The sequence below is a fragment of the Streptomyces sp. NPDC001732 genome (assembly GCF_053596315.1).
This window is the reverse complement of the sequence record NZ_JBSFFY010000024.1, coordinates 1-57,671: the sequence shown is the minus strand read 5'-3', so window position 1 is coordinate 57,671 and position 57,671 is coordinate 1. Positions and strand designations below refer to the sequence as shown.

Below are 57,671 nucleotides of genomic sequence, written 5' to 3'. Positions count from 1 at the left end.
TGGTCTGGCAGCTCCTGCTCGGCCTCGTCTGCGCCGGTTATGCCGTGGGGGCGGCCCTCGGCTGGGGCTCGCGCCGACTGTCGCTCATCATGGGGGACTTCGGCCTCAGTGCGGTCGCGTTGATCGCGGCCGTCTCCTGCTTCCTCTACGCCCGCGCCGCCGGCAGCCGGTTCCGGCCGGCCTGGCTGCTGTTCTCGTTCTCCTCGCTCATGGCCTCCGGGGGCAACGCGGTCTGGGGCTGGTACGAGGTCGTGCTCGGGCGTGCGGTACCCACTCCCTCCCTGGCGGACGCCCTCTTCCTCTGCTTCGCGCCGCCCGCCATCGTCGGGCTGCTCGTCCTCGCCAAACGCCCCGTCACCAGAGCCGGCTGGGTCTGCCTCGCGCTGGACTCCTGGCTGATCGGCGGCTCGCTCCTCACGCTCTCCTGGAGCCTCGCCCTCGCCCATACCGCCCACCTGGTGGACGCCGAGGGCACGAGCGTGGCCCGCGCGGCGCTCTCGCTGGCCTACCCGCTGCTCGACATCGTGCTGGTCTCCATGGTGCTCGCGCTGCACTTCCGGCGGGTCGGCGCCGACCGCTCCGCGGTGAACACCGCCGTGGCCGCGCTCGCCGTGACGGTGCTGTCCGACGCCCTGTTCACTTCGCCGCTGCTGCGCCAGAGCTACCACTCCGGCCAGCTGCTGGACGCGGGCTGGTTCGCCGGTTCCGTGCTCCTCGCATACGCCCCCTGGGGCGCCAACAGGGCGGCGGACAACGCTGTCCTGCCGCGAAAGGAGCCGCATTCCGACGGCCGCCCCGTCGCGGGTTCGCTGGCCGCGCTGACGCCGTACCTCGCCGCCGCCGTCTGCACCCTCGGCATCCTCTACAACGTCATCGAGGGCCGCCGGGTGGACCGCGTCGTGGTCCTCACCGGCTGCGCGGTGGTGCTCGCCCTGGTGGTCCGGCAGGGCATCATGCTCGTCGACAACATCGCCCTCACCCAGGAGCTGGCGCAGAAGGAGAACCACTTCCGCTCCCTGGTGCAGGGCTCCAGCGACGTCATCATGATCGCCGCCCCCACCGGTGTCCTGCGCTACGTCAGTCCCGCCGCCGCCGGGGTGTACGGGCGCGACGCCGACGAGCTGATCGGGGCCGAGCTCTCCTCGATCATCCATCCGGAAGACCTGGGACGGGTGATCCACGAAGTGCGCCGGTTCCTCGCCGCCCCACCGAGCCAGGAACCCACCACCCGCATCGAATGCCGCTTCCGCTCGGGCACGGGCGACTGGCTCAACGTCGAGTCCACCGTCAACCGCCACCAGGGCGGGCTGATCCTCAACAGCCGCGACGTCACCGAACGGGTGCGGCTGCAGGCCCAGTTGCAGCACAACGCCGAGCACGACCCGCTCACCGACCTGCCCAACCGCGCCCTGTTCACCAAGCGGGTCCGCCAGGCCCTCGGCGGCCGACGGGCCGGCGACCCGGGCACGGCCGTGCTCTTCATCGACCTCGACGGCTTCAAGTCGGTCAACGACCGCCTCGGCCACCAGGCGGGCGACGAACTCCTCGTCCAGGCCGCCCACCGCCTCCACGAATCCGTCCGGTCCGGCGACACCGCGGCCCGCCTCGGCGGCGACGAGTTCGCGGCGATCATCCTGGGCGACGGCACCCGCGACCAGGCAGCCCGGGAGTGCCAGGTCCACGAGATCGCCGACCGGCTGCGCGTCACCCTCTCCCAGCCGTACCGGATCGGTGCCGGGGACGTCCGGGTCGCCGCGTCCATCGGGGTCGCCTTCGCCGAGCCCGGCATCAGCCCCAGCGACCTCATGCGCAACGCCGACCTCGCCATGTACCGCGCCAAGGCGGGCGGCAAGAACCGCGTCGAGCTGTACGCCCCACAGATGCAGGCCGAGGTCGTGCGCCGCTCCGAGCTGACGGCCCGGCTGCGCACCGCCCTGCGCGACGGCGAGTTCGCCCTGCTCCACCAGCCCGTCGTGCACCTCGCCAGCGGCACGGTCGCCGCCGTCGCCGCCCAGGCCCGCTGGCGCTCCGCCCAGGGCATCCTGTTCACCCCGGCCGAATTCCTCCGCGTCGCCGAGGACGGCGACCGCACCGCCGAACTCGGCCGCTGGCTCCTCGAAGAGGCCGTCGCCCAGGCCGCCGAGCGGGCGAGAGAGGGGCACCCGGTTCCCGTGGCCGTGCGGCTCTCCGCCCGCAGGCTCCTCGACAAGGGGCTCCCGTACAGCTCCGTCGAGGCGCTGCTCACCCGGCACGGACTGCCCTCCGGGGCCCTGATGATCGAAGTGGCCGACAGCGACCCCCGGATCTCCTTCGACGAACTGGAGCAACGTCTCGTGGCCCTGCGCCGCCTCGGTGTCCGCATCGCGCTCGACGGTTTCGGCAGCGGCTACGCCGCGATCAACGCCCTGCGCCGGCTCCCCATCGACGTACTGAAACTGGACCGCGGCCTCGTGGAGGGCGTCGTGGAGTCCGCCCGGCTGCACAAGATCACCAGCGGCCTCCTGCGCATCGCCTGCGATCTCGGCATGCAGTCCGTGGCCGACGGAGTGGACATGCCGGAACAGGTCCTCGCGCTGCGTGCCATGGGCTGCACGCACGGCCAGGGGATGGCCTTCTCCGGCCCGCTCGACGAGTACCGGCTGCGCCGTGCCCTGGCCCGCGGCGAGTTCCCGGTGCCCGGCGGCAGCGGCGCCGCGCGCCCGGTCCTGGCCGGGGGCCCCGCCCCCCGTGCAGGCGGTTCACATATTGAGACGGCCATCCCACCCACTTGACATGTCGAGTGCGTCGGAGAGAGGGTCATTGCCATGCGCACCCGAATTCTCGTACTTGGAAAGCGCGTCGGCTGAAGCAGAGTCCCTCGCTCGACACTCTGCAGGACCCCACCGACGCGCTCCCCTCGCTTGCCTCACGGCACGAGGGGTTTTTTGTTGCACCGACCCAGGCAAAACGTCTCAAAAAACCCGCACGAACCCTCAGCTTCGAGAAGAGAATGCCGATGACCGAGCAGGCCACCGGGGCCCACCACCCCCAGCCGCGGGCCCGTAACGGCGGATCCCCCGCCGCCACCGTCGAGCACGTCACGGGCGCGCAGTCCCTCGTCCGCTCCCTGGAGGAAGTGGGCGCCGACACGGTATTCGGCATTCCCGGCGGCGCCATCCTCCCGGCGTACGACCCGATGATGGACTCCACCCGGGTCCGCCACGTCCTGGTCCGCCACGAGCAGGGCGCCGGACACGCCGCCACCGGCTACGCCCAGGCGACCGGCAAGGTCGGTGTCTGCATGGCCACCTCGGGCCCCGGCGCCACCAACCTGGTCACCCCGATCGCGGACGCCCACATGGACTCCGTCCCGCTGGTCGCGATCACCGGCCAGGTCGCCTCCAGCGCCATCGGGACGGACGCCTTCCAGGAAGCCGACATCTGCGGCATCACCATGCCGGTCACCAAGCACAACTTCCTGGTCACCAGGGCCGAGGACATCCCGCACACGATCGCCGAGGCGTTCCACATCGCCTCCACCGGCCGTCCGGGCCCGGTCCTCGTCGACATCGCCAAGGACGCCCTCCAGGCGCGGACCACGTTCAGCTGGCCGCCCACCCAGGACCTGCCCGGCTACCGCCCGGTCACCAAGCCGCACGCCAAGCAGATCCGCGAGGCCGCCAAGCTGATCACCCAGGCCAAGCGGCCGGTGCTGTACGTCGGCGGCGGCGTCATCAAGGCGGGGGCCACCGCCGAGCTGAAGGTCCTCGCGGAGCTCACCCAAGCGCCCGTCACCACCACACTGATGGCGCTCGGCGCATTCCCCGACAGCCACCCGCTGCACGTCGGAATGCCGGGCATGCACGGTGCGGTCACCGCCGTCACCGCGCTGCAGAAGGCCGACCTGATCGTCGCCGTCGGAGCCCGTTTCGACGACCGCGTCACCGGCAAGCTGGACAGCTTCGCCCCGTACGCCAAGATCGTCCACGCCGACATCGACCCGGCCGAGATCGGCAAGAACCGCGCCGCCGACGTCCCGATCGTGGGCGACGCCCGCGAGGTCCTGGCCGACCTGGTCCAGGCCGTCCAGGCCGAGCACACCGACGGCCATGTCGGTGACTACGACGCATGGTGGAAGGACCTCAACCGCTGGCGCGACACCTACCCGCTCGGCTACGACCTGCCCGAGGACGGCAGCCTCTCGCCGCAGCAGGTCATCCAGCGCATCGGACAGCTCGCCCCCGAGGGCACGATCTTCGCGGCGGGCGTCGGCCAGCACCAGATGTGGGCCTCGCACTTCATCCAGTACGAGCAGCCCGCCACCTGGCTGAACTCCGGCGGCGCCGGAACGATGGGGTACGCGGTCCCGGCCGCGATGGGCGCCAAGGCCGGCATGCCGGACCGCACGGTCTGGGCGATCGACGGCGACGGCTGCTTCCAGATGACCAACCAGGAACTCACCACCTGCGCGCTCAACAACATCCCGATCAAGGTCGCGATCATCAACAACGGCGCGCTCGGGATGGTCCGCCAGTGGCAGACCCTGTTCTACAACCAGCGGTACTCCAACACCGTCCTGCACTCCGGCGCCGACACCGAGGGCGTCCCGGCGAAGGGCACCCGCGTCCCGGACTTCGTCAAGCTGTCCGAGGCCATGGGCTGCCACGCGATCCGCTGCGAGGACCCGGCCGACCTGGACAAGGTCATCGAAGAGGCCAACTCCATCAACGACCGCCCCGTCGTGATCGACTTCATCGTCCACGAGGACGCCATGGTGTGGCCGATGGTCGCCGCGGGCACCTCGAACGACGAGGTCATGGCCGCCCGCGGGGTCCGCCCCGACTTCGGCGACAACGAAGACGACTGAGAGACAGAGAGAGACCGACTCCATGTCCACCAAGCACACGCTCTCCGTCCTGGTCGAGAACAAGCCCGGTGTCCTCGCCCGGATCACCGCCCTGTTCTCCCGCCGCGGCTTCAACATCGACTCGCTCGCGGTCGGTACCACCGAACACCCCGACATCTCCCGCATCACCATCGTCGTGAGTGTCGAGGACCTGCCCCTGGAGCAGGTGACCAAACAGCTCAACAAGCTGGTCAACGTCCTGAAGATCGTCGAACTCGAGCCGTCGGCTGCGATCCAGCGCGAGCTCGTCCTGGTGAAGGTCCGCGCCGACAACGAGACCCGCTCCCAGATCGTCGAGATCGTCAAGCTGTTCCGGGCCAAGACCGTGGACGTCTCCCCCGAGGCCGTCACGATCGAGGCGACCGGCGGCGCCGACAAGCTGGAGGCCATGCTCAAGATGCTGGAGCAGTACGGCATCAAGGAGCTGGTCCAGTCGGGCACCATCGCCATAGGGCGCGGCGCGCGCTCGATCACCGACCGCTCGTTGCGCGCCCTCGACCGTACGGCGTAGGACCTGTCCGCCGGACAGGTCCTGAACCCGCCGCCTCGCCGCCCGGATGGCGAGACCCGAAAACGCACCCGACGCACCCCGCCGTACGGTGGGACGCAACATCTGCACACCAAGGAGAGACCCAGTGGCCGAGCTGTTCTACGACGACGACGCCGACCTGTCCATCATCCAGGGCCGCAAGGTCGCGGTCATCGGCTACGGCAGCCAGGGCCACGCCCACGCGCTGTCGCTGCGTGACTCGGGTGTCGACGTCCGTGTCGGTCTGCACGAGGGCTCCAAGTCCAAGACCAAGGCCGAGGAACAGGGCCTGCGCGTGGTGACCCCGTCCGAGGCCGCCGCCGAGGCCGACGTCATCATGATCCTGGTCCCGGACCCGATCCAGGCCCAGGTCTACGAGGAGTCCATCAAGGACAACCTCAAGGCGGGCGACGCGCTGTTCTTCGGCCACGGCCTGAACATCCGCTTCGGCTTCATCAAGCCGCCGGCCGACGTCGACGTCTGCATGGTCGCCCCGAAGGGGCCGGGCCACCTGGTCCGCCGCCAGTACGAGGAGGGCCGCGGCGTCCCGTGCATCGTGGCCGTCGAGCAGGACGCCTCGGGCAACGGCCTGGCGCTCGCCCTGTCCTACGCCAAGGGCATCGGCGGCACCCGCGCCGGCGTCATCAAGACGACCTTCACCGAGGAGACCGAGACCGACCTGTTCGGTGAGCAGGCCGTCCTCTGCGGTGGCACCGCCGCCCTGGTCAAGGCCGGTTTCGAGACCCTGACCGAGGCCGGTTACCAGCCGGAGATCGCGTACTTCGAGTGCCTGCACGAGCTGAAGCTCATCGTGGACCTCATGTACGAGGGCGGCCTGGAGAAGATGCGCTGGTCCATCTCGGAGACCGCCGAGTGGGGCGACTACGTCACCGGCCCGCGGATCATCACCGACGCCACCAAGGCCGAGATGAAGAAGGTTCTCGCGGAGATCCAGGACGGCACCTTCGCCAAGAACTGGATGGACGAGTACCACGGCGGCCTGAAGAAGTACAACGAGTACAAGAAGGCCGACAGCGACCACCTCCTGGAGACCACGGGCCGCGAGCTGCGCAAGCTCATGAGCTGGGTCAACGACGAGGACGCGTGACACCGGCGCCCCGGGGGCGGGCCGCAGGGCCCGCCCCCGGGGCGTTCTTGTCGTTCCACCGCCGGAAGAAGCGGCGCCGTACGTGTGTACAAGTCGTCCACCCCCGTGTGGGTGATCCTTCCAACGGGGCGCAGTATGCGTCCGGTCGCATGACTACACTTCTCCACACATACACGCGTCAGGCCCACAGTGTCGTGCGTCTTCCACGCGGCAAGCCCCTCCACGCCTGCGGCCGTCGGGACGGCCGTCCGCACTGGATCTGTGAGGACCCACGTGAGCCCGAAACCTGTCGTACTCATCGCTGAAGAGCTGTCGCCCGCCACGGTGGACGCCCTGGGCCCGGATTTCGAGATCCGGCACTGCAACGGCGCGGACCGCGCCGAGCTCATCCCCGCGATCGCCGATGTCGACGCGATCCTGGTGCGCTCGGCCACCAAGGTCGACGCCGAGGCCATCGCCGCCGCCGGGAAACTGAAGGTCGTCGCCCGCGCGGGCGTCGGTCTGGACAACGTGGACGTCTCCGCCGCCACCAAGGCGGGCGTGATGGTCGTCAACGCCCCGACCTCCAACATCGTCACCGCCGCCGAGCTGGCCTGCGGTCTGCTGGTCGCCACCGCGCGCAACATCCCGCAGGCCAACACCGCCCTCAAGAACGGCGAGTGGAAGCGTTCCAAGTACACCGGCGTCGAGCTGAGCGAGAAGACCCTCGGCGTCGTCGGCCTCGGCCGCATCGGCGTCCTGGTCGCCCAGCGCATGTCGGCCTTCGGCATGAAGATCGTCGCGTACGACCCCTACGTGCAGCCCGCGAGGGCCGCGCAGATGGGCGTCAAGCTCCTCACGCTCGACGAGCTGCTGGAGGTCGCCGACTTCATCACCGTGCACCTGCCCAAGACCCCCGAGACGATCGGCCTGATCGGCGACGAGGCGCTGCACAAGGTGAAGCCCTCGGTGCGCATCGTCAACGCCGCGCGCGGCGGCATCGTCGACGAGGCGGCGCTCGCCTCCGCGCTCAAGGAGGGCCGCGTCGCGGGCGCCGGCCTCGACGTGTACGCGAAGGAGCCCTGCACGGACTCCCCGCTGTTCGAGTTCGACCAGGTCGTCTGCACCCCCCACCTCGGCGCCTCCACCGACGAGGCCCAGGAGAAGGCGGGCATCGCGGTCGCCAAGTCCGTGCGCCTGGCGCTCGCCGGCGAGCTCGTGCCGGACGCGGTCAACGTCCAGGGCGGCGTGATCGCCGAGGACGTGCGCCCGGGTCTGCCGCTCGCCGAGAAGCTCGGCCGGATCTTCACCGCGCTCGCGGGCGAGGTCGCGGTCCGCCTCGACGTCGAGGTGTACGGCGAGATCACCCAGCACGACGTCAAGGTGCTCGAACTCTCCGCGCTCAAGGGCGTGTTCGAGGACGTCGTCGACGAGACCGTGTCGTACGTGAACGCCCCGCTCTTCGCGCAGGAGCGCGGTGTCGAGGTCCGCCTCACCACCAGCTCCGAGTCGCCCGACCACCGCAACGTGGTCACCGTCCGCGGCACGCTCTCGGGCGGCGAGGAGATCGCGGTCTCCGGCACGCTGGCCGGGCCCAAGCACCTCCAGAAGATCGTCGCCGTCGGCGAGTACGACGTGGACCTGGCGCTGGCCGACCACATGGTCGTGCTGCGCTACGAGGACCGTCCCGGCGTCGTCGGCACGGTCGGCCGGATCCTCGGCGAGGCCGGTCTGAACATCGCGGGCATGCAGGTCTCGCGGGCGGACGCGGGCGGCGAGGCGCTGGTCGTGCTCACCGTCGACGACGACGTCCCGGCCTCGGTGCTCGCCGAGATCTCCTCGGAGATCGGCGCCGCCTCGGCCCGCACGGTGAACCTGACCGACTGACCGGTCCCGGCTCCGCACGTACCCGGAATCCAGACAACCGTCTTACACGGATGTCTGGGTCCCGGGTACGCTGCTGTCATGGGACACCGTGAGGATCTGCTCGAAGGCGCCAAGCGCTGCCTGCTGGAGAAGGGGTACGCACGGACGACGGCACGCGACATCGTGGCCGCCTCCGGTACGAACCTCGCCTCCATCGGCTACCACTACGGCTCCAAGGAGGCGCTGCTCAACCTCGCCTTCCTCAAGGTGACGGAGGAGTGGGGCGATGTGCTCACCGAGAAGCGGGACGCGGACGGCGACGAGGCGTCCCGGCCGCCGCTCGACCAGTTCCGCGACACCTGGCAGCGGGTGATCGACAGCTTCCAGGAGACCCGGTCCGTCTGGCAGCTCCAGATGGAGGTCGTCTCCCGGATCGACCAGGACCCGGAGCTGCGGAAGGCCCTGATGGGTCCGCAGCGCGAGGGCCGCGACGGCCTCGCCGAGAACATGCTCGGCATCGATCCGGAGAAGGACCCGGAGAAGGCGCGGGTGGCCGGGCTGTTCTGTCAGGCGCTGCTCGCGGGCGTGATGGTGCAGTGGCTGATGGACAGCGAATCCGCGCCGTCCGCACAGGATCTGACGGATGGTCTGAAGGCGGTGCTGGAAGGGCGGGAGTCCTGACGGCGCAGGGACCGGGGCGGCGGGGGCCGCAGGCGGGACGGCTCGTGGAACCGCTCCCCGGAGCGACGGCCCCGGCGCACCGGGGCGCCCCGTGAGCGCCCGCGCCGGGGAGACCTTCACCACCGCCCGCGCGTCGGCCGACATCGAAGAACTGCTGCCGGTCCGGGGCCCGGTCGCGGGCACCGGCCGCTGGGTCGCGCCGGGCGTGGGCCACAGCGACGGGGACGCGCCGCTGGTGCCGACCGCACTCGCCGGCCTTCAGCCCGTCACCGTCCCGGACGCCGACGACCGGTGATCCCCGGCGGCCGACGGACGGCGGCCGGGGGTCCGCTTCGGGGCTCCGGACCGCGGGCCGTGCCCGTCCGGGGCCGGGGCCTGCGAGCGGCCCGGGGATCCGCCCGCCCGACCGCCGGGGGCCGCACTCCCGTGCACCGGGGGCGGCCGGTCGTCGCGGGCGCGGTGGTCGGTGGGACGTGGGCGCCGCCCGTCATGACCTCGGTGGGGCCGCCGGTCCCTGGACGGTGTGGAGGCGTGCGGTCTTGAGCGCCATGTGGAGCAGCAGTCGGTCCTCGCCGTCGTTCAGGTCGAGGCCGGTGAGCTGCTGGATGCGGGAGAGCCGGTAGTACAGCGTCTGGCGGTGGACACCCAGCTCGGCGGCGGTCCGGGACGCCTGGCCCGCGCAGTCGAGGAACACCTCTGCGGTGTGGACCAGGTCCTTGTGCGGCGGGGTGAGCAGGGTGCGGACGGAGAGGTCCGCGGCCGCCCCCGCCGGGAGCGCGGTCAGCAGCCGGTACGGGCCGATCGCGGGCCATCCGGCGACCGGCCCGAAACGGGACTCGGCCGCCGCGGCGCGGGCCGCGGCGGCCGCCTCCTGCCAGGCCGCGGCCAGGTCCGCGAGGCCCCGGCGGGGTGCGGAGACCCCGGCGGTGGCGGCCCGGCCGGCGGTGGAACGCAGCCGGTCCGCAGCGGTGAAGGCCGGGGCGAGGAGTTCGGCGGAGCGCAGCCGGACCAGCGCGGCCAGCGCCGGGAGCCCGGCCTCGGGGACCGGGACGGCGGCCAGCGCCGCCGCCGACGGCACCGTACGGACCGACGGCGGATCGTCCGGCCACGGCGTCACGCACACCACCGCGTGCAGCCCCTCCGCGTCCGGCCCCAGCGCCTCGTGCAGTGCGGCCACCGCCATGTCGCGCTGCCAGCCCCGCCCCGCGGTGAGGACCGCGCCGAACTCGCGGGACGGGTCCGAGCCCGCCCGCGCCTCGGCGGCGAGCAGCGCCCCGATCCGGGCCGCCACCTCCATCGCCGCCCTCAGCTGCTCGTCGGTCGGCCCCGGCTCGGCGTCGAGCAGCCATACGTAACCGAGCACGGCACTCCGATGGCGTACCGGCAGACAGAGCCTGTCCCGGAAGACCCCGGCCTCCGGGGCGGCCGGGATGCGGACCGGGCCGGTGGCGCGCGTGATGCCGAAGCCCTCGAACCAGGCGCGGACCGCGGGGGTGGAGCGGCGGGTCAGGATCGAGCGGGTGCGGACCGGGTCCATCGCGGTGTCGTCGTCGCTGTCGTGCGCGCCGAAGGCCACCAGGGCGAAATCCCGGTCCTCCAGCGTCGCCGGGGCGCCGAGCAGCCCGGAGATCTCGTCCACCAGCTCCTGGTAATCGCCCTTCACCCGGCCATTCTCGCACCCCTTCAGACAAATGTCTGAGAACCGGGGAACGGATGCGTGACAGCTGTCGATGGCACACGGTCGGGGAGATCCTTAGATTTCACGGTGGTTCTCCGTGCTGTACCGCTCTGTCCCCCATGTGCCGGTACGGCCTTCGCTCGTACTTTCCGTGGAGGTGCCCCGTGCTGGGTCCCGTGATTCTCGCCGCGTCCCGCAGCGACAAGATGCGTCGTTTCATCTCGGCGGCACCTGGCACCAAGCAGGTCGTCGACCGGTTCATCGCCGGTGAGACCGTCGACCAGGTCGTCCCGATCATCGAGGACGCCGCCGCCAAGGGCCTCGAGGTCACCCTCGACGTGGTGGGCGAGGACATCACCACCCCCGAGCAGGCCGCCGCCGCCCGCGACGCCTACCTGGAGCTGATCGAGCACCTCAAGGGCCTGGACCTGGGCACCAGGGCCGAGATGTCCGTCAAGCTCTCCATGTTCGGCCAGTCGCTGGACGGCGGACACGAGCTGGCGCTCGCCAACGTCCGCCCGGTCGTCGAGGCCGCCGCCGCGATCGGCACCACGGTCACCCTGGACGCCGAGGACCACACCACCCTCGACTCGATGTTCGCCATCCACGAGGAGCTGCGGAAGGACTTCCCGCAGACCGGCTGTGTGATCCAGGCGTACCTGTTCCGCACCGAGGAGGACGCCCGCCGCCTGGCCGCCAACGGCAGCCGCGTCCGCATCGTGAAGGGCGCCTACAAGGAGCCCGCCTCCGTCGCGTACCAGGACAAGGCCGAGATCGACAAGGCGTACGTCCGCATCCTCAAGACCCTGATGGAGGGCGAGGGCTACCCGATGATCGGGTCCCACGACCCGCGTCTGATCGCCATCGCCCAGGAGCTGGGACGCAAGGCAGGGCGCAAACTGGACGAGTACGAGTTCCAGATGCTGTACGGCATCCGCAGCGACGAGCACCTCCGGCTCGCGGCCGAGGGCCACCGCATGCGGGTCTACACCGCGTACGGCACCGACTGGTACGGCTACTTCATGCGCCGTCTCGCGGAGAAGCCGGCGAACCTGATGTTCTTCGGCCGTTCCATCCTCACCAAGGGCTGAACCGGCCCCAGGCCGCCCCATCCCCGCCGACACCAAGGAGACAAGGCACTCATGGACGCTGTGACCCAGGTTCCCGCGCCGGTCAACGAGCCGGTCCACTCCTACGCCCCGGGAAGCCCGGAGCGTGCCCGCCTGGAGGCGAAGCTCAAGGAGCTCGCCGAGAATCCGATCGACCTCCCGATGACCATCGGCGGCAAGAAGCGGATGGGCGGCGGCGAGCGCTTCGACGTCGTGCAGCCGCACAACCACAAGGCCGTCATCGGCACCTTCGCGGGCGCCACGCAGAAGGACGCGCAGGACGCGATCGACGCCGCGCTGGCCGCCGCCCCGGCGTGGCGCGCGATGTCCTTCGACGACCGCGCCGCGATCATCCTGCGCGCCGCCGAGCTGCTGGCCGGCCCGTGGCGCGAGACGATGGCCGCCTCCACGATGCTCGGCCAGTCCAAGACCGCCCAGCAGGCCGAGATCGACACCCCCTGCGAGCTCGTCGACTTCTGGCGCTTCAACGTGCACTACGCGCGCCAGATCCTGGCCGAGCAGCCCCCGGCCAACTCGCCGGGCGTGTGGAACCGCATGGACCACCGCCCGCTGGAGGGCTTCGTCTACGCGATCACGCCGTTCAACTTCACGGCCATCGCGGGCAACCTGCCCACCGCCCCCGCCCTCATGGGCAACGTCGTGGTGTGGAAGCCGTCCCCGACGCAGACCCACGCCGCCGTGCTGCTGATGCAGCTCCTGGAGGAGGCCGGCCTGCCCGAGGGCGTCATCAACCTGGTGACCGGCGACGGCATCGCCGTCTCCGAGGTGGCCCTGAACCACCGCGACCTGGCCGGCATCCACTTCACCGGCTCGACCCCCACCTTCCAGCACCTGTGGAAGACGGTCGGCAACAACATCGCCAACTACCGCACCTACCCGCGGCTCGTCGGCGAGACCGGCGGCAAGGACTTCGTCGTCGCCCACCCGTCGGCCGACCACGCCGTCCTGAAGACCGCGCTGACCCGTGGCTCCTTCGAGTTCCAGGGCCAGAAGTGCTCGGCCTCCTCCCGCGCGTACATCCCGGCCTCCATCTGGAACTCCGGCTTCAAGGAGAAGTTCACGGCCGAGGTCGACTCCATCTCCATGGGCGACGTCACCGACCTGTCGAACTTCATCGGCGCCGTCATCGACGACCGCTCCTTCGCCAAGAACAAGGCCGCGATCGACCGCGCCAAGTCGGACCCGTCCTGCACGATCGTCGCGGGCGGCACGTACGACGACTCGGTGGGCTACTTCGTCCGCCCGACCGTCATCGAGTGCACCGACCCGGCCAACGAGGTCTTCACGACCGAGTACTTCGGCCCGATCCTCGCCGTGCACGTCTACGAGGACGACAAGTACGACGAGATGCTGGAGCAGATGGAGTCGGTCTCCGACTACGCGCTGACCGGTTCCGTCATCGCGAACGACCGCGCCGCGGCCGCGTACACGATGGAGAAGCTGCGGTACGCCGCGGGCAACTTCTACATCAACGACAAGTCGACCGGCGCCGTCGTCGGCCAGCAGCCCTTCGGCGGCGGCCGGGCCTCGGGCACGAACGACAAGGCGGGTGCCCCGCAGAACCTCCAGCGCTGGACGCTGACCCGGGCCATCAAGGAGACGCTGGTCCCGCCGACCGACTACACCTACCCCCACCAGGGCTGACACCCCCGGGGCGCCGACACCCCGGGCGCCCCGCCGTGAACTCCGCCTCCCGACCGGTTCCCCTGCCGGCCGGGAGGCGGTTTCCATGTTCTGGAAGGTCCCGGAAGACTTCGGGGCCCGGAAGGTTGCGGGGTCAGATCTCCACGATCACCTGGTCCGGCGACTTGCGCACCAGGTCCGGCACCTGGCAGTCGTCGGCCGGATATCCGACCGGGATCACCGCGAACGCCTTCTCGTTCTCAGGGCGGTCGAGCACCTCGCGCAGGAACCGCATCGGGCTCGGTGTGTGGATCAGCGCCGCCAGACCCGAGAGGTGCAGGGCCGTCAGCAGCATCCCGACGGCGATCCCGACCGACTCGTCGACGTAGTAGTGCTTGTGCTTCGTGCCGTCCTCGCCCACCCAGTACCTCTGCTGGAACACCACGATCAGGGCCGGGGCGTCCGTCATGTGGGCCTTGACGGCATCCGTGCCCAGCGGGCGCAGCGCCGCCAGCCACTCCTCGCCGATCCGGCCGTCGTAGCTGATCCGCTCCTCGTGCTCGGCCGCCTCCCGGATGCGCCGCCGCACCTCGGGGTCCTTGACCAGGACGAAGGTCCACGGCTGCTGGTGCGCGCCGGACGGGGCGGTCGCGGCGCAGGCGATCGCGTCCCGGACGACCTGCTCGGGCACGGGATCGGACGAGAACCGGCGTACGGTCCTGCGCTCGTCCATCCGCCGCCTCAGCCGCGCGGAACGGGAGAGGGACTCGTCGGCGGGCATCCGCTCGGGACGGTAGGGGACCGGGCGGTAGGGCTCGCCGTGGACGGGCGTCCATCGCGGGGGCACGGGTACGGGTGTGGTGTCGGACATGGCGGCAGTCTGGCGGGCGAGGGCAGGTCCGGACCAGGGTCTCACCGGACAGAACCGGCACGCCCGTCGGTCAGTGTCCGCTCAGCCCCAGCCCGCGACGATCATCGAGAGCCCGGCCGCGAAGCCGCCGCCCAGCAGGACCAGGTAGCGGCCGTAGTGGCGACGGTGGCGGCGCATCAGCAGACCGAAGGCCGCGAAGCCGAGGCCGACCGTCAGGGTCCGGGAGCCGCGGGCCGTCGCCGACGCGGCGAGCCAGTCGGACGCCGGCACCCCCGCGCGCCCCGCCTCCGCCCCGTACACCTTGAACGGAATGCCGTTCCACGGCTGGTGGCGCACGGCGGACGCGCCCTCCAGAGCCAGCTCGTGCCGTACCTCGGCCCGCATCCGGTCCGTGGTCAGCGGCGCGGGCAGCCGCACCCCGGCCGAGGCCAGTTGGAGGGCGAGCAGGCCACCGACCAGGCTCCCGGCCAGGGCGCCCAGCGACAGCTTCAGCGCCGCCCTCGGCACCGCCACACAGACCGCGCCCAGCAGCAGCTCCGGCATCAGCGGCCAGCTCAGCGCCTCCGCCAGCGCCCAGAGGAACGCCAGCGGGACACCCCAGCGGGAGGCGGCGACCGACGCCACCCGGCGCCGCGTCGCGGAGTCCCGCAGCGGCTCGGCCACCGTGCGCGCGTGCAGCGCCACCACCGCGTCGCGGGCCTCCTGCGGGCCGACCGCAGGCGGCAGCGGGTCGCCGATCGACACCCGCACCAGCGCCGAGCGCAGCCTGCCGTGCTTCGGCAGCAGCCGGTCCGTGCCCGCGATGCCCACCGGCACCACCGGAACGCCCGCCCGCTCGGCCAGCACCAGCGCGCCCCGGTGGAAGGAACCCAGCTCGCCGTCCCGGCCGCGGGTGCCCTCCGGGAACAGGACGACCGCCCGGCCGGCCCGGAGCTCGTCCGCCATGGTCAGCAGGTCGTCCATGCCGCCGCCGCTGCGCCGCACCGGGAACCCGGCGGCGAGCCTGCGGCAGATCCGGCGCCGCCACGGCGAGGCGAACCAGTAGTCCGCCGCGGCCCCGATCGCCGGGGTGTGCCGGGCGTCGAGCGCGGCGAGGAGCGCCGCCGTGTCGGCGTGCGAGGAGTGGTTGGCGACGACGACACAACCGCCGCGCGGCAGCCGGCCGCGCCGCTCCACCCCACCGGTGAGGCTGAGGACGCTCCACCACAGGCCGCGCCGGAGCGCGGCGGAGAACCGGGAACGGACGGGCAGCGCGATCCGGTCGCGGACGCGGGGAAGGGTGGAGGTCATGTCATCACCATCGCCAGGAGAAGAGCCACCAGCAGGGAGTCGATCCGGTCGAGGAGGCCGCCGAAGCCGGGCAGCCAGCTGCCCGCGTCCTTCACCCCCGACTCGCGCTTGACCATCGATTCGAGCAGGTCGCCGAGGACGCAGCCGCCGAGCACCGCGGCCCACAGCGGGAACGTGAACGAACCGAGCACGAGCAGCAGCAGGGCCGTGGCCACCGCCGCGCCGAGCACCCCCGCCCAGGTCTTGTTGGGGGACAGCGGCGACAACGGGCGGGCGAGCGGGCCCCGGCGCCCCAGCGCCGTGCCGCCGCACCAGGCGCCGACGTCGCCGAGCGCCACCGCGAGCCCCACCGCCACACCCGTCTCGCCGAGCGTCACCAGACCGGTCAGGGCGACCGGGATCCACAGGAGCCCGAAGGCGGTACGGGCAGTGCGGGTGAAGCCGGTCCGGTCGTCCCCGCCCAGCACCGGGGGAAGCGCGGCCACGACCAGCAGCAGCGCCGCCGCCCGCACGTCGAGGACCTCCGGCACCAGCCACGCCAGCGCGGGAAGCACCACCGAGGCCGCCACCAGCACCGCGAGGTCGCCGCGCCGCAGCCCCGCCATCCGCGCGAACTCGCCCGCCGCCACCACCCCGAGCCCCGCGGCCAGCGCGAACGTGCCGCCGCCGCCCAGGAAGTACGCCCCCAGGAAGACCGGTGCCACCAGCGCCCAGGTGCGCCACCGCTTGCGCAGCTCGGCCCGCATCCGGACCTTCGACGGCAGTACGGCGACGGCGACACCGCCCGCCCCCAGCACCCCCGCGACCAGCGGCACGGCCCGCACGGCCGCCTCCTCGGCGATCAGCACGGCGCTCATGCCAGCTCCCGCCACAGGCCCGCCAGCCGGAGCACCGCGGTCAGCAGCGAACCGGCGGCGATCACGATCAGGACGGGCACGGCCCAGCCGCTCGCCGCGGCGACCACCACCAGCAGGCAGCGCTCGGTCTTGCCGACCGGGCCACCGTTGCGCCGGGGTGCGCCCGCCGCGGCACCGGCCAGCGACACCCAGGACGGCAGCGTCGCCGCGAGCCCGGCCACCGCCACCAGCCACAGCGGGGCGAGCGTCAGGAAACCGGCCAGCACGACCAGGTCCGCCACCCGGTCGCCGAGTTCGTTGAGCACTGCGCCGCGCCTGGTCGTCCGGCCCGTGTCACGGGCCAGCGCGCCGTCCAGGTTGGCGAAGGCGAGCCGGGCCGCGAGCAGCACGGCGACCGGCAGGGCCGCGAGCCCGGCGGGCAGCCAGGCCAGCGCGGCGGCGGCACCGGCAGCCGCGACCACACCGGCCGCGGTGAGGGTGTCGGGCGACACCTCACGGCGGACCAGCGAGGCGCGGACACCGGAGAGCCGGTCCGCGTACCAGGGCTTGAGAGCGTAGAGGCCGTTCATGGGGTCAACTCTCGTGCGAGGCACAATCGTTCGACACGTGGTAGGTACTCAAACGAGACTGAGTACCTGGCGGGGGAGTACCCGGGGGCCGGGCGCAAGGCGGGACGGGGGCGTGCTGCGAGCGCGCCGGGGCGTACGCGGGCGTTCGGGCGGCATGTGTGACGCTCCTCGCACCGGTGCTCCCGGTCGCCGCATCACCCCTTCTGACCAGGCACGATCGCCTGTCGTGCGGGCTCTCGGCGGAGGATCGGGGGCGGTCCGGCGCAAACCTCCGTCTCAGATAGTAGGAAGTCCGAGTAATTGTGGAGACAGACCGGCCGGGCTGCCCTAGCTTTGTAGGAGCCGAACGTCTCGCTGGAACCAGCGATTGGCGGTCCTGAGCGCGCGCCCCGTGCAGGCAACCCCTGCGGCGCCCGCCTCCCGCCCCTTCCGGCACCTCGAAATCCTGATCTCGAAATCACCCTCACGATTTTTCGATCTCGAAATCCTCGCGATCTCAAGGAGTCGATCCACCATGGCCGAGACGACTGTCCGCCGCGTCCGCCGTACCCACCGCCCGACCGAGCCGGAGCGCCGGAACGCCGCCGCCGCCCTGCAGCGGGCCCTCGACCGCCGGGACAACGGCGGCTCCACGGGCCACTGAGGCCGACCGCCACCGAGACCGACCGCACCGAAGGCCGGCCGCCACCGGACAACCGGGCCGCGGCCGGTCCACGGCCATGACCGGGGCCTGCCGCGGCCGATCTCGAAGCAGCCCGTGCGCTCGCCGATCGGCGCGGGGCGCCGGATGGGTGAACGGTGCACGTACAGCCCCCGCGTCCGTATGGTGGACGCTACGTGTCATGGGGTGGGACGAGCAGTAAGGTGCGGACATGTCTCGCAGCATCAATCTCGCAGTGATCCCCGGTGACGGAATCGGCCAGGAGGTCGTGGCCCAGGGCCTCAAGGTCCTCAGTGCTGTGCTCCCGCAGGATGTGAAGCTGGAGACCAAGGAGTACGACCTTGGTGCCCGGCGCTGGCACCGCACCGGCGAAACCCTCCCGGACGCGGAGCTCGAAGCCCTCAAGGCGCACGACGCCATCCTGCTCGGCGCGATCGGTGACCCCTCCGTGCCGTCCGGAGTCCTGGAGCGCGGGCTTCTGCTGAAGCTGCGGTTCGCCTTCGACCACTTCGTCAACCTGCGGCCGTCGAAGCTGTTCCCGAACACCGCGACCCCGCTGGCCGGCCGGCCGGACATCGACTTCGTCGTCGTCCGCGAGGGCACCGAGGGCCCGTACACGGGCAACGGCGGCTCGCTGCGCACCGGCACCCCGGCCGAGGTCGCCACCGAGGTCAGCGTCAACACCGCGTACGGCGTCGAGCGCGTCGTCCGGGACGCGTTCGAGCGGGCGAACTCCCGCCCGCGCAAGAAGCTGACGCTGGTTCACAAGAACAACGTCCTGGTCTACGCGGGCCACATGTGGAAGAACATCTTCGACCGCGTCGCGACCGAGTACCCCGAGGTCACCACGGACTACCTGCACGTCGACGCGGCGACGATCTTCTTCGTCACCCAGCCGGAGCGCTTCGACGTCATCGTCACCGACAACCTCTTCGGCGACATCCTCACCGACCTCGCCGCCGCCGTGACCGGTGGCATCGGCCTGGCCGCGTCCGGCAACATCAACCCGACGGGCGCCTTCCCGTCGATGTTCGAACCGGTCCACGGCTCCGCCCCCGACATCGCGGGCCAGGGCAAGGCCGACCCGACCGCCACGATCCTCTCCGTCGCCCTCCTGCTGCGCCACCTCGGCCACGAGGCGGAGGCCGTGCGCATCGAGGACGCCGTCTGTGCCGACCTCGCGGAGCGCGACGGTGCGGCGGCCCGTACGACCGACCAGATCGGCGACGCGCTCGCGGTACGAGTAGCAGGCTGACCCGACGACTCCACTTCCGAGGCCGCCGGGGCGCAACGCACCCGGCGGCTTCTCCTGTGCGGCCCCCGGGTGCCACCATCGACCACTGGACCGCATTCGCGTCATTTCGTGCCAGGCCGCCCGGGAGCGATAATCGAACGGGGCCGCGGCTCGTACTGAAGCTCGGACGTCCTAGTACCTGCCTGGCGGGAGAGGCGTGAGCGCGGTCCAACACACACAACAGGTGAAGGACACGCACTCATGACGACGCCCACGATCGAGCTCAAGCCCTCCTCGAACCCGCTGTCCGACGCGGAGCGCGAGGCGAACATGGTCAACCCCGGATTCGGCCGCCGCTTCACCGACCACATGGTGACGATCCGGTGGACCGAGGGCCGCGGCTGGCACGACGGCCAGCTCGTCCCCTACGGCCCGCTCTCGCTCGACCCCGCCACCACCGTGTTCCACTACGCGCAGGAGATCTTCGAGGGGCTCAAGGCGTACCGCCGGCCCGACGGCAGCGTCGCCACGTTCCGTCCCGAGGCCAACGCCAGGCGCTTCCAGGCGTCGGCGCGCCGCCTGGCCATGCCGGAGCTGCCCGTCGAGACCTTCATCGAGGCGTGCGACCTGCTGGTCCAGCAGGACAAGGCATGGGTTCCCGCGCACGGCGGCGAGGAGTCCCTCTACCTGCGCCCGTTCATGATCGCGACCGAGGTCGGTCTCGGGGTGAAGCCCGCCAACGAGTACCTGTTCGTGGTGATCGCCTCGCCCGCCGGCGCGTACTTCCCCGGCGGTGTGAAGCCGGTCTCCATCTGGCTCTCCGAGAACCGGGTGCGCGCCGTCCCCGGCGGCGTGGGCGACGCCAAGACCGGCGGCAACTACGCCGCGTCCCTCCTCGCCCAGGCCGAGGCCAGTGCCCGGGGCTGCGACCAGGTCGCCTACCTCGACGCGGTCGAGCACAAGTGGGTCGAGGAACTCGGCGGCATGAACCTGTACTTCGTGTACGGGAACAGGATCATCACCCCGACGCTGACCGGCTCCCTGCTCGCCGGCGTCACCCGTGACTCGCTGCTCCAGGTCGCCCGCGACCTCGGCTACGAGTCCGAGGAGGGCCGCGTCTCCATCGACCAGTGGCGCGCCGACACCGAGAACGGCACCCTCACCGAGGTCTTCGCCTGCGGCACCGCGGCCGTCATCACCCCCGTCGGCACCGTCAAGTCCGAGGGCGGCGAGTGGACCCAGAGCGGGGGCGAGCCCGGCGAGGTCACGATGAAGCTGCGCGAGCGGCTGCTGGACATCCAGCGCGGGACCGTCGAGGACACCCACGGCTGGATGCACCCGCTCGGCTGAGCGCCCTCCGGCTGCCCGGCCGGGCCCGTACCGCACCGGACCGGTGGCGGCCGGTCCGGTGCGGGCCCGGAGCCCCGCACGCATGCGTACGCACAAGGCCGCGCCCGGCCGTCCCCGGGCGCGGCCTTGCGCGTTCCCGGCACGCCGAGGGTCCGCGGGGCCTTGCGCGTTCCCGGCACGCCCATGGTCCGTGGGGTCTTCGTGTTGCCGGTGCGCCGACGGTCCGTGGGGTCTTCGTGTTGCCGGTGCGCCGACGGTCCGTGGGGCCTTCGCGTTCCCGTACGCCGACGGTCCGTGAGTCCCGTGGGCGCGGTCCTCCGTGCGGGGCGCCCGGCTGTGACAGGGGCGACACCCACCATCCTTAGAGCGTCGCTCTAACCATGGGTTAGAGTGCTGCTCTAACCGGGAGGTGTGGAGACGTGCGACTGACTCCTACGGAACGCGACCGGCTGCTGCTCTTCGGCGCGGCCGAACTGGCCAGGGCCCGCCGCGCCCGGGGGCTGAAGCTCAATGTCCCCGAGGCGACCGCGCTGATCGCGGACACGGTCTGCGAGGCCGCCCGGGACGGACTCCGGCTGGCGGAGGCCATCGAGGCGGCCCGCTCCGTACTCGGCCCCGACGACGTGCTGCCCGGCGTGGCCGACGTCGTCACCGAGGTCCATGTGGAGGCCGTCTTCGACGACGGTTCCCGGCTCGCCGTGGTCTCCGACCCGTTGGGCGGAAGCCTCGGCGACGCGGCGCCCGGGGCCGTCCTGCCCGGCCCCGCCGAGCCCGAGCCGGAGCCCGCCGTGCGGCTGAGCGTCCACAACACCGCGACCGTGCCGGTCTCGGTGACCTCGCACTACCACTTCTTCGAGGCCAACCCGCGGCTCGACTTCGACCGCTCGGCCGCGTACGGGATGCGGCTGGGCGTCCCCGCCGGGTCCTCCGTCCGCTTCGGGCCGGGGGAGTCGGTCGAGGTGGGGCTCGTACCCATCGGCGGAGACCGGATCGCGATCGGTTTCGCGGGCCTGGTCGACGGACCGCTCGACGCGCCCGGCGCGCGGGAAGAGGCCCTGCGGCGCGCCGCGGCCTGCGGATATCTGGGAGCCGAGCGATGAGCATAGACCCGTACGAGTACGCCTCCGTGCACGGCCCGCGCGCCGGGGACCGGGTCAGGCTCGGCGACTCCGGGCTGACCGTCCGCGTCGAGTCCGACGCGCAACGGCCCGGCGACGAGTTCCTCGCCGGATTCGGCAAGACCGCCCGCGACGGGCTGCACCTCAAGGCCGCGGCCGTCCGCGACACCTGTGACGTCGTCATCAGCAACGTGCTGGTCATCGACGCCGTGCAGGGCATCCGCAAGGTGTCGATCGGCATCCGCGAGGGCCGGATCTCGGCGATCGGCCGGGCCGGCAACCCGGACACCCTCGACGGCGTGGACGTCGTCGTCGGCACGGGCACCACGATCGTCTCCGGCGAGGGGATGATCGCCACGGCCGGCGCCGTCGACACCCACGTCCATCTGCTCTCGCCGCGGATCATGGAGGCGTCCCTCGCCTCCGGCGTCACCACGATCATCGGCCAGGAGTTCGGCCCGGTCTGGGGCGTCGGCGTCAACTCGCCCTGGGCGCTGCGCCACGCCTTCAACGCCTTCGACGCCTGGCCGGTCAACATCGGTTTCCTGGGCCGCGGTTCCTCCTCCCACGGGGCGCCGCTGGTCGAGGCGCTCGCGGAGGGCGGGGCCTGCGGCTTCAAGGTCCACGAGGACATGGGCGCCCACACCCGCGCCCTGGACACCGCGCTGCGGGTCGCCGAGGAGCACGACGTCCAGGTCGCCCTGCACAGCGACGGGCTGAACGAGTGCCTGTCGGTCGAGGACACCCTGCGCGTCCTGGAGGGCCGCACGATCCACGCCTTCCACATCGAGGGCTGCGGCGGCGGACACGTCCCCAACGTCCTGAAGATGGCGGGCGTCGAGAACGTCATCGGCTCGTCCACCAACCCGACCCTGCCCTTCGGCCGGGACGCCGTCGCCGAGCACTACGGGATGATCGTCTCCGTACACGACCTCAAGACGGACCTGCCGGGCGACGCCGCCATGGCCCGCGACCGCATCCGCGCCGGGACGATGGGCGCCGAGGACGTGCTGCACGACCTGGGAGCCATCGGCATCACCTCGTCCGACGCGCAGGGCATGGGGCGGGCCGGCGAGACGGTGCGCCGCACCTTCGCCATGGCCGGGAAGATGAAGGCCGAGCTCGGCCCGATGGACGGCGACGGCCCCGGCGACGACAACGCCCGGGTGCTCCGTTACATCGCCAAACTCACCATCAACCCCGCCATCGCCCACGGACTCGCCCACGAGGTCGGCTCCATCGAGACCGGCAAGCTCGCCGACATCGTGCTGTGGCGGCCCGAGTTCTTCGGGGCCAAGCCCCAGCTGGTGCTGAAGGCCGGCTTCCCCGCGTACGGCGTCACCGGCGACCCGAACGCCGCCACCGACACCTGCGAACCGCTCGTGCTCGGACCGCAGTTCGGGGCGTACGGGGCGACCGCGGCCGACCTCTCCGTGGCCTTCGTCTCACGGGCCGCGACCCAGCTCGGGGCGGACTCGATGCCCACCCGCCGGCGCCGCGTCCCAGTGCGCGGCACCCGGGGCATCGGCCCCGGCGACCTCGTGCACAACTCCCGTACCGGAGAAGTCGCCGTGGACGCCCGCAGCGGCCTGGTCACCCTGGACGGCGACCCGCTGCGCTCCGAGCCCGCCGAATCCGTCTCCCTCAACCGCCTCTACTTCCTCTGACCCCCCTTCAGGACGCCTCATGACCTTCCGCATGCCGCCCGAGTGGGCCCCGCACGAACGCACCTGGATGGCCTGGCCCGGCCCCAACCCCACCTTCGAGACCGACGCCGAACTGGCCGCGGCCCGTGAGGCCTGGGCCACCGTGGCCCGTGCCGTCCGCCGCTTCGAACCCGTCACGATGGTCGTCGGACCCGGCCAGGAGGACAGCGCCCGCGCACTTCTCGGCCCGGACGTCGACCTCGCCGTCCGCCCCCTGGACGACGCCTGGATGCGCGACATCGGCCCCACCTTCGTCACCGACGGCCGGCGACTGGCCGCCGTGGACTGGACGTTCAACGGCTGGGGAGCCCAGGGCTGGGCCCGCTGGGAGCACGACCGGCACATCGCCCGTTCCGTCGCCGAACTCGCCGACGTCCCCGTGCACGGCTCGCGGCTCGTCAACGAGGGCGGTGCCATCCACGTCGACGGCGAGGGCACCGTCCTGCTCACCGAGACCGTCCAGCTCGGCAAGGAACGCAACCCCGACTGGACCCGCGAGCAGGTCGAGGCGGAGATCCACGCCCGGCTCGGCACCGAGAAGGCCATCTGGCTGCCCCGCGGACTGGCCGGCGACTACGGCATGTACGGCACCCTCGGCCATGTCGACATCGTCGCCGCCTTCGCCCGCCCCGGCACCGTCGTCGCCCACGTCCAGCCCGACCCGGCCCACCCCGACCACGAGATCACCCGCGAGACCGTCCGCATCCTGCGCGCCGCCACCGACGCCAGGGGCCGTTCCCTGGAGGTCGTGGAGGTCCCGGCGCCCACCGTGCTGAAGGCCGACGGGGAGTGGGTCGACTACTCCTACATCAACCACTACCTCTGCAACGGCGGCGTCGTCCTCTGCGCCTTCGACGACCCGCGCGACAAGGAAGCGGCGGAGATCTTCGGTGGACTCTTCCCCGACCGCACGGTGACGCTCGTCGACGCCCGTACCATCTTTGCCGGCGGTGGAGGCATCCACTGCATCACACAGCAGCAGCCGAAGGTCTGAAACGTGCCCCCCGCGCCCCGCCGTCGCAACACCGCCCCGCCCCGTGAGGAACTGCTGGCCGCAGCCATGGCCACCATCGCCGAACGGGGGCTCGACGGCCTCACCATGGCCGGGCTCGGCCGCGAGGTCGGCATGAGCAGCGGACACCTCCTCTACTACTTCCGCACCAAGGACGAACTGCTGCTCCAGACCCTGGAGTGGAGCGAGGGACGGCTGGGCGCGGAGCGGCGCGCCCTGCTCTCGGGGCGGGCGACGGCCCGCGAACGGCTCGACGGATACATCGACCTGTACCTCCCCGACGGCGACCACGACCCGCACTGGACGCTCTGGCTGGAGGTGTGGAACCGCTCGCGGAACGCGGACGACGACGCGCGCGCCCGACAGGCCGCCATCGAAGGGGCCTGGCACCGCGACCTGGTGACCCTGGTGCGGGAGGGCGTCGCGGCCGGCGAGTTCCGTGCCGTCGACGCCGAGCGGTTCGCGACCCGGCTGCGCGCGCTGCTCGACGGCTTCAGCGTCCATGTCGCGGTCGGCATACCCGGCACCGGACGTTCCCAAGTGATCGCGCAGACAAGGGAGTTCGTCGAGGAATCGCTCACCGCCCGCTGACGGCCGCCGGACCGTGAACGAAACGTACGCAAGTACGCGCGATCGTTGCGCATGGCGTACTTGTTCCGGCCCCCGCCGTTCGGGCACGGTGGCGGACCATGGGACGAGAGCAGTGGAAGAAGATCTGGGTCGGCTCCGCCGGCAACATGGTCGAGTGGTTCGACTGGTTCGTGTACGCCACCTTCGCGGTCTACTTCGCGGATTCGTTCTTCCCCGAAGGCAATGAGACCGCCAACCTGATGAACACCATGGGCATCTTCGCCGTCGGTTTCTTCATGCGGCCGGTCGGCGGCTGGCTGCTCGGCCGGATCGGTGACCGCAGGGGCCGCAAGGCCGCGCTCACCCTCACCGTCACCCTCATGTCGGCCTCCGCGATCCTCATCGCCGTCGCGCCGACGTACGACGTCGCGGGATACGGCGGCGTCGCCGTCCTGCTGGTGGCCCGGCTGCTCCAGGGGCTGTCCGTCGGGGGCGAGTACGCCGCCAGCGCCACCTACCTCACCGAGGCGTCCGCCCCCGACCGGCGCGGCTTCGCCTCCAGCTTCCAGTACGTGTCCATGACCGCGGGACAGCTGGTCGGCCTCGGCCTCCAGATCGTCCTGCAGCGCAACATGTCCGAAGCGGCCCTGCACAGCTGGGGCTGGCGCATCCCGTTCATCGTCGGCGCGCTCGGCGCCGGGATCGTCTTCTACCTGCGCCGCTCCATGCTGGAGACCGAGGTGTACGCGGATTCCGGCGCCGCCGAGCAGGAGGACCGGGGCACCCTGAAGGCACTGTGGCAGCACCGGCGCGAGGCGTTCCTCGTGATGGCGCTGACCATGGGCGGGACCGTCGCGTACTACACGTACACGACCTACCTCACCAAGTTCCTCTCCAAGAGCGCCGGGATGGAGAAGTCCACCGCCTCGCTCGTCAGCTTCTGCGCGCTGTTCGTCTTCATGTGCCTCCAGCCCCTGGCCGGGATGCTCTCCGACCGCATCGGCCGCCGCCCGCTGCTGATCGGCTTCGCCGTCGGCTCCACCTTCCTGACCGTGCCGATCATGACCATGCTCAAGCACGCGGGCACGTTCTGGCCGGCCTTCGGCCTGGCGCTGCTCGCCCTGGTCATCGTCACCGGCTACACCTCGATCAACGCCTGTGTGAAGGCGGAGCTGTTCCCGACCGGCATCCGGGCCCTGGGCGTCGCCCTCCCGTACGCCCTGGCCAACGCGCTCTTCGGCGGCACCGCCGAGTACGTGGCGCTCTGGTTCAAGAAGGCGGGCATCGAGTCCGGCTTCTACTGGTACGTGGCCGGCTGCGCCGCGGTCTCCCTGGTCGTCTACCTGACCATGCGCGAGACCCGCGACATCGACCTGGGCCGGATCGGCGCCGAGGGCACGGACCGGGCCCGCGCGAAGAAGTCCGAAGCGGCCGGCGTCACGCCCGCATCCTGAGACGGGGAAGGGCGCGGAGGCGGCCCTGTGCAAGACTGCCTCCGTGCCCTCGTTCGTCATGATTATCGGCAGCAGGCGCGCCGGTCCGCAGTGACCGCTCCGCACCACCACGTGCGACGCGGCCACCGTGCCCCAGACCCGCGCGCAGACCTCTCGCACCCGCGAGGGGTTTTTTCGTTTTCCGGCCCGCACCCCGGCCGGGACGGGACGCGCGGGATGATGGGGGCAAGTGGAGCCAGATCGTCCGGATCCGCTCATCCGACAGGAGTCAGACCAGCATGACCACCAAGGCCAAGCCCACCGACGACAGCTTCCACGTCTTCGACACCACACTGCGCGACGGGGCCCAGCGTGAAGGCATCAACCTGACGGTCGCGGACAAGCTGACCATCGCCCGGCACCTGGACGAATTCGGCGTCGGCTTCATCGAGGGCGGCTGGCCCGGCGCCAACCCCCGCGACACCGAGTTCTTCGCCCGTGCGCAGCAGGAGATCGAGTTCGAGAACGCCGAACTGGTCGCCTTCGGCGCCACCCGCAGGGCCGGCGGCAGGGCCGCCGAGGACCCCCAGGTCAAGGCGCTGCTGGCGTCCGGCGCCCCGGTGATCACCCTGGTCGCCAAGTCCCACGACCGCCATGTGGAACTCGCGCTGCGCACCACGCTGGAGGAGAACCTGGAGATGGTCCGCGACACCGTCTCCTTCCTCCGGGAGCAGGGCCGCCGGGTCTTCGTCGACTGCGAGCACTTCTTCGACGGCTACCGCGCCAACGCCGAGTACGCCAAGGCCGTCGTCCGCACCGCCGCCGAGGCGGGCGCCGACGTCGTCATCCTCTGCGACACCAACGGCGGCATGCTCCCCGCCCAGGTCCACGCGGTCGTCTCCACCGTTCTCGCCGACACCGGCGCCCGGCTCGGCATCCACGCCCAGGACGACACCGGCTGCGCCGTCGCCAACACCCTCGCAGCCGTCGACGCGGGCGCCACCCACGTCCAGTGCACCGCCAACGGCTACGGCGAGCGGGTCGGCAACGCCAACCTCTTCCCCGTCGTCGCCGCGCTGGAACTCAAGTACGGCAAGAGCGTCCTCCCCGACGGCGCCCTCGCCGACATGACCCGCGTCTCGCACGCCATCGCCGAGGTCGTCAACCTGACGCCCTCCACCCACCAGCCCTATGTGGGTGTTTCCGCCTTCGCCCACAAGGCCGGACTGCACGCCTCCGCGATCAAGGTCGACCCCGACCTGTACCAGCACATCGACCCCGCCCTGGTCGGCAACACCATGCGGATGCTCGTCTCCGACATGGCGGGCCGCGCCTCCATCGAGCTCAAGGGCAAGGAGCTCGGCATCGACCTCGGCGGCGACCGCGACCTCGTCGGCCGGGTCGTGGAGCGGGTCAAGGAACGCGAGCTCAAGGGCTACACCTACGAGGCCGCCGACGCCTCCTTCGAACTGCTGCTGCGCGCCGAGGTTGAGGGCCGCCCCCGCCGCTACTTCCGCACCGAGTCCTGGCGCGCCATCGTCGAGAACCGTCCCGACGGCACGCACGCCAACGAGGCGACCGTGAAGCTCTGGGCCAAGGGCGAACGGATCGTCGCCACCGCCGAGGGCAACGGCCCGGTCAACGCCCTCGACCGGGCGCTGCGGGTGGCTCTGGAGCGGCTCCACCCGCAGCTCGCCAAGCTGGAGCTGACCGACTACAAGGTCCGCATCCTCGAAGGCCGCACCGGCACCGAGTCCACCACCCGGGTCCTCATCACCACGGCCGACGGCAACGGCGAATGGTCCACGGTCGGCGTCGCCGACAACGTCATCGCCGCGTCCTGGCAGGCACTGGAGGACGCGTACACCTACGGCCTCCTGCGGGCCGGCGTCGAGCCCACGGAGTGACCGCCGGCGGCGGGCCCACCACGCGCTCGCGGTGGGCCCGCCGCCGCCCGTACCGGAGGGCGGGGCGCCGCGCCGCGGGTGCCGGGCGGACGCCGCCGGACTGCCCGTCACCCGGGGCCCGGACGGCAGCGCACGAGCGGCCCGCCCGGGTTAGCTTCGAAGTATGCGGAATGGACGGTTCCTGTCCCTGTCGGCCGGTCTGCTGCCGATCCTCGCGGCGGCCGTCCTCGGCACGGCACCCGGTGCGCCCGCGACCACCGGTGCCGCCGAGGCCGGCTCCACCGCGGCCGGTACGTCCGTCGCCGGCTCCTCCACCGTCCGCGCCGCCACGGTCCAGGACGTCGCGCAGGCGCTGCGCAGGAGCCCGGTGTACGTCGACCCGGCCGCCGCCGGACAGCTCTCCCCGGCCCAGGCGGCCGCGCTCACCAGGAAGATCAAGGACGCCGACAAGCCCGTGTTCGTGGCGGTACTGCCCCGCACCGCGGCGTTCCCCGAGCAGAACCTGCTGGCCACCCTGCGCACCGACACCGGGATCACCGGCGTCTACGCCGTCCGCCTCGGCGACGGATTCGACGCGGGCGCCGACCCGCAGGTGATGCCCACCCGGGCGGTCCACAACCTCACCGCCGCGGTGAAGGCCCCCGGCACGGGCACCGACGCCGCGACCCAGCTGAACGCCTTCGTCGACCGGGCCGTCGAACAGGCCCGCGGCCGTGCCCCCGCCTCCTGGGGCGGCCCGGCCGGCGGCGGAGGACCGTCGTCCACCGCCGCCCTGATCGTGGTCGGCGGGGTCCTGGTACTGGGCGGCGGCACGGCCTACGCGGTCGTCCGCCGCAACCGCAGGCGCAAGGAGGAAGAGGAACGCGCCGCCCTCGAAAAGCTCCGGGTCGTCGTGGACGAGGACATCACCGCCTACGGCGAGACCCTGGACCGACTCGACTTCCACCCCGCGGAACCGGGCGCCGACGACGCCATGCGCGCGGACTACGAACGGGCCCTGGACTCCTACGAGACCGCGAAGACCCGCATGTCCGGGGCCCGCCGTCCGGCCGACGTGCGCGGGGTCACCCGGGCCCTGGAGGACGGCCGGTTCTCCCTGGCCGTCCTGGAGGCCCGCCGCACCGGCCGCGAACCGCCCGCCCGCCGCCCGCCGTGCTTCTTCGACCCGCGCCACGGCCCCTCGGTCGCCGACCTCCGGTGGTCCCCGGCCGGTGGCGCGGCCCGGGAGATCCCGGTCTGCGCGGCGGACGGGGCCAGGCTGCGCGCGGGCGAGGAACCGCCCGGCCGCACCGTCGACACCGGGGACGGCCGACGCCGCCCGTACTGGGAGGCGGGCCCGGCGTACGGCCCCTGGGCGGGCGGCTACTTCGGCGGCGGGCTGCTGCCCGGACTGCTCGTCGGCACGATGCTCGGCTCCATGCTGTCGAGCCCGGCGTACGCGGCGCAGTACGGCGGCGGCGACTTCGGCCCCGGCGACTGGAACGGCGGCGACTTCTCCGGAGCGGACTTCGACTCCTCGGGCTTCGACGGAGGAGGTTTCGACGGCGGCGACTTCGGAGGAGGTGGAGGCTTCGACGGCGGCGGGTTCTGAGCCGTCCACCGGCGGCCTCTCGTACGGATGTGATTCGTGCTAGACCTGGAGTTATGTCTGGTATTGGCCGATTCCGGGCGTGGCTGGAACGGTCCACCCGGCAATCACAACGGCATGAGGGGGGACGCCCGGACCGAGCCGCTTCCGCGCCGACCGGGCGGGGCCCGGCACGCCGCTCCCGGGGCGGCGGACTGCGTTCGCTGTTCACCGTGCGCACCGTGGCCGGCCAGGTCTTCTGCCTGGTGCTCGCCCTCGTCCTGCTCCTCGTCACGGTGGGCACGGTCGCCCTGTTCGTGGAGGGCCGCCGGGACAGCATGGAACAGGCCCGCGCCCGCACCCTGAGCGTCGCCGAGGCCTTCGCCAACTCGCCGGGCATCGTACCCGCGCTGGAGAGCGCGCACCCCACCGCGATCCTGCAGCCGCGCACCGAACGGGTCCGCGAGCGGACCCACGTGGAATACGTCATCGTCGCCAACACGCACGGCATCCGCTACACCCACCACGACCCCACCCTGATCGGGAAGCACCTCATAGGCCCGTACCAGGCGGCGCTGGCCGGACGGAGCTACACCCGGACCTTCATCGGCCCCAACGGGCCCACCGTCAGCTCCGTGGTGCCCGTGGAACGGCCCGACGGATCGGTCGCCGGCCTGGTGGCCGTGGGAATCACCATCGAGACGGTGAACAGCGCGGCGGACCGCTCCATCCCGCCGAGCATGGCGGTCGCGGCGGTCGCCCTCGCCCTCACCACGGGCGGCGCCGCCCTGCTCAGCAGACGGCTGCGCCGCCAGACCCACGGGCTCGAACCGGCCGAGATGACCCGCATGTACGAGCACCACGACGCGGTGCTGCACGCGGTCCGCGAGGGCGTCCTCATCCTCGGGGGCGACCACCGGCTGACCCTCGCCAACGACGAGGCCCGCCGCCTGCTCGACCTGCCCCCGGACGCCGAGGGCCGGGCGGTCACGGACCTCGGCCTCGCCCCCGACACGGCGGCACTGCTCGTCTCCGGCGAGAGCGTCAGCGACGAGGTGCTGCGCTCCGGCAACCGGCTGCTGGCCGTGAACCTGCGCCCCACCGACGCGCGCGGCGGACCGCCCGGGACCGTGGTGACCCTGCGGGACACCACCGAACTGCGCGCGGTGACGGGCCAGGCGGAATCCGTGACCGAACGGCTGCTGCTCCTCTACGAGGCGAGTGCCCGGATCGGCACCACCCTCGACGTGACCCGGACCACCCAGGAGCTGGCGGACGTGGCCACGCCCGGCTTCGCCGACGCCACGACCGTGGACCTCGTCGGCCCGGCGCCGCCGGGGGAGGAGGCGGCCGTGTCGGCCGACGGGGGACTGGAGATGCGGCGCACCGCCATCGCGGGCCCGGAGACGGGCCGGCTCCTGTACCCGCTCGGCCGGCGGGTCGGCTTCGTGCCCTCCCGGACCAGGGCCGTGCACGTGCGGTGGGACGGGGAAGGGCTGGAGCACGAAGTTGTCACGCTGCTGGGGCGGCGGTACTGGGACTCCGAGCAGGCCAGGGAGCTCCTGGACCGCGGGTTCCACTCGATGATCTCGGTACCGCTGCACGCCCGCGGCGTCATCCTGGGGCTGGTGAACTTCTGGCGCGTGGGCGACTCGGAGAGGTTCGACGACGACGACCTGTCCTTCGCCGAGGAACTGGTGGCCCGAGCGGCCGTCAGCGTGGACAACGCCCGCCGCTACACCCGCGAGCACGAGATGGCCGTGACGCTGCAGCGCAGTCTGCTGCCGCGCGCCGTGCCGGACCAGAGCGCCCTCGACGTCGCCCACCGCTACCTGCCGGCGCGGGCCGGGGTGGGCGGCGACTGGTACGACGTGATCCCGCTGTCCGGCGCCCGGGTCGCGCTGGTCGTCGGCGACGTGGTCGGGCACGGGCTGCACGCCGCGGCCACCATGGGACGGTTGCGCACCGGCATCCACAACTTCTCCGCGCTGGACCTCGCTCCCGACGAGCTCCTCGGCCACCTCGACGAACTGGTCGGCCGGATCGACCGGGAGGAGGCCGGCGACGACGGCGGCGTCGAGATCGCCGGGGCCACCTGCCTGTACGCGATCTACGACGGAGTGTCCGGGAACTGCGCGGTGGCCAGGGCGGGCCACCCCGGGCCGGTGCTGGTCCTGCCCGACGGCACCGTCGAGTTCCCCGACGTCCCGGCCGGGCTCCCGCTCGGCATCGGCGGCATGCCCTTCGAGGCGACCGAGTTCCACGTACCGGAGGACAGCCGTCTGGTGCTCTACACGGACGGTCTGGTCGAACGGCGGGACCAGGACATCGACACCGGCCTGGAGCTGCTGCGCGACTGCCTCGCCGGCCGTGTCCGGACGCCCGAGCAGACCTGCGACGACGTGCTGTCCGCGATGCTGCCCGAGCAGCCGGGCGACGACGTCGCCCTGCTCGTGGCCCGTACCCACGTCCTCGACCCGGACCAGGTCGCGCGGTGGGCGGTGGCCACCGATCCGGCGGCCGTCGCCGGGGTGCGCAAGAAGGTCGCCCAGTGGCTCGCCGACCGGGGCCTGTACGAGGAGGCGTTCACCACCGAGCTGATCCTCAGCGAGCTGGTCACCAACGCGGTGCGCTACGGCGAGGGCCCCATCGAGGTGCGCCTGCTGTACGACCGCAACCTGATCTGCGAGGTCTCCGACACCAGCAGCACCGCCCCGCACCTGCGGTACGCGGCGACGACGGACGAGGGCGGCCGGGGCCTGTTCCTCGTCGCCCAGTTCGCCGAACGCTGGGGCACCCGTTACACGGAGACCGGCAAGGTCATCTGGTCGGAGCAGACGGTCGGCGAATCCGAGGGGGAGGACACGGCGATGGAGGGCGTGTTCGGCGACGCCGTGCTCGGTGACGACTCCTTCGGGGACGACGAGCTCGGCGGTGACCCCCCGGAGCGGCCGGATTCCGGGTGACCGTCCCGCCCCGGGACCGTGCGGGCCGTGCGGGCGGGCGGTGCAGGTGGTGCGGGCGGTACGGGCCGTGCGGGCAGCCGACGCCGAGCGCCCGCCTCCCGTCCCCGGCGGGGAGGGAGAAGCGGGCGCTCTCGGGTCGGCGTGGGGCCGTGCGGGGCCGCGGGGTGTCAGCCCTGTGGTGCGGCGGCCTTGATCGCGGAGATGTCGAAGGTGAGCTTGACCTTGTCGCTGACCATCACACCGCCGGTCTCCAGCGCCGCGTTCCAGGTCAGGCCCCAGTCGGAGCGAAGAATGGTCGTGCTGCCCTCGAAGCCGACGCGCTCGTTGCCGTAGACGTCGGTGGCGGAGCCGTTGAACTCCAGGTCGATGGAGAGCGGACGCGTGACGTCCTTGATCGTGAGGTCGCCGGTGATCCGGTAGTCGTCGCCGCCGAGCTGCTCGGCCTGCGTGGAGCGGAACGTCATGAGGGGGAACTTCTCGGCGTCGAAGAAGTCGCCGCTGACCAGATGGGCGTCGCGGTCGGCGATGCCGGTGTCGATGCTGGCGATCCTGACGTCGATCGAGGCGGTGGAGTTCCCGGGGTCGGAGCCGTCCAGCTTCAGGGTGCCCTCATGGTCGCCGAAGGTGCCGCGCACGTTGGTGACCATGGCGTGGCGCACGGTGAAGCCGATGCTGCTGTGGGCCGGGTCGATCGTGTAGTCACCGGTGAGAGCGGCCAGCGCCGGGTCCACGGCGGGGGCGGCGGCAGTGGCAGTGGCCGGGGCGGTGTTGTTCTTGCGGCTGAACAGAGCCATGGCTCCTCCTCGGGGGACGTGATCGAGCTCGGGGGACGCGATCGGCGGGGTCGAAGTTGTTGTTTAACCTTCAACGAGATCGACTGTAGCGGCATCTAGTTCAAAGTTCAACATCTGGGGTTCGGGCAATTTCGGATCACCCCGGCTCGAGGGGCCGGGCCGTAGTGGGCCGGCAGGCCCGGCGACTGCGAAACAAGGGGCCGGGCAGCCGTGAACGACACCGGAACGATGGGACAACTCCCGCCATGTCTTCGCCTCCCTCTGGCGGACGCGCGTAGAGCTCGGGCAGTATCTGCATGTCTTTGTTGTCATGAACAGGAGGAGTCCCCCCATGGTGTCCCGTATGACACTGCGCCCCGTCCTGACCGCCCTCGCCCTCGTCCTCGGCGTGCTCTTCGCCCCGGGCATCGGCGTCCTCGGCAGCGGCGCCACCCAGGCCCACGCCGTCACCAAGCTCACCCACTCCCAGGCCACCGCCCGGTTCAGCTCCTCCGGGATCACCTGGTCGTCCTCCGGTGGCTGCTCCGACCGCAACATCTCCACCTGCACCTCGTTCGACCAGCTCAACCTGGCCACCGCGCAGGGCGCCCAGACCCTCAAGAGCGCCACGGGCTGCGCCCTGAACATCACCGGCGGCACCGAGACCGGGCACGCCAGTGGCACGTACTCGCACTGGAACGGCTACAAGCTCGACTTCGCCAAGTCGACCTGTCTCACGAACTACGTCCACAACACCTTCACCTACATCGGTGTGCGCGGCGACGGCGCTCCCCAGTACAAGGCGGGCTCCGGCAACATCTACGCCGACGAGGGCAACCACTGGGACGTGACGTACTACAACTGCGGCGGCTGCTGACCTCCGCGCCGCGCGTGCTCGCAGGAGTGCCCCCGTTCCGCCGGAACGGGGGCACTCGTACGTGGGCATGATCATGTCGGCAATGAGCCGGTGGTGAAGACTGCCCGGTCCGGGCAGTGAGCCGGGCGCCATGCCTTGACACGATGCGTTGCCGCCGGACACCGCGCGACGGTGCTGACCCGACGTACCGTCAACTTCCGTGTGGCAGAACGGCACACGAGGGGCCCGGTCGTTCCCGGACCGAGGTAGGTACCCACGTGAGAGCGACCCGTGCGGCACCGGTGGTGGCCGCAGTCGCCCTGGCCCCGGCCCTGCTGCTCCCCACCCCGTCCTCCGCCGCGCAGCCGTCCCCCTCGTCGGCCACCACGGTGACCACCCCGGACGCGGACCCGTACGAGGACTCCTCCTGCGACTCGACGTCGGAGGAGGAACTCCGCTTCGCGACCGCACGCGTCCTGGCGGACCCCGGCATCAGTGACGCCCTGGGCGCGGCGGCCCAGGGGGCCATCGACGGAACCCCGGAGGAACTGCGTCACTTCCTGGAGATCGGCCGGCGCGAGGCGGACGGCCACACCCCGTCGATCTCGGGCTGACCGTCCGCACTGTTCGTCCGCGCCGCCACGGGGGCGGCACGGACGAACAGTGCGGGACCGGTGCCGTGGCGGCCCCCCGCGCCGTCACGACAGCCGACCGGGGGCGCCGCCCCCCGCCCTCGGGCTCAGGCCCTCGCCCCCGTCACCGGCCGACCCGCTTCACCGGCCGACCCTGCTCACTGATCGACCCCGCTCACTGGCCGACCCTGCCGTCGATGCACTCGCGCAACAGATCGGCGTGCCCGCAGTGACGGGCGTACTCCTCGATCCGGTGCACCAGCAGCTCACGGACCGCTGTCCGGTCCTTCCCCAGGCGCTCGCCCAGATCCGGGTGCTCGGCCAGCGCGGCATCGGTCGCCGCCTGCTCGCGCTCCAGATCCGCGTACGCGGCGTCCACCAGGGCCTGGTCGGCGACGGCCTCGTCGAAGTCCGCGTCACGCCTGCCGTACAGCTTCGGCAGCGGTTCACCGTCACTGATCCAGTTGCGCCAGTCCCGTTCCGCCTCGGCCAGATGCCGGAGCAGACCGAGCAGCGACATCGTCGACGGTGGAACCGACCGCCGGGCCAGCTGCTCCGGGTCCAGTCCCTCGCACTTCATCCGCAGGGTCAGTCGATACCCAGTCAGAAAGTCTTCCAGTGTGGCGAGTTCACCGTCCGGACTGGTCCCGTTGTTGTTTCGGGGGTCGTCGTCCGGGTCGGTCCACATGTCGGGGTAGACAGTTGCCCGGGTCCAGCGTGTGGGTTGGTCGTTCATGCGTGCCATGTTCGTCCGCGAGGCCGCGTGCCCGCCAGCGATTTGTGCGCCAGCGATTCGGTACGCGAACGATTTGTGCGCGAAGCGCACGACGGCCGATGGTGTCGATGCGCGTGCGAGGATGAGGCCATGCGGCCGAGGGCCCTTCGGAGAGCGACTGCGGCCCGAACTCGACGCGCCCTACAGGGGAGTTCGGCTGACCGGCAGCCGCCGGCGACGACATGTGCACCGGCGGCGGGACCACCGACCGTCTGGCCGGGATCCCGAACCGGGGCCGGGGGTGGGGCACGGCAACGGCCCGGCAGTGCCTCGCCCGCCGACTCGGGACCGTCAGCCGAACAACCGACGCCGACGGCGAACCCCTCATCCGCCGCCCGACCGGAGACGGCGACACCGTCCTCTACCTCGGCGCCACCGAAGTCCGCCTCACCACCAAGGGCGCGACCAAGTTGAGAGTCGGGCAAATAATGACAGGTCGGCTTTCTTTGGGGGTTCTCGTCCCTTCGGTCTGCTGGTTCGGGGCAATGCTCCTGGTGGTGCGATTGGCTCTGTCTCTCCGATAGTGGGCTTTAACTTTGGTGTTGGTTGCTTGAGGGGGCGGGGCTCAGCTTCGCGGGGCCTTCGGTCATGGGCTGGTTGAACCTAGGTCCACCGCGTCGTCCAAGATGGGCCTGTCGTGCGATGGGGCCGGGCGGAAATGACCGCGTAGGGATGGGTGGAAAGCGATGCGTAACAGGGTTCAGGCGTACTACCGCGAGGAGCATGCAGACGAACCGTCGGTAGTTCGAACCTCTGAGGATGCCGATGTGCTGATCGATGCTCTCGCTACGGGGCCTGAGTTCGAGAACTTGGCCGTTCTGCACAGTTCGGAGCGTGAGCTTCTGCCATCGGGATTTCCGGATCACGAGTTCATGGTCGGTGTCGATGGGAAGCGGCAGGTAGGTGTTCTGAGCTTTGTGGACGAGAAGGACTTCCTCTCGCTCGGTTCCTCGGGGAGTAGGGGGGCGGAGGTTGTCTACTTTGTGGTAGAGAACCCGACGGAGTTTCCCGAAACTGCAGAAATCCCCCTTGCTCTGGTGCGTCAGGCCGCGAAGGAATTCCTTTCTTCCGGAGGGCAGCGTCCGACGTGTGTGCAATGGCAGGAGCCGGAAATCTGGTGATCGGCTGCCCTGGTCCCGTGCCTGGTGGCTCGATGGTGCGGGGACGTAGAGTTCCTGGCCATGACTGTGCTGCGTGGCGCTTCCGTCTTCCTTCGTCCCGCTGTTCGCGAGGACGTTCCCGCCCTGGCTGCCATCCGGGCCACGCCCGAGGTGCGGGCGCGGTGGAGGGGTGGGGACGATCTTGAGGCGGAGGTCTCGGCCGATCTCGAAGACTCCGGCAGTCAGCATCTGACCATCGAGTACCAGCAGAAGATCGTCGGCATGATCCAGTGGTACGCGGAGGAAGAGCCCGACTACCGGCATGCCGGCATCGACCTCTTCCTCGATCCCGCGGTGCACGGCAGGGGATTGGGCACCGATGCCGTACGGACGCTGGCCTGCCATCTCGTCGACGACCACGGTTATCACCGGCTGGTCATCGACCCGGCAGCCGACAACGCGGTGGCGATCCGCTGTTACGCCAAGGTCGGCTTCCGGCCGGTCGGCATCATGCGGCAGTACGAGCGTGGCGCGGACGGCACCTGGCACGACGGCCTCCTGATGGATCTCCTGGCCGCCGAGCTGGTGCGCTGACCGGGCCTGCCCGGCGGCCCGAGCGCCCGCGCTCGCCCCTTGCGAGGGTGCGGGCCGGGGCCGGGTGGCTCAGGCCCCCACCGTCACCGTGAAGCGGCGGGGGTTGCCGTCGTTGGCTGCGCCCGAGACGTCGGGTTCGCCGTCGGGGCGGACGTCGTCGTAGGGGAAGGCGTAGCCGATCGGGGTGTTGGCGTGGACGACGCGGGACCAGTGGTTGGTGGTCGGGTCCCGGTAGTAGTCGGCGGTGGAGGTGCCGTTGGGCTGCTCGGGGTGGGTGAGCATCAGGGAGCGGTTGAAGCCGGAGGCCAGGCGGGCCAGGAGGGCCTTCTTGTCGTCCGGGTCGGCCGGGTTGTTGGCGAACGGGCCGTGGTTGCAGGTGAAGACGTCCTTGGAGGTGGGCTTGGTGAAGGTGTGGCCGCCCTCGAACGTCAGGACGTCCCCGTTCACCCGGCCGGTGCGGACGCCTCGGCCGCCCTGGAGGTCGATGCGCAGGTCGGTGGAGCGGTACTTCTCCCAGACCCGGTCGATGTAGGACGTGAACACGTCGCGGAACGGCATCTCGTCCGGACGGTCGAAGAACGGCGCCATCAGGTTCTGCGGCGAGATCACGCGCAGTACGTCGCCGCCCGCGCCGCGGATCACCAGCTTGTCCCACGGCTGCCCGTCGGTGGCGGCCTGGGCGACGAGGCCGTCCGCGATGCGCTGCACCGCCCCGTCCGGGAGCGGGGCCACGGTGTGTGTCGCGTCGCCGGTCAGCGTCAGGCCGATCGGCAGCGCGGTGACCAGGTCGACGTAGCTGATGTTGGCGTACAGCTGCTGGGGGTTGAAGGTGAACTCGCAGAAGGACCAGGTGCGGCCGTAGTTGGCGTCGGTCGAGGTCGCGAACGCCGGTTCCACCAGGGCGGGGCCGGGGTTGAGGTAGAACGTGAGGGTGTCGTCGCGTACGAAGTAGACGCGGGCGCCGTACATCTGGGGCAGCGTCAGGACCACCGGCGCGCCGCCCGCCCCGTTCAGCGGGATGGCGCAGTCGACCGGCAGCGGGGTCTGCGGTGCGGAGGGGGAGTCGGGGCGGTAGACGCTGCCGTCGGCCCGCAGCAGGACCCAGCGGTCGGTGCCCTGTTCGTGGCCGGTGACGTAGGCGTTGACCCTGCCCGGCAACGAGCGGTTCTCCAGGGCCAGTTCGCAGGTCGTGGGGGCGGCGGAAGCGCTCGGGCCCGGGGCGCTGCCCCAGGCGGGGCGGGTGAGGGCGGTCGCGGTGGCGGCGACGCCACCGGTCAGGAAAAGCCTGCGTGAGATCACGGGGACTCCTGAGATGTGGGGGATGTCCTTCACTCTCGCGAGGGCCGCTCCTGCCGTCAAGACTTATGACTGAGAGCGCTCTCAGATGTCTCAGTCCTTCACAACTCGCAGCCAGGAGGCGGATGTTGGAGATCAGTTCCGAACCCGCCCTGGACCTGCGAGCATCTGGAAGTGACCATCATGTGTTGGGCCACTGGGGGAGAGACGACCGGATGAGAGAGCTGTTGCCCACCGACCCCCGGGAGGTCGGTCCGTACCGCCTGCTGGCGCGGCTGGGAGCCGGTGGGATGGGCGAGGTGTTCCTCGGACGTTCCCCCGGCGGGCGGACCGTCGCGGTGAAGGTGGTGCGGCAGGGGCTCGCGGAGGACACGCAGTTCCGGCTGCGCTTCGCCCGGGAGGTGGAGGCGGCCCGGCGCGTCGGCGGCTTCTACACCGCGCAGGTGGTGGACGCGGACACCGAGGCCGCACCGCCGTGGCTGGTCACGTCCTACATCCCCGGCCCGTCGCTGCGCGAGGCGGTCGTCGAGTGCGGCCCCTTCCCCGGCGAGGCGGTCGCGGCGCTCGGCGCGGGCCTTGCCGAAGGGCTGAAGGCCATCCACGCGTGCGCAGTGGTGCACCGCGACCTCAAGCCCGGAAACGTGATCCTCGCCGACGACGGGCCGCGCGTCATCGACTTCGGCATCGCCCGCGCCCTGGACGCCACCTCCCAGCTCACCCGGACGGGCGCGATCGGCACCCCCGCCTACATGTCGCCCGAACAGATCCGGGGCCAGGAGGCGGGGCCGGCGAGCGACGTCTTCTGCCTGGCCGCCGTGCTGGCGTACACCGCCACCGGCAAGGGTCCGTTCGGGGACGGCCCCACCGAGGCCCTGATCTACCGGGTCGTGCACGACGAGCCCGATCTCTCGCGCCTCCCGGCCGACCTCGCCCCGATCGTCGCGGCGGGGCTCGCCAAGGCGCCCGACGACCGACCCGGCATCGACGAATTCCTCAGCCGGTGCGCCGCGCTCGCCGGACCCGACGGCCTCCGGCTCCCGGACGGCGTGACCGAGCTGATCAACGAGCAGACGGCACGGACCAAGGCACTGACCGCTCCGGCGGTCCCACGGCCGCCGAAACCCTCGGAGCCACCGCAGCCACCGCAGCCCCTGCCCCCGTCCCCGGAGCCGACGACCGAACCCGCCGAGCAGGCCGCCGCCCAGGCCGGCGCGCCCCGGCCCGCCCAGCACGTCCGGGCCACCGGGCAGAAGACCGCGATCGGGTACACACCCGTGGCTCTGCCCTGGCTGCCGGGAAGGACGGCCGGGGCGCGGAGGGCGAGGATCGTCCGCTGGCACAAGCAGGTGGGCGACGAGATAGCCGTGGACGAGCCGCTGATCGACGTCTCGTCCGTCCGGGGCGAGACCGTGATCACCTCCCCGGCCGACGGCACGCTCCTGGCCGTGTACCGCGGCGACGGCGCGTCGGCCCGCATCGGTTCCGTCGTCGCGGGCATCGGCACACCGGGGGCGAAGGTCCCGCGCGTGCGCCGGTTCCGCGTGGGCCGGGTCGCCCTGATGTCCTTCGGCTGCCTCGTCGCAGCGGCCCTCGTCGTCGTCATCGGGCTGCTCGGTGCGCAGGGCTCGCTCTTCAGCGGTGACATCCGCGAGGTGCGCCAGGGCGACTGTGTCGCCCAGGAGTACCCCGAGGGGAACAGGAACGCGGACTGGATCACGAAGCCGTGCGTCTTCATGGAGATCCGCGCGTTCCTGAACGACGGCAACGAGTCCAAGACCTATTCGAAGGTCCTCCACCGCGATCCGCCCGACGGGTGTTCCAGGGCCGTGGAGGGATGGTCCGGGACCGACGACTACGAGGCGGAGGTCGGAGACACGGTGCTGTGCCTGGAGCTGCTCTGACCGGCGGCCCGGTTGGTGTTTCGCGCCCGGGAAGCACGATGCCCCGCCGGGGCCGGCCCGAGGGGCGGCGGGGCGGGGCAGGGGTGGTTCCGGGGTTCTCAGACCGTGGCGTTCAGGAAGGCGGTCCAGGCGGCGGGGGGAACGGTGAGGACGGGACCGTCGGTCACCTTGGAGTCGCGGATGTGGACGGCGGCGGGGTGGGCGGCCACCTCCACGCAGGCGCCGCCCTGGTCGCTGCTGTAGCTCGACTTGCGCCAGTCGTAGGCGACTTCGAGGCAGGCGCCGCCCTGGCTGCCGCTGTAACTGGATTTGAACCAGGCGAGGGTGGCGGTGCGGGGGGCCGGATGTGCTGCGCGGGTCATGTCTCTCCAAGCAGTTCGTCCAGTAGGCGTGCACTCGCCTCGACGGAAAGTGCCTGCGAACGCAGCATCCCACATTTCTGCTGGAGCACGCTGACGTCGTCTGGATCTTGATGCAGGTAGCTGGTCAGTTGGCCTTCCACATATGCGAGGTGGTCGTGCTCTGGGGTCTCCAGCAGCACCATCGGCCCGTCGAGTGCTGCGTGCTTCGGCAGTTTCATCGGCATGATCTGGAGTCCCAGGAAAGGGAGTTCCATGCACTGACGCAGATGCCGGATCTGGTTCCGCAGTACGGCGGGGTCGCCGATCTCGCTGCGCAGAATGCTCTCCTCCAGCAGGAAGTGGAGCATGGGGCGGGGCTTGCGGCTGAGCAGCTTCTGTCGGTCGAGCCGGTCCGCCACCCATTCCTCCAGCTCGTCCTCTTCGAGGGGTGGGTAGAGGCAGGAGAAGACAAGCCGGGCGTACTCCTCGGTCTGGAGCAATCCCGGCACCACCTGGTTCTCGTACCAGAGCAGTGTCACTGCGTTCTGCTCGTACTCCACGAAGTCCTGGACGAACGCCGGGAACCGCTCCTTCATCGGCACCTTCTCCACCGCGACCCGCAACGCCCCCTTCGTGTCCAGCAGTTCGTCGAGCAGGATCGCGAGGTCCAACTGGAGTGTCCTGCGGCCCTGTTCGATCGACGCGATCGTGTCCTCTCCCACGGAGCACCGGTCGGCCAGCTCCACCTGTGTCATTCGCGCAGCCTTGCGGAACATCGCCAACTGCGCACCGATCAGGTGCCAGGACGTGATCCGCTTGCTCTTCTTCTTTGCCGGTTGCATGAGCTGCCTCTCCCCGTTGCGAACCCCGGATGACACGTCAGGAGCCGTACAAACGCGTTGTACGACCCCACACGGTGCTCAACGCTAGTGACTTTGTGTGACGTTGGCTGCGTGAACGAAACAACTCAACTCTCCTGCTTCCGTGAGGTGTTCCACCGTCGGGAACGCCGTGCCGTGCCGCTCGTACGGCAGTTCGTGCATGCGGCCCTCGTCGACTGGGCGTGCGACGTCCGGTCCGACGACGTGTTGCTCTGCGTGAGCGAACTCGCCACCAACGCCGTGCTGCACGGCGTCCCGCCCGGCCGTGGGTTTCGTGTGCGCCTCCACTGGGAGCAGGGCGACGGTGTCCTGCGCATCGAGGTTCACGACAGTGGTGACGGGGAGGTCCGCCCCCGTGATTCCGGAGCGGCGCCCGACGAGGAGGAGCGGGGGCGCGGGCTGTTGCTGGTTGCGGCGCTCGCCGACAAGTGGGGAGTGGGGGAGCGGAACCCGGGCAAGGTGGTGTGGTGCGAGTTCGGGGTACGGGTTCGGGTCCGCGCGTAGGGGAGGCAGGCGGGGGTGCATATGTGATCGAAGTGTCAGGTATCCCCCCTGCTGCATTCGGGGCGTCAGATCCGCTCGGCGGGTGAGACACAAGGTCGGTGCGGTCTACCGGTTCCGGCGGTGGGTGGGATACCCCTGGAGCGGCGGCCCCCCACCGGGCCGTTCCCGTGAACGCGAAGTGGAAGGAACCCTGCCATGGACAGCTGGTACGTGGACGACCGCTGCACCAACTGCGACGTCGCCCGGCAGTTCGCGCCCGAGCTGATCGGCGAGGAGGACGGGACGTCGCGCATCCTGCGGCAGCCGGACGACGATGCGGAGAACCGGCGCTTACACGCCGCCGTCTTCGCCTGCCACACTCGCTCGATCCGCCCCGCGTCCGGGCGGCCCGACCCGGCGCTCGACCCGTTCCCGATGGCGCTGGACGACGGCGTGCTGATCTGCGGGCACAACTCCACGCACACCGCCGGTGCCAACTCCTACCTGCTGCGGCGGCCCTCCGGCACGGTCATGATGATCGACACCCCGCGCTGGAGCCCCGAACTCGCCGGGCGGTACGTGGCGGCCACGGGGCCCGTCACCGACGTACTGCTCACCCATCGCGACCACGCCGCGCACGGCCGCCGCTACGCCGACCACTTCGGCGCCCGGCTGTGGATCCACGAGGGCGACCTCGACGCGGCGCCGGACGCGGACCGGGTGATCCGGGGCCTCGACCCCGTGGAGGTCGGCGAGGGCGTCACCGTCCACCCGCTGCCCGGCCACACCCGGGGCAGCGTGCTCTACCTCGCGGACGACCGGTACTGCTTCAGCGGCGACAGCTTCTACTGGTCGCGCACGACCGAGGACCTCGAAGTCGCGGAGAGCGTGACCTGGTACTCCATCGAGGAGTTGGCCGCCTCCCTGGCGAGGACGGCGGGGCAACTGCGGTTCGAGTGGGTGCTGCCCGGCCACGGCGACCGGCGGCGCCTGGACGCCGACGAGATGTCCCGGCGACTGCACGCCCTGGCGGAACGCACGGGGCTGCTGAAGCCCCGGCCGATCGACTTCACGGCCCTGCGCTGGTGATTCACGGCCCTGTGCTGGTGATTCACGGCTTTCCGCTGGTGATCCACGGCCTCTGCCGATGGTTCATGGCGAGTCGTCCCACGAACGCGCAGCGTCCACTTGGACTTACGCAACGCGGTTGTTGGACTGGAGCGTCCCGAGTCGTCGCAGGTCGTTGACGGTGTCCGGTCACGGGCACTACGCAGAGCACATGTCGCCAAGATTCACTTCGGCGGGCGCCGTCGCCGCCGCATCAGCCGCCGTGCTGGCGCTGGTGGGGACCGCGCTCCCCGCCACCGCCGCAGCTCCTCCGTCCGCAACAGCCGGGCCGGCCGTGCCCGCGGGCGCCACCGTCATCGGCTCCGCACAGCTCTCGGTGGCCGTCGCCGACGACTTCCCGCGCGTCCTGGCGTACACCGACAGGGCCAGCGGCAACCGGCTGTTCGGCAGTACGCAGCCGGTCACCGCCGTGACCCTCAACGGCACCGCGCACCCGGTGAAGCTCAAGGGCGCCCCCGAGATCACCGACTCCGCCGCCCGCTACACGCTGACCTTCACCGACCTGCCCGGTGTCGAGATCGACGCCTCGCTCTCCGTCTCCGGACGCGTCACCACGTTCAAGGTGACGGCCGTGCGCGACACCGAGGCGTTCCGCGTCGGCACCATCGACATCCCCGGCCACGACCTGGTCTCCGTCGGCTCCACGGACACCGGCGCCGCCACCGCCTTCACCCGGCTGGACAACGACTCGACGAAGACCGCCGACGTCTTCGGCAAAGTCACCGCGGACACCGCCGCCGACAAGGCGCCGGTCGGTGCCTCGTACGCGCTTCTCAACACCGGTTCGCTCGCCGCGGCCGTCGAGTCCAACTCCTCGTACGACAAGCCGTCCGGCGCCACCAATGGCGACGACGCCCGGTTCTGGCACCAGGCCCGCACCGCGGACGACGGCAGCGTCCGGGTCGGCGTCTGGTCCGGCCAGTGGACCTACCGCGGTGCCGGCGCGCCGAAGCCGGAGAGCGGCGACGCCCTGCCCTGGGCGAAGGTCGTCGTCACCCCCGACGCCAACGGCGACAAGGTGGTGGACTGGCAGGACGGCGCCGTCGCGTTCCGCACCATCGGGATCGAGGCGCCCGGCGGCAAGGACACCCCGGACCGGGTCGTCACCCACATCCCGTTCAACTTCGCCAGCCAGGCCACCCACCCCTTCCTGCGCACCCTCGACGACGTCAAGCGGATCTCGCTCGCCACCGACGGCCTCGGGCAGCTCGCGCTCCTCAAGGGCTACGCCTCCGAGGGCCACGACTCCGCCCACCCCGACTACGGCGGCAACTACAACGAGCGCGCCGGCGGGCTGAAGGACCTCAACACGCTCCTGAAGGACGGCAAGAAGTGGGGCGCCACCTTCGGCGTCCACGTCAACGCCACCGAGGCGTACCCGGAGGCCGACGCCTTCGACGAGAAGCTCGTCGACAAGACGAAGCCCGGCTGGAACTGGCTCGGCCAGAGCTACTACATCGACCAGCGCCGCGACATCAACAGCGGTGACCTGGCCAAGCGCTTCCAGCAGCTGCGCGACGAGACCGACCGCAACCTGAGCCTCCTCTACATCGACGTCTACTACACGCACGGCTGGATCGCCGACAAGACCCTCCAGACCGTGCGGAACCAGGGCTGGAACGTCGCCACCGAATGGGCCGACAAGTTCGAGCGCGGCTCGCTCTGGTCGCACTGGGCCAACGACCTCGACTACGGCGGCGCCACCAACAAGGGCCTCAACTCGAAGATCATCCGGTTCATCCGCAACAGCGAGAAGGACGTCTGGAACAACGACCCGGTCCTCGGCCAGAGTGCCATCGAGGAGTTCGAGGGCTGGACCGGCGAGACCGACTGGAACGCCTTCCACGACAACATCTGGCAGCGCAACCTGCCCGCCAAGTACCTCCAGCAGCAGAAGATCACCCGCTGGGACGGCAACGACGTCACCCTCACCGGCGGCGTCCGGGGCACCGTCGAGGACGGCAGGCGGACCTTCTACGACCACGGCCGCAAGGTCCTCGACGGCACCGATTACCTGCTGCCCTGGGACGGTGGCAAGAAGCTGTACCACTACAGCAAGTCCGGCGGCACGAGCAGCTGGGAGGTGCCGTCGAACGGCACGTACACGGTCTACCGGCTCACCGACAACGGGCGGGTCGAGGCCGGCACGGTCAAGCCCGTCGACGGGAGGATCACGCTGACCGCCGAGGCCGGGCAGCCGTACGTCCTCTACCCGCAGCAGGCACCGAAGGCCGCCGACCCCCGGTGGGGCGAGGGCACCCCGGTCCACGACCCCGGCTTCAACGACAAGGGGCTCGGGTCCTGGTCGAAGACCGGAACCGTCACCCGTGACACCGACGGTCGGGGTCGCAACAGTGCCGCACTCCCCGCGGGCGCCACGGCCGCGCTCGCCCAGCGCATCGACGGCCTCGTCCCCGGCAAGCGCTACACCGCGTCCGCGCTCATCGAGGTCCAGCCCGGGAAGACCCGGCACACGACCCTCTCGATCGGCGGGAAGTCCGTCGCCGTGGACCGCTCCACCGTCAAGGACCAGGTCGCCGCGTCCGACTGGCACGGCACGTACTTCCAGCGCGCCAAGGTCAACTTCACCGCCCCCGCGGACGGCCGCGCCACCCTGCGCATCGAAGCGGCCGGGAACGGCACGGCGAAGGTCCGGGTCGACGACGTGCGCATCGTCGCCAACGCCCCGAAGACCAGGGCGAACACCGTCGTCCACGAGGACTTCGAGGACGTCGACCAGGGCTGGGGCCCCTTCCTCAAGGGGAACGCGGGCGGCTCCACCGACCCCCGCACCGTCATCACCCGGCGGCACGCCCCGTACACCCAGGCGGGCTGGAACGGAAAGCTCGTCGACGACGTCATCGGCGGCGAGGAGTCCCTCAAGGCCCACGAGGAGAACACCGGACTCGTCTACCGCACCGCCCCGTGGACCGTGCCGATGACCGACGGCCACCGCTACAGGGTCGAGTACGACTACCAGTCCAGCCACGCCGGCGCCTACGAATGGGTCGACGGCTACGACCGGATCACCGCGGACGGCAAGCCCGAATCCGTCGAGACCCGGACCACCGCCGTCGGGCAGCAGCGCACCACCGGCCACTTCACCGAGACCGTCACCGCGGGCTGCGGCGACACCTGGACCGGGCTGCGCAAGCGCGGCGACGCCCCCGACGGCGCCGACTTCGTCCTCGACTCCTTCACCGTGACCGACCTCGGCCCGGCCCCGGCCTCCGAACAGGCCGCCTGCGGCACGCTCGGCATCGACCCGGGCGCCGAGACCCTCGAACCGGGCACGGCCAACACCGTCGAGGCGTCGTTCACCAACTACGAGGCGACCGCGGCCACCGGCGTCGCCCTGAGCCTGACCGTCCCCGAGGGCTGGACGGCCGAGCCGTCGGGCGCCGTCGCCTTCGACTCCGTCGCACCGGGCGCCAGGGCCACCGCCACCTGGCGGGTCACCCCGCCGGTGGACGCCGAGTACCGGACGTACAGCCTGAGTTCCGAGGCGAAGTACACCGTCGGCGCCGCGCACCGCACGCTCGGCGCGCAGACCTCCGTACGGACCCTGCCCCCGCCGCCCACCACCGACAGCTGGGCCGGCGACCTGGACTGGACGGCCGCCGAGAACGGCTGGGGCCCCGTCGAACGGAACCTCTCCAACGGCGAGACCGGCGCCGGTGACGGCACCCCGCTGACCATCGGCGGCACCGTCTACACCAAGGGCCTGGGCACCCACGCCCCGGCGAAGGTCCGCTACTACCTGGGCGGCAAGTGCACCTCGTTCACCGCCCAGGTGGGCGTGGACGACGTGCAGAAGAGCGCCGGCAGCGTGCAGTTCTCCGTCCTGGCCGACGGCACCGAGAAGGTGAAGTCCCCGGTGCTGAAGGCGGCCGACAGCGCCTGGTCGCTCACAGCCGACGTCACCGGCGCCAAGTACGTCGACCTGGTCGTCGGCGACGGCGGCGACGGCAACGGCAACGACCACGCGGACTGGGGCGACGCCCGCTTCCGGTGCGGTAACTGATCCACCATGATGCGGGACGGGCGCCCACCGGCTGCGCGCCCGTCCCGCGTCGTGCATGCAAGGCCATTCCCCCCGACGGCCACTTCCCGACGGCCATCCCTCGGTGGTCGTTCCCCGGCGGCCGTCTCCGACGACATGGAGCCCGCACATGCCGAACCAGCCCGTCTGGTCCCGCCGCACCCTGCTGACCCTCTCCGCCGCCACCGCCCTGGCGGTCACCCTCCCCGGCTCCGCCACGGCCGCCACCACGGGCGCCGACGAGTTCGACACCCTCCGCCACCGCTGGACCGGCATCGCGCTCGGCACCGGCTACGACGCGAACGCCGAACCCTTCGCCTCCCGCCTCGCCGGGACGGGCACGCTCGCCCGAGGGTTCCGGTCGACGATGAGCCCGGCCGCGAACTCGCTGTGGCCCGGCTTCACCTTCGACCCGCCGTCCGGCATCACCCAGAGCTACAGCCGGCTGTGGACGATGACCCAGGCGTACGCGCAGCCCGGCACCGGCTCGACCGGCGACGCCGCCCTCCTCGCCGACATCCTGCGCGGCTGGGACCACCTGGCCGCCACCGCCTACCACGCCTCCGTCACGCCCTACGGCAACTGGTGGGAGTGGCAGATCGGCAGCCCGCGCATCCTCATGGACATCGCGGCCGTGCTGTACGAACAGCTGGGCACGGCCCGCGTCGAGGCCGCCTGCGCCGCCGTCGACCACTTCATCCCCGACGCGGTCCTGCGCGACTACAGCGGCACCTCCACCGGCGCCAACCGGGTGGACCTGTGCCGCTCCGTCGCCCTGCGCGGCGTCCTCGGCCGGGCACCCGCCAAGGTCGCCCTGGCCAGGGACGCCCTGTCGCCCGTCTTCCCCTACGTCACCAAGGGGGACGGCCTGTACGCGGACGGGTCGTTCGTCCAGCACACCACCGTCGCCTACTCCGGCACCTACGGGCAGGTCATGCTCGACGGACTCGGCCGGCTCTTCGCCCTGCTCGCCGGATCGACCTGGGCCGTCACCGACCCGAACCGGCAGATCGTCCTGGACAGCGTCGAGCGCGCCTACGCCCCGCTGGTCTACAACGGCCTGGTCATGGACAGCGTCAACGGCCGGGCCATCAGCCGCGGCCTGCTGAAGAACGACGACCTCCAGGTGATGCGCGGCGACCACTTCCACGGCCAGGGCATCATCGCCGGGATCGCCCTCATCGCCGCGGGCGCCTCACCGGCCGAACGCGACCGGTGGCACGGCATGATCAAGGGCTGGATCGCCCGGGACCGGACCAGCCCCGTCCTCACCGCCCGCCAGTTCCCCGTCGCGGACCTGGCCCGGCTGCACGCCGTGCAGGCCACCGCCGTCCCGGCCGCCCCGGAGCGGGTGGGCCACCACCTCTTCGCCCAGATGGCCCGCGCCGTCCACCGGCGCCCGGACTGGGCCGCCGGCATCTCCATGGCCTCGGCCCGGATCTCGTACTACGAATGCGGCAACGGCGAGAACCCGCGCGGCTGGCACACCGGCGCCGGAATGCTCTACTGGTGGCCGGGCGCCGACCACAACGACCAGTACACCGACTGGTTCTGGCCCACCGTCGACCCCTACCGGCTGCCCGGCACGACCGTCTCGACCAAGCGGCTCGCCGACCGGGCGGGCGGCGAATGGGGCGCGGCCAAGCCCGCGGCGAACTGGGTCGGCGGCGCCACCGACGGCGAGTACGGCGCGGTCGGCCAGCACCTCAAGGGCCTCGGCTCCACCCTGGAGGCCCGCAAGTCGTGGTTCTGCGCCGCCGACACCGTCATCTGCCTCGGCGCGGGCATCACCGCCACCGACGGGGTGCCCGTCGAGACGATCGTCGACAACCGCATGCTCGGCGAGCACGGCACCGAACCGCTCACCGTCGACAGCCGCACCCGACCCCGCTGGGCCCACCTGGAGGGCCACGGCGGCTGGGTCCTGCCCGGCGGGGCGGACCTGCGGACCCTGCGCGAGGACCGCACCGGCGCCTGGTCCGACATCAACACCACCAGCTCCACCGAGCGCCGCACCCGCCGCTACCAGACCCTCTGGCTCGACCACGGCACCGACCCGGCCGCCGCCGACCACGTCTACCTGCTGATGCCCGGCGCCTCCCGCCGCGCCGTCGCCGACCGCGCCGCCGACGAGGGATGGCTGACCGTGCTCGCCAACACCGCCACCGCCCAGGCGGTCGAGGTGCGCGCGCTGGGGCTGACCGCCGCCAACTTCTGGCGGGCGGGCACGGCCGGACCGCTCTCCGCCACGGCCCCGGCGAGCGTGCTCGTCCGGCAGCGGCAGGGCACGACGACGCTGTGCGTGAGCGGACCGGACCGCAGCGGCACCCCGGTGGAGGTGGTGTGGGACCGGCCGGTGCGGCAGGTCGTCTCCGCGGACCCGGGGATCGAGGTGCGCGCCACCGGCCGGCGCCTGGTGCTCCGGGTCGACCCGGGCACCGCGGGCGTCACCCTTCGGTGTGACGTCCGGTAGACACCGGGTGACCGGAGTGGGTCCGAGTACTGGGAACGGTGCCTGTCGCACGCGTATTCTCGTGCGGTATGGGGGAGTTGAGAGCGGACTGGCGGCTGCGGCTGCGGCGCGGCGCCCCGGACGGGCCCGTCTGCGGTGCCGGTGTGCTGCTCACCCAGGACCGGGCCCTCACCTGCGCGCACGTCGTGAAGGATCCGGACGCCCGGATGTGGGTGGAGTTCGCGGAGAACCCCGGCATCGCCCCGGTCGGGGCGCGCGTCGCCGAGGGCGGCTGGCTGCCCGGCCTCGGCGCGACCCGCGAGGACATCGCCGTGCTCGCCCTGGACAGCCCGCGCCCGCACGCCACCCCCGCCTCCCTCGACCGGAGCCTGGAACGCGGCCGTGAGGTGTGGATCGGCGGATACGCGCGGGCCTTCGCCGACGGCATGTGGCTGACCGGGCGGATCGGCGGGGTCCACGGGGCGTGGGTCCAGCTCGACGCCGGGCGCAACGAACAGGTGGTGCGCCCGGGGTTCAGCGGGGCCGCCGTGCAGGTGCGCGGCGGCCCCGGCGGGCCGCCCGAACGGGTGGTCGGCATGGTCGTCAGCTGGCGCGGCGACCGCGACCTGGCGCTGCCCGTCGACAACGACCTGGCGTTCTCGTACATGGTCCCGATCGACAAGATCGCCGAACTCGTGCCCCTGGTAGCCGAGTTGAGCGGACCGGACGGCTGGGACCACGGGCTGGCGCGGCGGCTGCGGAGATGGTTCGCCGGAGGTGACGAGCCCGAGGTACGGCTCAGCGTCGTCCCGCACGGCGGCGGACGCGACCGCACCCTGCGCCACCAGCTGCACCGCGCCCACCTCGTCTACCGGGGCGGGCGCACCACCCCCGAGGACTTCGTCGACGAACTGGTGACCCGGCTCCGCCCGCCCCGCCACCGGGCCGCCGCGTACCGCGACTGGCTCCTCACGGGCGGCACCCCGCCGGAACGGCCGCCCGGAGCGGGAGCCGGGGGAGCGAGCCCCACCCTCGCCGTGATCGGACTCGACGAGGACCGGCAGCCGCACCGGCTGGTCCCGCTGCTCGTACGGGTACGGGCGCTCGGCTTCCGGGTCCTCGTCGTCGTCCGGGAGAGCGGGGGCGCCGGGGTGACCGAGGTCGCGCGGCACCTGCTGCTGCCCGCCCTGGAGGAACGGGCCGATCTGCTGATCCGCCGCGCCGAGGACATCGAGAGGGAATGGGCCGCGCTGAACGGCCTGGTGGAATCGGCCTCCATGGCCCCCCTGCCGCGGACGGACGCGGCCCGCCACCGCCGCCGACTGGCCGCCCTGCGCACCGTCGAGGACCCGCACCAGCGGCTCGCCGCCCTGCGCGCCCTGCTGCGCGAACTCCGGGCGGACCCGGAACGGCACGGGCGGCACGGCGGGACGGACCTGCCGGCACCGCGCGACGAGCAGGGCCGGGCGGAGCGCCGATGAGAATCCCCTGCCCGCACCGCCGCTTCACCGGAGGCCCGTGCGACGGCGCCGTACAGACCACCGGCCACTGCGACACCTGCGGACGCGCCGAGGACGGCCCGGGACTCCCGCCCCTGCCCGCCGACCCCGCCGCGTGCGGCCCCAGGGGCCTGCTGGAACTGCCCCGGCTCCGCCCGAACACCCCCGAGCGGCGCCTGGGCGCCGCCGTCACCCGGGCCCGCATCCGGATGAGCTGCTCGGCCAAGTCCTGCGCCACCTATTTCATCCCCCCGTACACCGCCGCCCCGCCTCCCGACGAGGGCCACTGCCCCCGGTGCGGCGCCCCCTACTCCTACCGCCCCGAACTCACCGGCGACGGACCGCTGCTCCAGGACCAGTACCGCATCCTCGGCCCCATCGCCCACGGCGGCCAGGGCTGGGTCTACCTGGCCCGCGACACCCACCTCGAAGACCTCGTCGCGGTGAAGGGCCTGCTCAACAGGTACGCGGAACGGGGCGCCGCACAGGCCGGCGAGGAACGCCGCAGCCTGGTCGCCATCCGGCACGAACGCATCGTCCAGATCCGGGACTTCGTCAGCACCAGCAGCGAGGACGGCACGGTGTCCGGCGGCTACATCGTGATGCAGGACGTCGGCGACCGCACCCTCTCCGCGGTCGTCGAGGCGACCCGGCAGGGCACCTTCGTCCTCGACATCGAACACGTCGTCACCTACGGCTGCCAGATCCTCGAAGCCCTCGCCCACCTGCACGGCATGGGATTCCTGTACGGGGACATGAAGCCGTCCAACGTCGTCCACCAGCACGACGGCATCAAGGTCATCGACCTCGGCGGGGTCCGGGCGAGCGGCTCCACCGAACCGCCGCCCGTCATCACCCCCCGCTACGCCGCGCCCGAGATGGTCAGCGGCAGCCCGCTGACCGTCGCCCACGACATCCACACCGTCGGCGCGACCCTGGCCGAACTGGCCGGCTGGGCCGTCGGCGACGACGTGCCCGGCCTCGGCACCAGCTCCTTCCGGCTGGTGGTGGAGCGGGCCACCGACCCGGACCCGGAACGCCGGTTCGCCGACGCCGACGAGATGGCGGGCCAACTGCGCGGAGTGCTGCGCGAGATCAGGGCGCTGCGCGGAAAACGCGACCGGACCGAACCGTCCGCCCACTTCACCCCGTCCACCGGGCTGCTCGGCGCACGGCTGGGCACCGTGCCCGACTACGCGCACTGGCTGGCCCGCACCCCGCACCGCCGCGACGAGATCCGTGAGGCGCCCGCCCTGGACTCCGGACTTCCCACCCCCGCCGAGATCGCCCGGCGGCTGCCGGTGCCCCGGCCCTACCCCGGCGACCCGGAGGCCGCCCGGTTCCTGGTGAGCAGCTACGACCCCGGACGATTACTGGCCCAGCCCGCCACGGGGGAGCGGTCGGTGGAGATCTGTCTGCACAACGTCCGCCTGCTCCTCGGCAGGGAGGGCGGTGAAGCCCTGGCCGCCGCCCGCGAACAGGTGGCGGCGGCGGACGCCATCCCGGGCCCCGGCCCGGTGCGGCAGTGGCGGCTCAGCTGGCACCGGGGACTCGTCGCCCTGCGCGGCGCACAGGACCCGGACGACCGGCGGCGGCTGCTGGCACAGGCCCTGGACCACTTCACCGCCGTCCACCGCGCCCTGCCCGGCGAGTACGCCGCGAAACTGGCCCTCGCCTACGTCGCGGAACAGCTCGGCCCGGACCGCCCGCCCGGCCCGGCCCCCTCGGCGTACGAACTCTTCCGGGCCGTGCACGCCCGCAACCCCTCCCACGTCGGGGCGGCGCTGGGGCTGGCCCGGCTGGCCCTGGCACGCGGCGACCGGGACGCGGCGACGGCCGTCCTGGACCTGGTGCCCGACGAGTCGCGGGACCACACCGTGGCTCGGATCGCCGCCCTGCGCATCCGGGCGGCCCGGCTCGCCGCCGGGGAACACCCCCTGCCCGGGGTGCGGCGGATCGACGCCGCGCTCGCCGCCGTCCCCCTCCGCGAGGACCGCACCGGCCCGCACCCGCCGTCCGTCGTGACGGGCGACGAACCGGCCCGGCTGCTGCGCACCGAACTGTACGAGTGGAAGCTCGACGCGGTCCGGGCCGCCGGCAACGGCCGGTCCGAGGGGCGTTGGTGGCGCCGTGGGCTGCCCCCGGTGCCGGTGCCCGGCGAGACGGCCGTGCGGGAGGACCTGGCCCGCTGCTACCGCTGGATGGCCCGGCAGTGCAGGGAGAGCGCCGACCACGAGAAGCTCATCGACCTCTCGCACGCCGTCCGCCCGCAGGGACGCTTCTGGCTCTCGCTCAAAAGCCGTATGAATGGGGGTAGTTGACATGGGTCGCAGTGCGGCGCCGACCGGGCTCGGGATCGAGCTGGCCGTCCGGGGCGCGGAGAAGCACCGGCCGGACCGGGACGCCCGGATCGACGCCCACGTGCGGGTCACGGCCGTCGCCACCGGCCCCCGCGACCGCGTCCCCGCCGTCGACATCGCCCTGGTCCTCGCGGTGGACGTCGCGGCCCCGCGCCGTGACGCGGCCGCCGCCGCACTGGCCGCCGCCATGGGCGCCCTGCCCGACGGGATCTCGTACACCGTGCTGGGCGGCGGCGCCTCCCGGTGCTACCCGCTGAGCGGCCGGTGGGCGCTGGCCGGCCCCGCCGACCGCCGCCGCGCCGCCTTCAGCGTCGCCCGGATCGCCGCCGCGGACGGGAGCGGACGGCCCACCGGATACGCCACCTGGCTTGCCGCCGCACGCGAACTGTTCGCCGAACGCGCCCTGCCCGTACGCCATCTGATCCTCGTCACCGACGGCAGCAGCCGCGGCGACGGGGACGACGCCGCCCGCCCGGACAGCGCGCTGAACCTCGAACTCGCCCGCTGCGAGGACACGTTCACCGCCGATGTCGTCGCCCCCGGCACCGACTGGGACCCCGCCCCGCTGCTCGCCGTCGCGGAAGGGCTGCACGGCACCGCCACCGGCTCGCCCGACGCCTTCGCCCCCGCCGTCACCGCGGCCCTCGACCGGCTGCGCCGGGTCCGCAGCCCCGAACTGCCCATCGAGGTGACCGTGCGCCCGGTGGTCCGGGAGGTGACCCTGACCGAGACCGCCCCCCACCAGCAACGGCTGGAACCGGTCCCGGCCGGGGACGGGCCGCGCCGGCTGGAGTTCCGCACCCACCGCTGGGAACCGGAGTCCCGCGACTACCTCCTGGGCCTGCGGGCCGACGCGAGCAACGACCCGCTGGACGTCCCCCTCCAGCTCGCCACCGTCTCCGTCGGCGGCGTCATCGAACCGGTCGTGGTCCGCTGGCTGCCGTCCGGCACCGCCGCCACCGCGGGTCTCCCCGACGTCGCGGACCGGACCGTCCACACCATGAACGTCTCCACCCAGATGCGCACCGCCCTCCACCACGGCTACGCCGCCCTCGACCTGGAACGCCGCGAACGGGCCGAGGCACAGCTCGGGCTCGCGGTCCGGCTCGCCACCGAGATCGCCGCCGACTGGGTCCTGGACGAGGTCCGCCGGGTCGCCCGCATCGTGGACGGCCCGCAGGGGCACGTACGGATCGGGCCGACCGTCGACCCCGGCACCGTCCGCCAGGGACTGCTCAGCATCGCCTCCGGGCACCCCGTGCGACTGCCCGGCGCCCCGGACGCACCGGCGGGCCGCTGCCCGCACTGCGACCACCCGGCCGGAGCGTCGGCCCTGTTCTGCATCGCCTGCGGGAGGCGGCTGTGAACCCCCGGACCGTCGTGGGCACTTCGACCCCCGGGAGGAACCGGACCGTCGTGAACCCCCGGACCGTCCCCTCGGGCGGCGCCCCCTACCGCTCCCGGACCCGCCGTCTGCTGGAGCGGCACCGCGCCGCGCTGCTGCTGGTCGCCCTGGTCTCGATGGGCGCCCTGCTCCTCCCGTACCGCGAGGTGCAGTCCGCGACGGGCGAGATGCGCACCCGCGGCGCCCCCGCCGTACAGGGCGTGGCCGCCACCCAACTCGCCCTGCTGCGCGCCCACAAGGAGGCGGAGGACTCCGTGGCGGGCGGCATCGCCGACGTGGTCGGCGCCGGAGCCCGGTACGAGACCCAACTGTCCGCCGCCGACCAGGGGCTGACCCGGCTCGCCGACGTACAGATCGACGGGGACCGGGGCCGCGTGGCGCTGGAGACCGTGAACGGCGTGCTCACCTCCTACAGCGCCTCCATCACCCCCGGCGCCGTGAAGTACGTGTCGGACGAGCCGATGCAGAAGGAGAAGTTCGCCGAGGCCACCACCCTCCTCACCCGCGAGGGCACCGGAGTGGTGCCGCGTCTGGACGTCCTCCAGGGGCACCAGATGGAACGGATCGACGGGCTCAGCTCGGCCGGCCCCCTCCAGCGGGCCGGCTGGGCGGTGGCCGAACTCGGCCTGCTGGCCATGGCCCTGATCACCCTCTCCGCGCTGTGGGTGCTGCGCACCCGCTGCGGACACAGCCTCGACCTCTGCCTGCTGGTCTCGCTGGCGGCCACCCTCTTCCTGGCCGTGGCCCCGCTGACCGCGACCGCCGTCACCCTGGACCGGCTGGACGCGGCCCGCGACGGACTGGCCCGGATCGAACGGCAGGCCCACGACCACGCCGACCTGGCCCGGTCCCAGCAGGCCGTCACCGACGAGTCGACCCGGGTGCGCGCCGGACTGGCCGCCCGGGACTGGCAGAGCGGGATCTACTACGGGGCGCTCGCCGGCGGCGTGGTGATCCTGCTGCTGCCCGCCGTCGGCCTCGGCCGGCACCTCGGCGCCGACTACCGGAGGCCGGGATGACCATCCGTGACACCGACCGCCGGAGGTCGCGATGACCACGCGCCTCCGAGTTGTCCTGTTCGTCCTGTGCCTGGCGCTGACCGCGGCGGGCTGCGGGCTCGCCGTGCCCGGCGGCGACGACGGCCGGCCGAGGGTGGCGATCCTCGGCCCGTGGACCGGCGACCAGGAGCGGCAGTTCAAGGGCGTCCTGGACACCCTCGGCACCCCGTACACCTACCAGGGCACCGCCGCCACCCGGGAAGTCCTGCTCGCCGCGGTGCAGGCGGGGGACCCGCCCGACATCGCGATCCTGCCGGGCATCGGGGACCTCGTCGAGTACGCGGCGGAGCACCGGCTGCGGCCGCTGAGCCGACCGGACGGCGCCGCGGCGTACGGCAGGCCCTGGCAGCCCGAGGCCGAGGGGATGGACGAGGACCTCTGGGTGCCGCTCAAGGCCGACCTCAAGAGCATCGTCTGGTACCGCACGGACCGGCCGCCGCCCTCCCGCCCGGCGCCGCCGGGCTCCTGGTGCATCGGCATGATCGACGACGGGGCGTCCGGCTGGCCCGGCAGTGACTGGATAGAGGACCTGATCCTGCAGACGGCGGGCCCGGTGCTGTACGAGCGGTGGGCGACCGGCGACCTGAAGTGGACGGACGCCCCGGTGGTCAACGCCTGGAGCCTGTGGGCCGGGCTGCTGGCCCAGGACCCGGCCGCCGCCCGCCGGGCCCTGCTCCGGGACCACCGGGGCCCGGTGGGCGGGAACGGCCTGCTCTTCGACGGCGGCTGCGACCTGGAACACCAGGGCTCCTTCGCCCGGTCCTTCTACGGGGACCACCGGGAACGGGCCTCCTTCACGGACTCCGCGCCGCTGCTGCCCGGCGGACCGCGGGCGAAGGGCCGCGAGGTGTCCGCCGACTTCGCCGCGCTCTTCGGCGACTCCGCACGGGCCCGTGAACTGCTCGCCCGGCTCACCTCCCGCGAGGCACAGGAGGAATGGGGCCGCAGGGCCGGGACGTTCTCGCCCGACCCCGACGTGCCCGCCCGGAGCGGTACGGTCGAGAAGCGGATCAGCAGCCGCCTCGCCGACCACCGGGTGCCGCTCTGCCTGGACGCCTCCGACGTGATGCCCGCCGCGGTCCGGGACGCGTTCTACGAGGCGGTGCTGCTCACCATGGCCCACCCCGACGAGCCGGTGCGGGACCGGCTGGACGACGTCCAACGGGTCCAGGACGCCCAGCCGCGCCGTGTCCCGAGACTGACGGGGGTGTGCAGCAGACCACGGTGAGACTTTGTCGGACCCGCACAAAGACTTACCCGTACTCGCTGGTACTTCGCCTGCACGTCGCTCTGCTTATGTCAGGCTCCACCAGGAAACGGGTCAGGAGACTGTACGGAGTCAACGGCAGGGTTTACTTGTCCCGCTTCGTAGGGTCGGTACATGACCGTTGTGGACGAAATCCCGGGCGAGCCGACCGACACCCGTGGCCGGGTGGCCGAGCTGCTGGCGCTGCGTGAGCAGGCCCGTCGTGGACCGAGTGACCGGGCGACCGGGGCGCAGCATG

44 protein-coding genes (1 of these 44 running past the window's edge) are annotated in these 57,671 nt (G+C 71.9%); 34 read left to right on the top strand and 10 right to left on the bottom strand.

What is annotated here, in order from left to right; translation table 11 throughout:
• From ACWCXX_RS22805 to ACWCXX_RS22775, 7 genes are all read left to right on the top strand, one after another.
• Positions 1 to 2,771, top strand: partial view of a putative bifunctional diguanylate cyclase/phosphodiesterase gene (locus tag ACWCXX_RS22805; RefSeq protein WP_451130056.1) — the 3' portion only. 70 nt of this gene lie to the left of the window's left edge; only the last 2,771 of its 2,841 coding nucleotides appear in the window; its start codon lies beyond the left edge, outside the window; the stop codon is at positions 2,769 to 2,771.
• 218 nt (positions 2,772 to 2,989) lie between these two features.
• A complete protein-coding gene (locus ACWCXX_RS22800) occupies positions 2,990 to 4,846 on the top strand; it encodes an acetolactate synthase large subunit (protein ID WP_451129978.1) in 1,857 nt (618 codons plus the stop codon).
• A 22-nt stretch (positions 4,847 to 4,868) separates the two neighbouring features.
• Positions 4,869 to 5,396 (top strand): acetolactate synthase small subunit, encoded by a 528-nt coding sequence (gene ilvN, locus ACWCXX_RS22795; protein ID WP_148839397.1) that lies wholly within the window; start codon positions 4,869 to 4,871, stop codon positions 5,394 to 5,396.
• 124 nt (positions 5,397 to 5,520) lie between these two features.
• Positions 5,521 to 6,522 (top strand): ketol-acid reductoisomerase, encoded by a 1,002-nt coding sequence (gene ilvC / locus ACWCXX_RS22790; protein ID WP_451129976.1) that lies wholly within the window; start codon positions 5,521 to 5,523, stop codon positions 6,520 to 6,522.
• 273 nt (positions 6,523 to 6,795) lie between these two features.
• Entirely contained in the window at positions 6,796 to 8,388 is a 1,593-nt protein-coding gene (gene serA, locus ACWCXX_RS22785) for a phosphoglycerate dehydrogenase (protein WP_451129974.1), read from the top strand.
• A gap of 78 nt (positions 8,389 to 8,466) precedes the next feature.
• Positions 8,467 to 9,048, top strand: coding sequence for a TetR/AcrR family transcriptional regulator (locus tag ACWCXX_RS22780; RefSeq protein WP_451129972.1), 582 nt, complete (start codon positions 8,467 to 8,469; stop codon positions 9,046 to 9,048).
• A 91-nt stretch (positions 9,049 to 9,139) separates the two neighbouring features.
• On the top strand, positions 9,140 to 9,343 hold the full coding sequence (locus ACWCXX_RS22775; protein WP_451129971.1) for a hypothetical protein: 204 nt from the start codon (positions 9,140 to 9,142) through the stop codon (positions 9,341 to 9,343).
• Positions 9,344 to 9,535: 192 nt separating this feature from the next.
• On the opposite strand, the gene ACWCXX_RS22770 is transcribed toward ACWCXX_RS22775, so the two are convergent.
• A complete protein-coding gene (locus ACWCXX_RS22770; RefSeq protein ID WP_451129969.1) occupies positions 9,536 to 10,711 on the bottom strand; it encodes a PucR family transcriptional regulator in 1,176 nt (391 codons plus the stop codon).
• A 179-nt stretch (positions 10,712 to 10,890) separates the two neighbouring features.
• Between ACWCXX_RS22770 and ACWCXX_RS22765 the strand changes: the two genes are divergently transcribed.
• Both ACWCXX_RS22765 and pruA read left to right on the top strand, forming a co-directional pair.
• Positions 10,891 to 11,817 (top strand): proline dehydrogenase family protein, encoded by a 927-nt coding sequence (locus tag ACWCXX_RS22765; protein WP_451129967.1) that lies wholly within the window; start codon positions 10,891 to 10,893, stop codon positions 11,815 to 11,817.
• A 51-nt stretch (positions 11,818 to 11,868) separates the two neighbouring features.
• Positions 11,869 to 13,500, top strand: coding sequence for an L-glutamate gamma-semialdehyde dehydrogenase (gene pruA, locus ACWCXX_RS22760; protein ID WP_451129965.1), 1,632 nt, complete (start codon positions 11,869 to 11,871; stop codon positions 13,498 to 13,500).
• Between the two features lie 133 nt (positions 13,501 to 13,633).
• Here pruA and ACWCXX_RS22755 read toward each other — a convergent pair whose 3' ends face one another.
• The 4 genes from ACWCXX_RS22755 to ACWCXX_RS22740 all read right to left on the bottom strand — a co-directional run bounded on the left by ACWCXX_RS22755 (position 13,634) and on the right by ACWCXX_RS22740 (position 17,066).
• The gene (locus ACWCXX_RS22755; protein WP_451129964.1) at positions 13,634 to 14,350 is read right to left on the bottom strand and encodes a nitroreductase family protein; all 717 of its coding nucleotides are present in this window, start codon (positions 14,348 to 14,350) and stop codon (positions 13,634 to 13,636) included.
• 81 nt (positions 14,351 to 14,431) lie between these two features.
• Entirely contained in the window at positions 14,432 to 15,640 is a 1,209-nt protein-coding gene (locus ACWCXX_RS22750) for a lysophospholipid acyltransferase family protein (protein WP_451129962.1), read from the bottom strand.
• Positions 15,637 to 16,497 (bottom strand): phosphatidate cytidylyltransferase, encoded by an 861-nt coding sequence (locus ACWCXX_RS22745; protein ID WP_451129960.1) that lies wholly within the window; start codon positions 16,495 to 16,497, stop codon positions 15,637 to 15,639. Before ACWCXX_RS22745 ends, ACWCXX_RS22750 begins: the two co-directional genes overlap by 4 nt.
• Entirely contained in the window at positions 16,494 to 17,066 is a 573-nt protein-coding gene (locus tag ACWCXX_RS22740; protein WP_451129958.1) for a CDP-alcohol phosphatidyltransferase family protein, read from the bottom strand. Before ACWCXX_RS22740 ends, ACWCXX_RS22745 begins: the two co-directional genes overlap by 4 nt.
• A 514-nt stretch (positions 17,067 to 17,580) precedes the next feature.
• On the opposite strand from ACWCXX_RS22740, the gene ACWCXX_RS22735 reads away from it, so the two are divergent.
• The 11 genes from ACWCXX_RS22735 to ACWCXX_RS22685 all read left to right on the top strand — a co-directional run bounded on the left by ACWCXX_RS22735 (position 17,581) and on the right by ACWCXX_RS22685 (position 32,590).
• The gene (locus ACWCXX_RS22735) at positions 17,581 to 17,709 is read left to right on the top strand and encodes a hypothetical protein (protein WP_451129956.1); all 129 of its coding nucleotides are present in this window, start codon (positions 17,581 to 17,583) and stop codon (positions 17,707 to 17,709) included.
• 229 nt (positions 17,710 to 17,938) lie between these two features.
• Complete coding sequence (locus tag ACWCXX_RS22730) at positions 17,939 to 18,982, top strand: 3-isopropylmalate dehydrogenase (RefSeq protein WP_451129954.1); 1,044 nt, start codon at positions 17,939 to 17,941, stop codon at positions 18,980 to 18,982.
• A 240-nt stretch (positions 18,983 to 19,222) separates the two neighbouring features.
• Complete coding sequence (locus ACWCXX_RS22725; protein WP_451129952.1) at positions 19,223 to 20,311, top strand: branched-chain amino acid aminotransferase; 1,089 nt, start codon at positions 19,223 to 19,225, stop codon at positions 20,309 to 20,311.
• A gap of 419 nt (positions 20,312 to 20,730) precedes the next feature.
• A complete protein-coding gene (gene ureA / locus ACWCXX_RS22720) occupies positions 20,731 to 21,411 on the top strand; it encodes an urease subunit gamma (protein ID WP_451129950.1) in 681 nt (226 codons plus the stop codon).
• A complete protein-coding gene (locus ACWCXX_RS22715; RefSeq protein WP_451129948.1) occupies positions 21,408 to 23,096 on the top strand; it encodes an urease subunit alpha in 1,689 nt (562 codons plus the stop codon). Before ureA ends, ACWCXX_RS22715 begins: the two co-directional genes overlap by 4 nt.
• Before the next feature lie 19 nt (positions 23,097 to 23,115).
• Positions 23,116 to 24,129, top strand: coding sequence for an agmatine deiminase family protein (locus ACWCXX_RS22710; protein WP_451129946.1), 1,014 nt, complete (start codon positions 23,116 to 23,118; stop codon positions 24,127 to 24,129).
• Between the two features lie 3 nt (positions 24,130 to 24,132).
• Positions 24,133 to 24,738, top strand: a complete 606-nt coding sequence (locus tag ACWCXX_RS22705; protein WP_451129944.1) for a TetR family transcriptional regulator C-terminal domain-containing protein — start codon at positions 24,133 to 24,135, stop codon at positions 24,736 to 24,738.
• 98 nt (positions 24,739 to 24,836) lie between these two features.
• The gene (locus ACWCXX_RS22700) at positions 24,837 to 26,171 is read left to right on the top strand and encodes an MFS transporter (RefSeq protein WP_451129942.1); all 1,335 of its coding nucleotides are present in this window, start codon (positions 24,837 to 24,839) and stop codon (positions 26,169 to 26,171) included.
• 278 nt (positions 26,172 to 26,449) lie between these two features.
• Positions 26,450 to 28,057: a citramalate synthase gene (gene cimA / locus ACWCXX_RS22695; RefSeq protein WP_451129940.1), complete on the top strand. Its 1,608-nt coding sequence runs from the start codon at positions 26,450 to 26,452 to the stop codon at positions 28,055 to 28,057.
• 163 nt (positions 28,058 to 28,220) lie between these two features.
• The gene (locus tag ACWCXX_RS22690; protein ID WP_451129938.1) at positions 28,221 to 29,648 is read left to right on the top strand and encodes a hypothetical protein; all 1,428 of its coding nucleotides are present in this window, start codon (positions 28,221 to 28,223) and stop codon (positions 29,646 to 29,648) included.
• A 218-nt stretch (positions 29,649 to 29,866) separates the two neighbouring features.
• Entirely contained in the window at positions 29,867 to 32,590 is a 2,724-nt protein-coding gene (locus ACWCXX_RS22685) for a SpoIIE family protein phosphatase (RefSeq protein ID WP_451130054.1), read from the top strand.
• A 167-nt stretch (positions 32,591 to 32,757) separates the two neighbouring features.
• Here ACWCXX_RS22685 and ACWCXX_RS22680 read toward each other — a convergent pair whose 3' ends face one another.
• On the bottom strand, positions 32,758 to 33,384 hold the full coding sequence (locus tag ACWCXX_RS22680; protein WP_451129936.1) for a YceI family protein: 627 nt from the start codon (positions 33,382 to 33,384) through the stop codon (positions 32,758 to 32,760).
• Between the two features lie 331 nt (positions 33,385 to 33,715).
• Between ACWCXX_RS22680 and ACWCXX_RS22675 the strand changes: the two genes are divergently transcribed.
• Together ACWCXX_RS22675 and ACWCXX_RS22670 are read left to right on the top strand one after the other, a co-directional pair.
• A complete protein-coding gene (locus ACWCXX_RS22675; protein ID WP_451129934.1) occupies positions 33,716 to 34,240 on the top strand; it encodes a hypothetical protein in 525 nt (174 codons plus the stop codon).
• Between the two features lie 257 nt (positions 34,241 to 34,497).
• Positions 34,498 to 34,833, top strand: coding sequence for an ALF repeat-containing protein (locus ACWCXX_RS22670; protein WP_451129932.1), 336 nt, complete (start codon positions 34,498 to 34,500; stop codon positions 34,831 to 34,833).
• Between the two features lie 193 nt (positions 34,834 to 35,026).
• On the opposite strand, the gene ACWCXX_RS22665 is transcribed toward ACWCXX_RS22670, so the two are convergent.
• The gene (locus ACWCXX_RS22665; RefSeq protein ID WP_451129930.1) at positions 35,027 to 35,587 is read right to left on the bottom strand and encodes a DinB family protein; all 561 of its coding nucleotides are present in this window, start codon (positions 35,585 to 35,587) and stop codon (positions 35,027 to 35,029) included.
• Between the two features lie 725 nt (positions 35,588 to 36,312).
• On the opposite strand from ACWCXX_RS22665, the gene ACWCXX_RS22660 reads away from it, so the two are divergent.
• Together ACWCXX_RS22660 and ACWCXX_RS22655 are read left to right on the top strand one after the other, a co-directional pair.
• Complete coding sequence (locus tag ACWCXX_RS22660; RefSeq protein ID WP_451129928.1) at positions 36,313 to 36,747, top strand: Imm1 family immunity protein; 435 nt, start codon at positions 36,313 to 36,315, stop codon at positions 36,745 to 36,747.
• 60 nt (positions 36,748 to 36,807) lie between these two features.
• A complete protein-coding gene (locus ACWCXX_RS22655) occupies positions 36,808 to 37,320 on the top strand; it encodes a GNAT family N-acetyltransferase (RefSeq protein ID WP_451129926.1) in 513 nt (170 codons plus the stop codon).
• A 69-nt stretch (positions 37,321 to 37,389) separates the two neighbouring features.
• Here ACWCXX_RS22655 and ACWCXX_RS22650 read toward each other — a convergent pair whose 3' ends face one another.
• On the bottom strand, positions 37,390 to 38,619 hold the full coding sequence (locus ACWCXX_RS22650; RefSeq protein ID WP_451129924.1) for a glycoside hydrolase family 64 protein: 1,230 nt from the start codon (positions 38,617 to 38,619) through the stop codon (positions 37,390 to 37,392).
• Positions 38,620 to 38,831: 212 nt separating this feature from the next.
• On the opposite strand from ACWCXX_RS22650, the gene ACWCXX_RS22645 reads away from it, so the two are divergent.
• The gene (locus ACWCXX_RS22645) at positions 38,832 to 40,517 is read left to right on the top strand and encodes a protein kinase domain-containing protein (protein WP_451129922.1); all 1,686 of its coding nucleotides are present in this window, start codon (positions 38,832 to 38,834) and stop codon (positions 40,515 to 40,517) included.
• Between the two features lie 98 nt (positions 40,518 to 40,615).
• Here the strand turns inward: ACWCXX_RS22645 and ACWCXX_RS22640 are convergent, their stop codons facing one another.
• Both ACWCXX_RS22640 and ACWCXX_RS22635 read right to left on the bottom strand, forming a co-directional pair.
• Entirely contained in the window at positions 40,616 to 40,879 is a 264-nt protein-coding gene (locus ACWCXX_RS22640; protein WP_451129920.1) for a DUF397 domain-containing protein, read from the bottom strand.
• The gene (locus ACWCXX_RS22635; RefSeq protein ID WP_451129918.1) at positions 40,876 to 41,700 is read right to left on the bottom strand and encodes a helix-turn-helix domain-containing protein; all 825 of its coding nucleotides are present in this window, start codon (positions 41,698 to 41,700) and stop codon (positions 40,876 to 40,878) included. The genes ACWCXX_RS22640 and ACWCXX_RS22635 overlap by 4 nt, the downstream gene beginning before the upstream one ends.
• A gap of 111 nt (positions 41,701 to 41,811) precedes the next feature.
• Here ACWCXX_RS22635 and ACWCXX_RS22630 point away from each other — a divergent pair, with 111 nt between their 5' ends.
• From ACWCXX_RS22630 to ACWCXX_RS22590, 9 genes are all read left to right on the top strand, one after another.
• On the top strand, positions 41,812 to 42,243 hold the full coding sequence (locus tag ACWCXX_RS22630; RefSeq protein ID WP_451129916.1) for an ATP-binding protein: 432 nt from the start codon (positions 41,812 to 41,814) through the stop codon (positions 42,241 to 42,243).
• Positions 42,244 to 42,438: 195 nt separating this feature from the next.
• Positions 42,439 to 43,311: an MBL fold metallo-hydrolase gene (locus ACWCXX_RS22625; protein ID WP_451129914.1), complete on the top strand. Its 873-nt coding sequence runs from the start codon at positions 42,439 to 42,441 to the stop codon at positions 43,309 to 43,311.
• A gap of 190 nt (positions 43,312 to 43,501) precedes the next feature.
• Complete coding sequence (locus ACWCXX_RS22620) at positions 43,502 to 47,374, top strand: endo-alpha-N-acetylgalactosaminidase family protein (RefSeq protein ID WP_451129912.1); 3,873 nt, start codon at positions 43,502 to 43,504, stop codon at positions 47,372 to 47,374.
• A gap of 148 nt (positions 47,375 to 47,522) precedes the next feature.
• Positions 47,523 to 49,865 (top strand): polysaccharide lyase 8 family protein, encoded by a 2,343-nt coding sequence (locus ACWCXX_RS22615; RefSeq protein ID WP_451129910.1) that lies wholly within the window; start codon positions 47,523 to 47,525, stop codon positions 49,863 to 49,865.
• A gap of 68 nt (positions 49,866 to 49,933) precedes the next feature.
• Entirely contained in the window at positions 49,934 to 51,325 is a 1,392-nt protein-coding gene (locus tag ACWCXX_RS22610) for a S1 family peptidase (RefSeq protein WP_451129908.1), read from the top strand.
• Positions 51,322 to 53,664, top strand: a complete 2,343-nt coding sequence (locus tag ACWCXX_RS22605) for a tetratricopeptide repeat protein (RefSeq protein ID WP_451129906.1) — start codon at positions 51,322 to 51,324, stop codon at positions 53,662 to 53,664. Before ACWCXX_RS22610 ends, ACWCXX_RS22605 begins: the two co-directional genes overlap by 4 nt.
• Position 53,665: 1 nt before the next feature.
• Positions 53,666 to 55,069: a hypothetical protein gene (locus ACWCXX_RS22600; RefSeq protein WP_451129904.1), complete on the top strand. Its 1,404-nt coding sequence runs from the start codon at positions 53,666 to 53,668 to the stop codon at positions 55,067 to 55,069.
• A 50-nt stretch (positions 55,070 to 55,119) separates the two neighbouring features.
• Positions 55,120 to 56,127, top strand: a complete 1,008-nt coding sequence (locus ACWCXX_RS22595) for a hypothetical protein (protein WP_451129902.1) — start codon at positions 55,120 to 55,122, stop codon at positions 56,125 to 56,127.
• Positions 56,128 to 56,158: 31 nt separating this feature from the next.
• Positions 56,159 to 57,394, top strand: coding sequence for a carbohydrate ABC transporter substrate-binding protein (locus ACWCXX_RS22590; protein WP_451129900.1), 1,236 nt, complete (start codon positions 56,159 to 56,161; stop codon positions 57,392 to 57,394).
• Positions 57,395 to 57,671 lie beyond the last annotated feature (277 nt).

Excerpts from the sequence above, each read along its gene's own strand:
- ACWCXX_RS22715 (WP_451129948.1), top strand. The coding sequence starts at position 21,408 with ATGAGCATAGACCCGTACGAGTACGCCTCCGTGCACGGCCCGCGCGCC.
- ACWCXX_RS22675 (WP_451129934.1), top strand. The coding sequence starts at position 33,716 with ATGGTGTCCCGTATGACACTGCGCCCCGTCCTGACCGCCCTCGCCCTC.
- ACWCXX_RS22680 (WP_451129936.1), bottom strand. The coding sequence starts at position 33,384 with ATGGCTCTGTTCAGCCGCAAGAACAACACCGCCCCGGCCACTGCCACT.
- ACWCXX_RS22730 (WP_451129954.1), top strand. The coding sequence starts at position 17,939 with ATGTCTCGCAGCATCAATCTCGCAGTGATCCCCGGTGACGGAATCGGC.
- ACWCXX_RS22665 (WP_451129930.1), bottom strand. The coding sequence starts at position 35,587 with ATGAACGACCAACCCACACGCTGGACCCGGGCAACTGTCTACCCCGAC.
- ACWCXX_RS22690 (WP_451129938.1), top strand. The coding sequence starts at position 28,221 with ATGCGGAATGGACGGTTCCTGTCCCTGTCGGCCGGTCTGCTGCCGATC.
- ACWCXX_RS22635 (WP_451129918.1), bottom strand. The coding sequence starts at position 41,700 with ATGCAACCGGCAAAGAAGAAGAGCAAGCGGATCACGTCCTGGCACCTG.
- ACWCXX_RS22725 (WP_451129952.1), top strand. The coding sequence starts at position 19,223 with ATGACGACGCCCACGATCGAGCTCAAGCCCTCCTCGAACCCGCTGTCC.
- pruA (WP_451129965.1), top strand. The coding sequence starts at position 11,869 with ATGGACGCTGTGACCCAGGTTCCCGCGCCGGTCAACGAGCCGGTCCAC.
- ACWCXX_RS22590 (WP_451129900.1), top strand. The coding sequence starts at position 56,159 with ATGACCACGCGCCTCCGAGTTGTCCTGTTCGTCCTGTGCCTGGCGCTG.
- ACWCXX_RS22600 (WP_451129904.1), top strand. The coding sequence starts at position 53,666 with ATGGGTCGCAGTGCGGCGCCGACCGGGCTCGGGATCGAGCTGGCCGTC.
- ACWCXX_RS22605 (WP_451129906.1), top strand. The coding sequence starts at position 51,322 with ATGAGAATCCCCTGCCCGCACCGCCGCTTCACCGGAGGCCCGTGCGAC.
- ACWCXX_RS22625 (WP_451129914.1), top strand. The coding sequence starts at position 42,439 with ATGGACAGCTGGTACGTGGACGACCGCTGCACCAACTGCGACGTCGCC.
- ACWCXX_RS22745 (WP_451129960.1), bottom strand. The coding sequence starts at position 16,497 with ATGAGCGCCGTGCTGATCGCCGAGGAGGCGGCCGTGCGGGCCGTGCCG.
- ACWCXX_RS22800 (WP_451129978.1), top strand. The coding sequence starts at position 2,990 with ATGCCGATGACCGAGCAGGCCACCGGGGCCCACCACCCCCAGCCGCGG.
- cimA (WP_451129940.1), top strand. The coding sequence starts at position 26,450 with ATGACCACCAAGGCCAAGCCCACCGACGACAGCTTCCACGTCTTCGAC.
- ACWCXX_RS22700 (WP_451129942.1), top strand. The coding sequence starts at position 24,837 with ATGGGACGAGAGCAGTGGAAGAAGATCTGGGTCGGCTCCGCCGGCAAC.
- ACWCXX_RS22645 (WP_451129922.1), top strand. The coding sequence starts at position 38,832 with ATGAGAGAGCTGTTGCCCACCGACCCCCGGGAGGTCGGTCCGTACCGC.
- ACWCXX_RS22780 (WP_451129972.1), top strand. The coding sequence starts at position 8,467 with ATGGGACACCGTGAGGATCTGCTCGAAGGCGCCAAGCGCTGCCTGCTG.
- ACWCXX_RS22610 (WP_451129908.1), top strand. The coding sequence starts at position 49,934 with ATGGGGGAGTTGAGAGCGGACTGGCGGCTGCGGCTGCGGCGCGGCGCC.
- ACWCXX_RS22620 (WP_451129912.1), top strand. The coding sequence starts at position 43,502 with ATGTCGCCAAGATTCACTTCGGCGGGCGCCGTCGCCGCCGCATCAGCC.
- ACWCXX_RS22660 (WP_451129928.1), top strand. The coding sequence starts at position 36,313 with ATGCGTAACAGGGTTCAGGCGTACTACCGCGAGGAGCATGCAGACGAA.
- ACWCXX_RS22750 (WP_451129962.1), bottom strand. The coding sequence starts at position 15,640 with ATGACCTCCACCCTTCCCCGCGTCCGCGACCGGATCGCGCTGCCCGTC.
- ACWCXX_RS22735 (WP_451129956.1), top strand. The coding sequence starts at position 17,581 with ATGGCCGAGACGACTGTCCGCCGCGTCCGCCGTACCCACCGCCCGACC.
- ACWCXX_RS22655 (WP_451129926.1), top strand. The coding sequence starts at position 36,808 with ATGACTGTGCTGCGTGGCGCTTCCGTCTTCCTTCGTCCCGCTGTTCGC.
- ACWCXX_RS22740 (WP_451129958.1), bottom strand. The coding sequence starts at position 17,066 with ATGAACGGCCTCTACGCTCTCAAGCCCTGGTACGCGGACCGGCTCTCC.
- ACWCXX_RS22710 (WP_451129946.1), top strand. The coding sequence starts at position 23,116 with ATGACCTTCCGCATGCCGCCCGAGTGGGCCCCGCACGAACGCACCTGG.
- ACWCXX_RS22615 (WP_451129910.1), top strand. The coding sequence starts at position 47,523 with ATGCCGAACCAGCCCGTCTGGTCCCGCCGCACCCTGCTGACCCTCTCC.
- ACWCXX_RS22755 (WP_451129964.1), bottom strand. The coding sequence starts at position 14,350 with ATGTCCGACACCACACCCGTACCCGTGCCCCCGCGATGGACGCCCGTC.
- ilvN (WP_148839397.1), top strand. The coding sequence starts at position 4,869 with ATGTCCACCAAGCACACGCTCTCCGTCCTGGTCGAGAACAAGCCCGGT.
- ACWCXX_RS22640 (WP_451129920.1), bottom strand. The coding sequence starts at position 40,879 with ATGACCCGCGCAGCACATCCGGCCCCCCGCACCGCCACCCTCGCCTGG.